Origin of the sequence: Thiomonas sp. X19, assembly GCF_900089495.1 — a bacterium.
GTDB lineage: Bacteria > Pseudomonadota > Gammaproteobacteria > Burkholderiales > Burkholderiaceae_C > Thiomonas_A.
Genome location: NZ_LT605203.1, coordinates 1587060 through 1644730, shown reverse-complemented (window position 1 = coordinate 1644730; position 57671 = coordinate 1587060). Strand labels below are relative to the sequence as shown.

Below are 57671 nucleotides of genomic sequence, written 5' to 3'. Positions count from 1 at the left end.
GATGGCGCCGAGCGCGTAGCGAATGGTGTGCGCGTCCACCGGGTCGAAGCGCCAGCCGCCGAGATTGATGTCGGGCGGCAGGAGCTTGAGGCCCAGATTGCGGGCGTCGTCCACCAGCACCTTGAGTTTGTCGGTGTCGTCCAGCGCGATGCTCATGTTGGCGGCCATGAATTCGGCCGGGTAATGCGCCTTCAGCCACGCCGTCTGTACCGCGAGCAAGGCGTAAGCGGCGGCGTGCGACTTGTTGAAACCGTAGCCGGCGAACTTCTCCATCAAGTCGAAGATTTCGTTGGCCTTGTCCGCGGCGATGCCGTTCTTCGCCGCGCCATCGGCGAAGATGCCGCGGTGCTTGGCCATCTCCTCGGGCTTCTTTTTACCCATGGCACGGCGCAGCAGGTCGGCGCCGCCGAGCGAGTAGCCGCCGATGACCTGCGCCACCTGCATCACCTGCTCCTGGTAGACCATGATGCCGTAGGTCTCCTGCAGCACCGAGGCCATGCGCGGGTCGGGGTAGACGATGGGCTCGCTCCCGTCCTTGCGGCGGCAGAAGCTGGGGATCAGGTCCATCGGCCCCGGGCGGTACAGCGCAACCAGGGCGATGATGTCCTCGAAGCGGTCGGGTTTGGCCTCGCGCAACATGCCCTGCATGCCGCGCGATTCCAGCTGGAACACCGCCACGGTGTCGCCGCGCGCCATCAGCCTGTAGCTGGCGGGGTCGTCCAGCGGAATGTCCTCCAGCTTGAAGTCGGCGCGCTCCGGGTGGTCGCGGCGAATGTGCTGGGCGGCAAGCTCCAGGATGGTGAGCGTGGCCAGGCCGAGGAAGTCGAACTTCACCAGGCCGATGGCCTCGACATCGTCCTTGTCGAACTGCGACACCGCATCGGTGCTGCCGGGCTGGGCGTAGAGCGGGCAGAAGTCGGTGAGCTTGCCGGGGGCGATGAGCACGCCGCCGGCGTGCATGCCCACGTTGCGCGGCAGGCCTTCGAGCTGCTGCGCCAGGGTCAGCAGGTGGCGCACTTCGTCCTCCTGTTCCATGCGCTCCTTGAGCTGCGGCTCGACCTCGATGGCCTGGGCGATGGTGATGTGCTGCCCCGGCTTGTTGGGAATGAGTTTGGCCAGCGCGTCGCAGAAGTTGTAGCCCAGCTCCTGCACCCGGCCCACGTCGCGCAGCGCGGCGCGCGCCGCCAGGGTGCCGAAGGTGGCGATTTGCGACACCGCACCTGCGCCGAATTTGTGCTTCACGTAGTCGATCACGCGGTCGCGGTTTTCCTGGCAGAAGTCGATGTCGAAGTCGGGCATCGACACCCGCTCCGGGTTGAGGAAACGCTCGAAGAGAAGGTTGTAGGCGAGCGGGTCGAGGTCGGTGATGCGCAGGCTGTAGGCCACCAGCGAGCCCGCCCCGGAACCCCGCCCCGGCCCCACCGGACAGCCGTTGTCCTTGGCCCAGTTGATGAAGTCGGCCACGATGAGGAAATAGCCCTCGAAGCCCATCTTGGCGATGGTGCCGAGCTCGAACTCCAGCCGCTCCACGTAACGCGCTCGCTGCGCCTCGCGCTTGGCGGCATCGGGGTAGAGCTGCTGCAGGCGCCGCTCCATCCCCTCGAAGGACTGCGTCCGGAAATAGGCCGCCATGGGCATGCCGTCCGGCGTGGGGAAATCGGGCAGTTGCGGCTTGCCCAGCGTGAGGGTGAGGTTGCAGCGCTTGGCAATTTCCACCGCGTTCGCCAGCGACGATGGGATGTCGGCGAACAGCGCCTGCATCTCGGCCTGGGTCTTGAAATATTGGTCGGCGGTGAAATGCCGCTGCCGCCGCGGATTGCCCAGGGTTTCGCCCTCGGCGATGCACACCCGCGCTTCATGCGCCTCGAAGTCGGTGGCCTGCAGAAATTGCACCGGATGCGTCGCCACCACCGGCAGGCCGAGGTCGGCGGCAAGCCGCACCGCGGCAGCCACATGGCGCGCGCACTCCGCATGGCCGCTGCGTTGCAGCTCCAGATAGAAACGGCCGGGAAAGACGCTGGCATGGCGCTGGGCGAGTAAGCGCGCACGCGCCCCGTCGCCCGCCAGCAGCGCCTGGCCGATGGCGCCCTGGCGTGCGCCGCACAAGGCGATGAGCCCGGCGCTCAAACCCTCGTGCTCCAGCCACGCCCACTGAACCTCCGCCTGGCCGTTGCGGTGGCCCTCGAGCCAGGCGCGGCTGAGCAGGGTGCAAAGGTTGAGATAGCCCTGCCGATTCGTGGCCAGGAGCAGCAAACCGGTGTTGGGCGCCTGGGGCGCTGGCTCGCTCGGAGCCACGCGAACATCGCAACCGATGATCGGCTTGACGCCTGCGCTGCGGGCCTCGGAATAAAAGCGCACGGCCGCGAACAGGTTGTTCAGATCGGTGATGGCCAGCGCCCCCTGGCCGTCAGCACGGGCCGCGGCAACGGCCGCATCGACCCGCAAACTGCCGTCGACGATGGAGAACTCGGTATGGGTGCGCAGGTGGACGTAGGACATGGCTGCATTCATTGTAGGAAGGCGGGGGCTCGCAGCCGCGCTTGACAAATGCCGAAAAGCTGAAATTGTGAGTGAACACTCTCATCCAGTAGCTCAGTTTTCATGAGGTTTGCAATTTTCCGGTGTTGAATGGGCGTGGCATGGCGGCTTCCTATAATCGTTTGGCTATCCGCGACGGCGCAGGCCGTCCGATGGCGCGTTGGTGGCCTCGATCCGGCGTCGATCTGACCGCGATCTGGCCTCGGTAACCCGCCATCAACGCGGTTCGCGCTCATCCCCGCGCCTTCGCCTTCGCCTGCGCCCTTGTCCGCCCCCCTCACGAGCCCCACGCCCGATGCCCGAATTCCACGTCCTGCCCCTGCTTGCGCTGCATGCCGACGGTGTGCTGTGGGTGGGCCTGGCGCTGGTGCTGGCCACGCTGATGGGGGAATCGGTCTTCCGCTTCCTGCGCTGGCCGCGACTCATCGGCTACACCGCCGCCGGGCTGGTCATCGCCGCCGGCGGCGGTGGCTTGCAGGCCCTGTCACTGCAGCCCAGCGCGCGCGCCATTGTGGACGCCGCGCTAGCGGTGCTGCTGTTCGAAATTGGCCACCGCGTCAATCTGCGCTGGCTGCGCGCCAATCCCTGGCTGGTGTTCATCAGCCTGGGGGAATGGGTGCTCAGCCTGGTGGCCATGTGGGTGGTGCTGGGGCTGCTGGGCCTGGGCGGGCTGCACGGCCTGGCCACTGCCGCCGCGCTGGCCTGCACCGCGCCCGCCGTGGCGCTGCGCCTGAGCGGGGAATTCAATGCGCGCGGCCAGGTGACCGAGCGCCTGCTGCTCATCTCCGCCCTCGGCACCATCCTGTCCATCCTGGCCGTGGGCGTGCTCACCGGCTGGCTGGGCGCGCAGGCCAGCGTGCAATGGTGGAACGCCCTGCTGCAGCAGGGCTACGCCATCGGCGGCGCGGTGCTGGCGGCAGCGATGCTGGCCTGGGCGGTGAACTGGGTGGAGCGCCATTTCGACTTCGCCGACGAAGGCGCCGCGCTGCTGCTGGTGGGACTGATCCTGCTGGTGCTATCCATCACCCGCATGCTGCATTGGTCCACCCTGCTCACGCCGCTGCTGGCCGGGTTGCTGCTGCGCGCCCGCAGCCAGCGCCCACGGGTCTGGCCGCGCCACTTCGGCACGGCCGGCGGCGTGCTGGTGGTGCTGCTGTTCCTCATTCTCGGCCTGAGCCTGAACTGGGCGGCGCTGGCCAGCGGCATGGCCATGGGGCTGGCGCTGGCCGGCGTGCGCGCGCTGGCCAAGCTGGCCGTGCCGCTGGCGCTGGGCAAACCCTCGGGCCTGAGCTGGCGGCAATCGACCGCGCTGGGGCTGGCGCTGAATCCGGCAGCCGGTGTGAGCTTCGTGCTGCTGCTCGACCTGGCGCAGGCCGTGCCGCAGTTTCCTCACTCGCTGATCGCCGCGGCCTTCGCCGCCATCGCCGTGCTGGAACTGGCCGGCACCTTGCTGGCACGCTGGGCGCTGGGGCGCTCGGGGGATATTGCAGCCGTGCGCAAGAAACCACAAGGATCGGCATGAGCCTGGGCCCGTTTTCGCAATCGGCGGCATTGAGCATCGGCATCGAGCTGGAGTTGCAGATCGTCAGCCGCCACAACTACGACCTCATGCCCTGTGCGCCCGACCTGCTGCGCCTGCTGGAAGGCCGCAAGCTGCCCGGGTTGGTGACGCCGGAGATGACCGAGAGCATGATCGAACTCTCCACCGGCATCTGCACCGGCTATGACGACGCGCTGGCCCAGCTCACCGAAATCCAGGGCGCGCTGGTAGAAGCGGCGAACAAGCTGGACGTGGGTCTGGCGGGCGGGGGCACCCATCCTTTCCAGCACTGGGCGCAGCAGCGCATCTTCGACAAGCCGCGCTTCCTGCAACTCTCCGAGCTGTACGGCTACCTCAGCAAGCAGTTCACCGTGTTCGGCCAGCATGTGCACCTGGGCTGCCCGGACGCCGACACCGCCCTCTACACCCTGCATTGCGTTTCGCGCTTCATTCCGCATTTCATCGCGCTGTCGGCCTCGTCGCCCTACGTGCAGGGCGAGGACACGGGCTTTCACTCGGCGCGGCTGAACTCGGTGTTCGCCTTCCCGCTCTCGGGCCGCGCGCCCTTCGCGCTGACCTGGGACGCATTCGAGCGCTACTTCGAGAAAATGACCGCAACCGGCGTGGTCAAGAGCATGAAGGATTTCTACTGGGACATCCGCCCCAAGCCCGAGTACGGCACCATCGAAGTGCGGGTGATGGACACGCCGCTGACCACACCGAAGGCCGCGCGCATCGCCGCCTACATCCAGACCCTGGGCCGCTACATCCAGACCGAGCGCCCCTTCACCCCGCAGGAAGACGACTACCTCGTCTACACCTTCAACCGCTTCCAGGCCTGCCGCTTCGGCTTCGACGGCACGTTCGTCGACCCCGCCACGCGCGAGCACCGCACCCTGCGCGAAGACCTGATCCGCACCATCGTCAAGCTCGAAGGCCACGCGGCGGAGCTGAAGTCCGACACCGCCCTGCGCGAACTGCTGGCCGACGTCGGCAACCGCGGCAACGACGCGCAATGGATCCGCGAAACCTTCAACCGCGAAAAGCACCTGCCCGAGGTGGTGCGGCAGCAATGCGGGCGGTGGATGGGCAGCGTCGGCTGATCCGCCGCGCCAGCACGCGAGCATCAGCCAAGGTCAATCGCGCCCGGCTGGCGTTGGCGCAGATGCTGGCGTTGGTGCCGACTGCGCAGCGAACTGCATGCGATGGAGTTGCGCATACAACCCTTCATGCGCCAACAGTTCGGCCTGCGTCCCAAGCTCCACCAAGCGCCCTTCGTCGAGCACGGCGATGCGGTCGCAATGGGCAATGGTGGCGAGGCGGTGGGCGATGACGATGGTGGTGCGGCCCTGCATCAGCCGGTCGAGCGCCTGCTGCACCAGGCGCTCGCTCTCGGCGTCGAGCGCGCTGGTGGCCTCATCCAGAATGAGCAGCGGCGAATCGCGGTACAGCGCGCGGGCGATGGACAGGCGCTGGCGCTGGCCGCCGGAGAACTGCGAGCCGTTATGCCCCACTTCGGCCCGCAGCCCGCCGGGCAGGCCACGCACGAAATCGGCCAGCGCGGCGGCCTCCAGCGCGGCCCAGGCACGGGCCGCGTCCACCGGCTCGCCGAAGCTGACGTTGATGCCCACGGAATCGTTCAGCAGCACCACGTCCTGGCCGACGTAGGCGATTTGCTGGCGCAGGCTGTGCAGGGTCCAGTCGCGCAGCGGCACGCCGTCGAGCAGCAAGCGGCCTTGGCTCGGCTCCAGCAGGCGCGGCACCAGGCGCATGAGTGTGGTCTTGCCGGCGCCGGAAGGCCCCACCAGTGCGAGGCTTTCACCCGCACGCACCCGCAGGCTGACGCCATCCAGCACCGGGCGGTCGAGCGCGCCGATGCGCACGGTCACGTCGTCGAACTCCAACTCGCCCTGCACCCGCTCCACCGCATGGCTGCCCGTGTCCAGTTCCTGCGGCGTATCGACGATGCCGCGCAGCCGCTCCAGCGAACTGAGCGCGCGCATCATCGGCTGCACGATGTCGGACACCCGCCGCAGCGGCGACAGCGTCATCAGCATGGCGGTGATGAAGGAGACGAAACTGCCGACGCTGTGCTGGCCCGAAACATCGCTTTGCCACATGGCGTAGACCATCACCACCGACACCGCCAGCGCCGACAGCCACTGCGACACCGGCGTGGTGGACGAGCCCGACACCAGCGTCTTCACCGTGGTGCGGCGCAGGTTCTGGTTGATGGCCTCGAAGCGCGAGGCGAACCCCTCCTGCGCGTTGTGCACGCGCACCACCGGGGCGGCCAACATGCCCTCCTCCAGCGCATACGACACCTCTTCGGCCGCGCCCTGCATCTGCGCATTCAGCCGTTTGGCACGGCGGCTGATGCCGCGCATGACGAACAACAGCGGCAGCAGCACCGCCAGGGTGAGCAGCGTGAGGCTCCAGTTCACCCACATCAAGTAGCCGAACAACGCCACCAGCGTCAAGCTGTCGCGCACCAGGGTGAGCAGCCCGGGGAAGATCATGCCCAGCGCCAGCTGCGCCTCGTACACCGCCGCGCCAATCAGGCTGCTGGCGCTTTCGCGCTGCAGCCCGGCAAGCTGCGCATGCACAATCTGCCCATACACCAGCGTGCGAACCCGCGCCAACACATTCTGCGTCAGCCACTGCGTGAGAAACTGCGAGGCCAACCACGCCAAGCCACGCACTGTGAACAGCCCGAGCAACACCGCCGGCACGGCCCACAGCGGAAAATCGCGCTTCGGCGTGAAGCCGACATCGAGCACATGCTTCATCAACGCCGGCAACACCGGCTCGGTCGCCGCGACGATGGCGGCGAACAACACGATGAGCAGTGCGGCCGAGCGGTTGCGAGGGTTGGCCGCAAAGAGGCGGCGAAGCAGATCCAAGGCGACTCGGTGATCCCACGGCGCCCTTTTGGCCAGGGGCGGATTGTTTGATTGCATAGAGTCTCGCGGTGATGGAAATACGCCCTTGCCCGGCCTTCGGGGCCATCTTTCTACCATACAGCCCATTGGCATCTTGATCCAGGCCCATGACCACCATCCAAGCCTTTCGTCCAGCGCAGCGCAGGTCTGGCACGGCACACCTTGACCCAGCCCTGATCGAGTGCTGCTGCACAGGCGAGTCCATCAGCATCCGACACTGAAAACGGCCCCTGGCAAGTTCCCATCCAACCCAAATCCTCCATGTTCAGCATCCTGATTCCGACTTGGAATAATCTTCCCTACCTGCAACTGTGCCTCGACAGCATTCGGCGGCACAGTTGCATGGAGCACGACATTCTGGTTCACGTCAATGACGGCTCCGACGGCACATTGGAGTGGGTTCGGGATCAGGGCATTGCGCACACGCATTCGACCGCCAACGTGGGCATCTGCCTCGCGGTCAATCAACTCGCCAGCATGGCGACTCGCCAGTGGTTGGTCTATCTCAACGACGACATGGTGTGTTGCCCCGGATGGGACGCGGCGCTGATCAACGCCATCGATCGCCAGCCGCACGATCTCGTCTATCTCTCGCCCACCATCATCGAGCCGCGCTCGAGCGTCAATCCACTCACCATCGTGCAGGACTTCGGTTCGACCGCGGAAACCTTCAATGAAGCCGCCATGGTGGAGCAGTTCGCATCCGATCCGCGTGGCGACAGACTCGGACAAGCTTCGCCGGTCAGCGTTGTGAGCAAGCGCTGGTGGCATATGGTCGGCGGCTACAGCATCGAATTCAGCCCAGGCATGGGTAGCGAAGACGACTTGATGATGAAATTCTGGGTTGCCGGTTGCCGCCACTATGCCGTGATTGGCGACAGCCGCATCTATCACTTTGCCTGCCGCAGCACGGGACGGGTGCGTCGCAACCACGGAGCGCGGACCTTTGTCACCAAGTGGGGCGTGACGCAGGGAGACTTCAAGCGCCGCTCGCTTTTACCCAGTGCGATCCCGCAAGTGCCTGCACAGCCCATGCCCCAGCCGACGCCGATGGGACGCCTCAAACGCGCCGTCTACGGCCTCGCTGGCAATTTCCCGCTGGGCGACCTTTCCGCCTGGGATGCGATGCCGGGCCAGCATCTTCAAGCTGAGCCCGCCCTCAGGACAACACCGATGGATGCCAGCTGATGCAGCCCTCAGACGTCAGCATCTCCGCCATCATCATCACGCGCAACGAGTCCAAAAATCTCGCTGACTGTCTGAGAGGACTCGGTTGGTGCGAGGAGATCATCGTGCTGGACAGCGGCAGCACGGACGACACACAGGAGCGTGCGCGAAGCCTGGGAGCACGCGTTGTCATGCGTGCGGACTGGCCCGGCTTCGGTCCGCAGAAAAACCGAGCGCTGGATCTTGCCCAATACGCGTGGGTCCTCTCGATTGATGCCGACGAGCGCGTGACGCCTGAACTGGCAGCTGAAATCCGCGCCATCATCGCCCGCCCTGACGCCGCGAATGCTTATTCACTACCCCGCCTGTCCAGCTATTGCGATCAGTTCATGCGCCATGGCGGCTGGTACCCGGATCGGGTGGTGCGTCTTTTCAGGCGCGGCACAGCGCGCTTTTCAGACGACATCGTCCATGAGTCCTTGCAAACCACAGGCAGGGTTGGCGAGTTGCGGCATGACCTCATCCACATCAGTTACCGATCGCTTGACGACGTCCTGGAAAAAATGAACCGCTACTCGACTGCGGGCGCTCACAAGGCTGCCGCAAAGGGCCGAACCGCAAGCTTGCTTTCGGCCTGGCTGCACAGTCGATGGGCCTTTTTACGCGCCTACGTTTTGCGCTTGGGTTTTCTCGATGGACGCCTGGGTTTTGTCCTGGCTTGCTCCATCGCCCATGAAACCTGGTACCGCCACCTCAAGCTCTGGCAGCTGACCAAGGAGAAGCCCCGCACTGTTGCTCCGAACACGCAATCTGAAACGCAAGATTGACCGCCTTGGGCCCTGCCTGTCGCCGACTCGCAGGGACAATCGTGGACGTATGCCTCCACACGACGCTCGGACCATCCCTTGGTGAAGCTCCGACTGGGGACTGTGCACAAGACCGCATGCGCTTTTCCCGGATTTCCAGTTGCATCCGATTACGCATCGCAGCCACAGGCCTACGTAAAATGCAATCGTCACCCTACGCCCGTGTTGCGACATTTGCGGCCTGCGCCTTTCACGACTGTCCAATGGCCCAGGCGCCAACACCCGATCACCCCGTCCGACACATGAAGCGATGAAGCGACGCCAATTCCTACTCAATAGCTTTTCCAGCCCCTGGTTGCGCTCCGTTGGTGCCACGGCTGCCACGCTGGGCCTGCCCGCGCTCGCCCAGGCCCAGTTCAAGATCGATGTTTCCGGCATCGGCGCCACGCAAATTCCCGTCGGGATTGCGCCGTTCAAAGGGCAGGACTCCTGCCCGCAGCCGATTGCCGACATCGTCCGCGCCGACCTCACGCGCAGTGGCCAGTTCCGCACCACCAACCTCGGCGGCGCCGTGCTCACCGAGCAGGGGCCGCCGAACTATGCGGCTTGGCGCACGCAGGCGCTGGAAGCCGTGGCCGGCGGCAGCATCACCCCCGAGGGGCCTAACCGCTGGATGATCCGCTTCCGCTTGTGGGACGCGGTGAAACAGGCCGACATGGGCGGCGAGATCTACCAGGTGGTCACGGGCGATCTGCGCCTGGCCGCGCATCGCATCGCCGACTTCATCTACCAGAAGCTCACGGGCCAGCGCGGCGTGTTCGCCACGCGCATTGCCTACATCAGCAAGGCCGGACAGCACAATTTCGCGCTGATCGTGGCCGATAGCGACGGCGAAAACGCCCGCACCGCGCTGCGCAGCCGCGAGCCGCTGCTCTCCCCTGCCTGGGCACCGGGCGGCGGCAGCCTGGCCTATGTGTCGTTCGAAACCGGCAAACCGGTCGTTTTCGTTCAAGACATTCGCAATGGCGCGCGCCGCATGCTGGCCAATTTCAAAGGCACGAACAGCGCTCCGGCGTTCTCGCCGGACGGCCGCACCATGGCCGTGGTGCTGACGCTCACCGGGCGTTCGCAAATCTACTTGATGCCGAGCTCGGGCGGCCAGCCGCGCCAGCTCATGCGCAGCGGATCCATCGACACCGAGCCGGTCTTCGCGCCCGATGGCAAGAGCATCTACTTCGTGAGCGACCGCGACGGCTCGCCGCAGATCTATGTGGTGGGTCTGGACGGCAGCGGCGTGCGTCGCCTCACGTTCAGCGGCGGCTACAACGTCAGCCCCGCCATCAGTGCTGACGGCAAGAATCTTGCTTACGTTTCGCAGCAGGGCAACAATTTCCAACTTTGGCTGCAAGACCTGGCTTCCGGCAACACCCGCCCCTTGGGCAACGGCACCGACGACGGGCACCCGAGTTTTGCCCCGAACGGGCAAATCCTGCTGTACTCTGCCCATGAAGGCGGGTCCGAGGTGCTGAAAACCGTGTCGCTGGACGGCAGCGTTCGCACCACGTTGGCCGCGGCAGGTCTGCAGGTTCGGGAGCCGTCCTGGGGTCCGTGGACGCCTGGCAATTGAAACCTCAAGCTCTGCGCGATCCGGTGCTGATCGATGTCTTGATGAGCGCACCCCCGCTTCGCCGCCCACCGTTGAATTCTTCCCGAATCCTCTGCAAAATTCATTGTTGCACCGCAGTTGTTGAACCACGTCTGACTCAAAACACCCTTTTCCATCACGCACAACCCTGACCTTTTGGAGAATCACGATGAACCAACGCTCTGCCCTTCTGCTCACGGCCCTCGCCGCAGCGCTCACCCTGGGCGGCTGCGCCTCGGGGGTGAAAATGCAACCGGCTCCTGTCGAATCCAAGACCGCTGCCCCAGTGAGCGGCACCGCGGGCGCCAACGCCCAGGGCGCCGGGCAAAGCCAAGTCGCTGCAGTGCAGGCACCGGCCGAAAACAACGCAGGCCCCGGCCCTGACGTGCCCAAGAGCGTGTTCTTCGCCTTCAACAGCTATGTGGTCGAGGGCAGATACCGCCCGGTGCTGGAAAACAATGCGCAGTACCTGACCGGCCACCCGGCCGCGCATGTGCAACTGCAAGGCAATACCGATGCCCGCGGCAGCCGTGAATACAACCTGGCGCTTGGCCAGAAACGTGCCGATGCGGTGATGAAGGGCATGGAACTGCTGGGCGTGAAACCCAGCCAGATGGAAGCCATCAGCTACGGCAAGGAAAAGCCCAAGGCGCTGGGCAACACCGAGGCTGATTACGCCGAAAACCGCCGTGTGGACATCGTCTACCAGAAATGATGCAGCACAACGCGATGGAAGCGCCCCGCCCTGCGGGGTTCGCCCGACTGCGCCGCGGGGCTCCGGCCCTGCTGCTCAGCCTTGGGCTCGGGCTGGCATGGCTGCCCCAGGCGCATGCCGACATGTTTCCCGACAACGAGGCGCGCCGCGCCATTCTGGATCTGCGCGGGCAGATTGCGCAAAACCAGCAGGCCAACCAGGCGCAATTGGCACAGCAAGCGCAGCAGATCCAGCAGATTCGCAGTTCGCTGCTCGATCTGGCGAATCAGATCGAGCAGCTCAAAACTGAAATCGCCCAGCTGCGTGGCCAGCAAGACACCACCACGCGCCAGCTCAACAACACCATCGCCAAGGTGGCCGCAAGCCAGAAAGACCTGAGCCAGCGCATGGCGCCGCTGGAACCGGTGGCGGTGCAGATCGGTGGCAAGAGCTACACCGTGCAGCCGGCTGAAAAGGCGGCTTACGAACAGGCGTTGGCGGCCTTCCGCAGTTCCGACTTTGCCGGGGCCGGTAGCCAATTCAAGTCGTTCCTGGCCCAGTATCCATCGAGCCCCTATGCCTCGGAGGCGCAGTATTGGCTGGCCAATTCCCTGTACGCGCAAAAGCAGTACAAGGATGCCGTCACGGCCTTCAACGGCCTCATCAACGGCTACCCGGGCAGCAGCCGCATACCCGAGTCCATGCTCGGATTGGCCAATTGCCAGGTGGAGTTGCGCGAAGTGCGTGCAGCCAGGCTCACGCTGCAAAAACTGGTGAACAACTACCCGCAGTCCGAAGCCGCGCAAGCCGCCAAGGACCGCTTGGCCAAGTTGCGCTGAAGGCGCATGGCTGAAGCAACAGCACCGGTGGCGGCCGGCACGCCCGCCGTGGTGTTGCTGTCGGGCGGCCTGGATTCAGCCACCGTGCTGGCCCAGGCGCGCGCCCAGGGCTTCAGCTGCTACGCCCTCTCCTTGCACTACGGCCAACGCCACAGCGCCGAGCTGGATGCGGCGCGGCGGGTGGCCCAGGCGCTGGGTGCGGCACGGCATGAAGTCATCCAACTCGATCTGGCGCGTTTCGGCGGCTCGGCCCTCACCGATACCGCGCTGCTGGTCCCCACTGAAGGCGCGCAGGGCGGCATTCCCATCACTTACGTGCCCGCGCGCAACACCGTGATGCTGGCGCTGGCCTTGTCGTGGGCCGAGGCGCTGGGGGCGCGCGATTTGTTCTACGGCGCCAACGCGGTCGATTATTCCGGCTACCCGGACTGCCGCCCCGAGTTCGTGGCCGCGTTCGAGCGTCTGGCCAACCTCGCGACCAAGGCCGGCGTGGAGGGCGGCCACATCCGCGTGCGTGCGCCCATCATCCGGTTGAGCAAGGCGCAAATCATCCGCGAAGGCCTGCGCCTGGGCGTTGACTACAGCCAGACCGTGAGCTGCTATCAGGCCGACGACCAGGGCCGCGCCTGCGGGCGGTGCGATTCCTGTCGCATCCGCGCCGCCGGCTTCGTCGAAGCCGGCGTGGCCGACCCCACACGCTACCAGTCTGCCGATCAACCCGCTCCACCTCGGTCCTGATCCTCACCAGCCTGCTGCTGCCTGAGGCGACGCTGAACAAGTTCCCGTGATGCAGCGCGCCTTGCATCGGGATGGGATGCAAGGCGCAAACCACAGCCATAGCCCAAGCTATGGCGCGGATGCGATGCGCACGAGGGACTTGTTCAGTGTCGCCCTAAGCCGATGCAGTCTTGAGTCGGGCTGAAACGGCAAAAGCATCCAGCCGGCATACCCTTGCAGACCCGAGTCGTTTCACCCGCATTGCAGCCGCGTGTGACAATTCCCGACTGCCATGCGGCAACGCAAGCAAACGGCCCCATCGCCACCCCGGATCATTCCGCACCCTTCATCAACATTGCCTTGCAAGACCTCTCCATCACCGCCCTCACCGCCACCGTACTGTGGTGGACGTTTTTCCTGAGCGTGGCCTTCGGTGCCGTCATGCACCGCACCCAGTTCTGCGCCATGGGCTCGGTTGCCGACATCGTCAATTTCGGCGACTGGACGCGCATGCGCATGTGGGCGCTGGCCATTGCCACGGCGCTGCTGGGCACCAATGTCCTGGCGGCTCTGGGTCTGATCAACACCGACCAGACCATCTACACCGCCAACCGCGTGCTGTGGCTCTCGGCCCTGCTGGGCGGGGTGATGTTCGGCTTCGGCATGGTGCTGGCTTCGGGCTGCGGCAGCAAGACCCTGGTGCGCCTGGGCGCGGGCAGCCTCAAGGCGCTGGTGGTCTTCGTCATGCTGGCCGTGGGAGCCTACGCCACGCTGCGCGGCATCACCGCCGAGTTGCGGGTCTATGGGCTTGATCGCGTCGCCGTGGCGCTGAATGGCGCGCAAGACCTGCCCTCGGTCCTGGCCCGGCATACCGCCATCGCCCGCCCCACCTGGCTGCTCGTCCTGGGCGTCGGCACGGCGTTGGCGCTCGGGGTATGGGCGCTGTGGCCGCGCGAGGCGCGCAGCCCGCGGCATCTGCTCGGGGGCATCGGCATCGGCGCGCTGGTCGTGGCTCTGTGGTGGGTGTCCGGCCACCTCGGCTTTGTGGCGGAAGATCCGCAAACGCTGCAGCACGCTTACGTTGGCAGCACCGGGAACCACATGGAGTCGTTCACCTTCGTCGCACCGCTGGCCTATACGCTGTACTGGTTCCTCATGTACAGCGACGCCAGCAATGTGCTGAGCATTGGCATCGTCTCGGTGTTCGGGGTCATCGCCGGCTCCGCGCTGCACGCGCTGGCCACCCGGCGTTTTCGCTGGGAAGGGCTGGCCGGAGTGGAGGACACGGCCAACCATATCGTCGGCGGCTTGCTCATGGGCATCGGCGGCGTCACCGCCATGGGCTGCACCATCGGCCAGGGCATCACCGGCGTGTCCACCCTGTCGATCACGAGCTGGATTGCCCTGGCCTCCATCATCGGCGGCGGGGTGCTGGGCGTGAAGTTCCAGGCCTGGCGGCTGGATCGGGCGTGTTGAACCACCCGCCTCGCTCGAAGCTGCGGCCCGTTATTCGCTGCGTTCATCCCTCCCATGTCAGCCCTGCCCTGCAGCGCCAATCTGCCCGACCCTGACCGCCGCTTCGGCGGCGTGGCGCGGCTTTACGGCGCGCAGGCCGCGGCCCGGATCCGCACGGCCCATATCGTCATCGTCGGCGTTGGCGGCGTTGGCTCCTGGGCTGCGGAGGCGCTGGCTCGCAGCGGCATCGGCGCGCTGACGTTGATCGATCTCGACCATGTTGCCGAGTCCAACATCAACCGCCAGATTCAAGCGCTCGACTCCACCCTCGGCATGGCCAAGGTCCGGGCGCTGGCATCCCGCATCGCCGACATCAACCCTGCGTGCAGGGTGCACGAAGTGGAAGACTTCGCCAGCCCCGACAACCTCGCCAGCCTCATCCCTGCGAACGCGCAAGCCCTGCTCGACTGCTGCGATCAGGCCCGCACCAAAGCCTCCCTGGCTGCACATGCGCTGCAGCACAAACTGGCCATCATCATGGCCGGCGCCGCAGGCGGCAAACGCCAACCACAGCAGGCGCAGGTTCTTGACCTGGCCGAGGTGCGCAACGACCCCCTGCTAGCCAAGGTGCGCTACCGCCTGCGCCGCGCCCATGGCGCACCGCGCAGTGGCCCCATGGGCGTGCCCTGCGTCTGCTCGGCCGAGCCCGCATTCATGGCAACGGCCGGCGATGGCAGTCAGGCCGGCCAGGCCCCGCAGGGCCTCAACTGCGCCGGCTACGGCTCCAGCGTCATGGTCACGGCCACTTTCGGCATGGTCGCTGCCAGCCTTGCGCTCGAAGCAGTCATGCAGCCGATGCGCCCTTTGAGTGAGCGCGCGTGAATTCCTCCATGCCAGACTTCCAAGAAACCGTCGCCTGGCCTTTGCTATGATTGATGGCTTTGGGTCGTTAGCTCAGTCGGTAGAGCAGCGGACTTTTAATCCGTTGGTCGCGTGTTCGAGTCACGCACGACCCACCAGTGAACATAGGCCTCTGGCATCATGCGTCAGGGGCTTTTTCATGCCCTTGTGCCGTAGATGTGCCGTCAAGAAGACCGGACAGTGCTTCGGCGTGGGGCGCTAGGTGCATTGGTGCAAGGTGCGCGTAACGACGAACCATGCTCGGAGTCTGCCAACCACCCATTTCCTGGAGGGCATAAAGCGGTGTTCCGCGTTGAGCGTGCCAACTGGCCCACGTGTGGCGCAAGTCGTGCCAGCGGAAATTCTCGATACCTGCACGCTTATAGATAAGGCCCCATAAAATATGAACTTTCTGCAAGCTTCTTGATCCATTGACCATGGAAAAAGAAAACGCAAGAAAGCAAACACTGGAGCAACTTCATGAGCGGCGCAAGCAAGTCGTGAGGTTGTACAAGCGGGGCATCAAGATCATGCAGATCGTGGACATGACGGGGCTGAGTTACCCGCCCGTTCGAGCGGCCATCGACTTGTACGAGGCCGGCGGCTGGAGCGCCATCCGACCGACTCGGCGGGGACGCGCCAGAGGCGACGGTCGGGTGCTCAGTCAAGCGCAAGAAGAGACGATCCAGCGCATGATCATTGACACGCGTCCTGAGCAACTCAAGATGGACTTTCACCTGTGGAGCCGCGCTGCGGTGATGCAACTCATTGAACAAGAGTTCGACATCAAACTGCAGGTGCGCAGCGTTGGAAAGTACCTCACCCGCTGGGGCTTTACGCCACAAAAGCCGATCAAGCGAGCCTACGAGCAAAGCCCCGCGGCGGTGCAGGCTTGGCTGGAGGGCGAATACCCCGCCATCGAGCAGCGCGCCAGGGCTGAGGGCGGGGAAATCCACTGGGGAGACGAAACCGCGCTGGTCAACACGGACGTGCGCGGCAGAAGCTTTGCCCCTGCGGGCAAAACACCGGTGGCGATGGCGGTGGGCGGGACGCGCCAGAAGCTCTCGATGATCGCCACGGTCACCAACCAGGGCAAGACCCGCTGGATGATCATCGACGAGGCGTTTGATGCCGACAAGCTGATCGAGTTCTTGCAGGCGTTGATCAAGGATGCAGGCAGGAAGGTGTTCCTGATTCTGGACAACCTGAGGGTGCATCACAGCAAGTTGGTGAAGGCTTGGGTGGCCTTGCATCACGCGCAGATCGAGCTGTTTTACCTGCCCAGTTACAGCCCCCAACTCAACCCTGAGGAGAGGCTCAACGCCGATCTCAAACAGGAAATGGGCAAACACGTGCCGGTGCGAACCAAGGCCAAATTACGCGAAGCTGCGAACGACCATATGGCGATGCTGGAACAAAACCCGCAGCGTGTGATGCGCTACTTCCAGGACCGGCGCGTTCGCTACGCTGCTTAATACTTCATAGGGCCGGAGCAATAACTGCTTCGCGCCATGCTCGGGTGTTGGCGTAGGCAATAGGTTCGCCGCGAAACGTGAACACTCTTTCAGGATGCTCGCCCTTGCAACGTTCCAGGATGCCCATTGCGTCGCCGTTCAGTGGCACGCCTATGCCCATCCCTGCCTTCGCCTCGTCGGGGTGAATCCAGGCCGTCTTGCGAGCCATATCGATCTGGTCCCACCGCAAGTCGCGCACGTTGGCCTGGCGCAACCCTGTCGCCAACGCAAACACGACCATATTGCGCTGATGCTCGGGCAGTTCAGCAAGCAGTCGCAGCGCCTGCTCCAGCGTGAGCCAGCGCACACGACGCTTAGGCTCAGGGTAAAGCGAAACCTTCGGGGCACGGTCGAGCCATTCCCACTCCAACCAGGCCTTGCGCAGAATCGCACGGATCAAAGCGAGGTAGCGATTAGCCGTCGAGTTGGATGACACGCCGGCCTTCTTGCCCGCAATCTCGGCGATTACTTCGCGGGTCAACGAGTCCAAACGTCGCATCGACAAGTGTGGCTGCAACCATCGCAGCTTGGCCTTGTCCTCAGCATAGGTGGCCTTGTGCGACGACTCTTCAAGCCATTTCAATGCGGCCTCATCCCAGGTGCGCACAGGCTTCTCGCCGAGCTTTGCAACGCGCCAGGCTTCCGCCTTCAGCTTGTCGTGCAGTTCTTGCGCCTGGGCTCTGTCTCCGCTGCAAGCAGACGTTCTAACGCGTTCGCCGCTTGGAGTGGTGAAATCGATCCACCAGATTTTTTTGCGTTTGTAGAGTGCCATGATTCGGGGCGGCGATAGCGCAGGGACGCCGAAACAGCCTGGGTTCGAGTTGGGTAAAGGGATCGCAGGTAGTCCGCCAGATCGGTTTCGATGAAGACCCATCGCCGCCCAACTTTGGCACCTGGAAGAATGCCAAGACGTGCGCGCTTGCTAACCTCCTGTGGGTGCAGTTTCAGGAAGCTGGATGCTTCGTCGAGCGACAAGGTCAGCATGCCGCACCGTGGAGCGCATCAAGGCGCGAATATGGGCCTGCGATGTCTAGGATGCCGCCTACGTAGCGGAATAATTCCGTTGCAACAAGACGGCCTCCGCTAAAGGACACCCGCCAGGGCGATTGCACGCAAACCCCCGTACTTCGTTCAACCAGTCCGACACGTTGGATTCGCACATACTGGTCGCCAATACCGGCGAAAGGCTTGAGCCATGCGGGCAGGTTGAACCACCGACGAACCTGGCGCCCGAATTGGTCAAGGCCGCCGCCGCCGTGAAGTCTGGCACCCTTCGGCAGCTGTGCATCAGAGTCGAACTTGCTGACGTACTTGACGAGGTAACCAACTGCGTTGCGCGCCCATTCGATCCGTGTGTGTCCATGAGGCCACCATCCTTGCTTGTCAGGTTTAGGGAGCGTGAGGCCACGTGGCAACCAAAGCAGCACGTGGTAATGAAGGGCGCCGCGCTGCTGGAGCTCAGCGACCCAGACATAGGGAAACGCATAGCCACGTCGTGCTAGCCAATGGCGGATGCGTTGAAGAAGGTCTGAGATATGACGCCGTTGCCAGCCATCCACGTCCCGATAGGTCAAAGTGAGCATGGCCGGTTTGAATCCGCGAGGACCAAGTTGGAACTGGATCATGCGTGCTGTAGTTAAAACAGACCGACGCATATGCTTCATGCGGCCCGCTTTCTCATCAATCTCAACAGACCGGAAAGCAGGCGTACCACTTGTTCCATAGTTGACAAGCCCAGGGGGCGGCGCCACGGCATGGTGCGAGAAGGCAACAGAAGAAGACCCGAAAAGAGCAGGAGAGAAGGCTCCGGCAGATGCCGAATGAACATCAAGAGGAAACGACCCCGCGCGAACGGGGGCGGTCGAGCCGCCCAGCGACCGCGCGGGGGTGGTCGGTGTGAACTCCGTCTGCTGGCTGCTGGAAGCCATCATGAGCACCCCTGCGAGTGTCCAAGCATGAGCCCCTGCAAGAGGGTGCGCTGCTGTGCTCCTAGCTCAATCTGTGGCACGAACCAGACGGAGCCGAGCTTGACGAAGGGCACGAACTGGAGACCGCCGAGCTCAACCATGGGCACAAGATCGTGACCGATGACATCGTGTAGCGGCACGAACTCCAACGCCATGAAATCGGCAAGAGAAAGCTGGTCAAGCTCGCCTGAGCCTGATGAGGCCACAGGCAGAAGCCGGTGTGCCCCTATGTCGAGTAGGAGAGAGAGCTGATGACCTCCAAGCTCAACTAGGTTCGCAAGCTCGATAGGGGCGCACTCAACCAGAGAAACAAGCACCTGTGATGAGATGTCGAACAGAGACACCAGGTGCAGATGAGCGTATGGTGCTGCGGATTCTGGAAATAGAGGGTTTTTCATGATCCCTCCACTTTAGAGGGATCATGAAACTACGTCAAGGGATTTCAATAACCCCTATTTGAGGGTGCGGCGCTGTTCTCTGGCTATATCCAGCTTTTGCGCTCCAGAAACAACCTTCCAGAAGTTGCTGAACGCCTGTGCAGCCAGGAAGGCCAAGGAACGATTTGACTCTGGACCAGCCTCGTCGAATGCCTCTCGAACCTTGATACCTAGGATCGCCTCATACTTGGCAACGGTCTTTTTTGTGTGTACCAGATACAGCACCTTCCAGCCAACGTGTCGCCCGAGAACGTACATGCCGATGGCCGATTCCAGTTCATCAAGCTGGCCGCTGAAACGGTGCACTGCACCGTCGAAGAGCTCAAGCATGCGCATGGCTTCATCCGCATCAAGAGAGGGGGCACGGGGGCGGGGTTTGGTCATGCACAAAGCATACCAAATAAGGGTCGATAAAAACCCCTCAGATTAGCGTGCGTATGCAGTTCTTGGCTGATGCGCTCAAGTAGGCCGACACCAATCGCTGTGCAGCTTGCGGGCCGCGCGGCCCGTAACAAAAGTACGGGATGCTGCCAAAGGCCGGCTAGCAAAAGGAAGATCTGCGGTAAGCGATGGTGTGCCGCCAATGTGACGCGCTGCACGGTCAAAGCCGATCACTCGCGGCGTCTCGCCACAGATGAAAAAAGCACCTCGGGTCATGAAACCCGTCTTTTAATCCGTTGGTCGCGTGTTCGAGTCACGCACGACCCACCAGATAACAACAAAACAAAAGCGGCTGCCGCAAGAGCTGAAGTGCGAAACCTCAGAGCAGCCGACCCCTGGTTTTCAACTGCCATGGTCAACAACACGCCATCGGCCTCGGCTGCTCGCTCGGCGCCCATCTTTTGCCGGGCTGATCTGGCAAAAGATGGGGAGAAACGCGCTATGATGTCTAGCTTTTCGGGGGTATAGCTCAGTTGGTAGAGCAGCTGACTCTTAATCAGTAGGTCCTGGGTTCGAATCCCTGTGCCCCCACCAAACTCTTATCGGCGAAGGCCGCATACGCTTGAGCAATCAACCGCATGCGGCCTTTTGTTTTGCGGACTGTGGTTTTGTTGACTTACATTTCACCGCATTCAGCGTTTTGAAAGACTTGTCCATGTCTGCAACCATCCTCGTCACCGGCGGTGCCGGCTACATCGGCTCGCACACCTGTGTCGCGCTCATCGAAGCTGGCTACACGCCGCTGGTGGTTGACAACCTGTGCAACAGCAGTGCGGAGTCGCTGGCGCGGGTGGAGCGCATCACCGGTGTCCGGCCTGTCTTCATCCAGGCTGATATTCGTGATGCCGCGGCGCTGGACGGCGCCTTCGCCGCACATGCCATTCAGGCCGTGATCCATTTCGCCGGGCTGAAGGCGGTGGGTGAATCGGTGGACAAGCCGCTGAGCTATTACGACAACAACGTGGGCGGGACGGTGGCGTTGCTGCAGGCCATGCAACGTGCGGGGGTGAGGAACATCATCTTCTCGTCCTCGGCCACGGTGTATGGCGATCCGGCCTCGGTGCCCATCCGCGAAGACTTTCCGCTCAGCGCGACCAATGCCTATGGCCGCAGCAAGCTGATGATCGAGGAGATTCTGGGCGATCTGCATCGCGCCGAGCCGCAGTGGCGCATCGCCCGGCTGCGCTATTTCAACCCGGTGGGGGCCCATGAAAGTGGGCTCATCGGCGAAGACCCTCGCGGCATTCCCAACAACCTCATGCCCTACGTCACGCAGGTGGCGGTGGGCCGCTTGCCGCGGCTGCGCATTTTCGGTGGCGACTGGCCGACGGTGGACGGCACCGGAGTACGCGACTACATCCATGTGATGGACTTGGCCGAGGGCCATGTGGCGGCATTGCGACATTTGCTCGCGCATGACGGCATGTTCACCGTGAACCTGGGCACGGGCCAGGGCTACTCGGTGTTGCAGATGGTGCAGGCTTTCGGCCGCAGCATCGGCCGCGAACTGCCGTATGAAATCGTCGCGCGACGGCCCGGCGACATCGCCGAATGCTGGGCCGACCCTGCCGCCGCTGAACAGTTGCTGGGCTGGAAGACCAGGCGCGGGCTGGACGCCATCTGCGCCGATGCCTGGCGCTGGCAACAGGGCAATCCGCAGGGCTACGGCGACTGAATGCCAAACGGGTGAGCGGCCGTCGTCGCCAACCCAACCGTCAAGCAGGCTGCGTTTGGGCAACACTGAACGAGGGTCGCGCACTCGCGAGAACCTGTTCAGCGTTGCCTCAGTTCATGCCCCGGCGGAATACACCGGATGGGCATCTGCCAGAGCCTTGACCGCGGCCTGCACCCGCGCCATCACGGCGGCGTCTTGCGGCGCGTCCAGCATGTCGGCAATGAGATGGGCGGTCTGCACCACCTGCGCCTCGCCAAACCCGCGCGTGGTCATGGCCGGAGTGCCGACGCGAATGCCGGAGGTGACCATGGGTTTTTGCGGGTCGTTCGGGATGGCGTTCTTGTTCACCGTGATGTGGGCCTGGCCGAGCAAGGCCTCGGCTTCCTTGCCGGTGATGCCCTTGGCGCGCAGGTCCACCAGCATGAGGTGGCTTTCAGTACGCCCGCTGACGATGCGCAAGCCGCGCTGCTGCAGCGCCTGCGCCATGGCTTGCGCGTTGGCGAGAACCTGCTGCTGATAGGTCTTGAACGCGGGGGTCAGCGCCTCTTTGAACGCCACCGCCTTGGCGGCGATCACATGCATCAGCGGCCCGCCCTGCAGGCCGGGGAAGATGGCGGAGTTGATGGCCTTCTCATGCTCGGCCTTCATGAGGATGATGCCGCCGCGCGGTCCGCGCAAGGTCTTGTGCGTGGTGGAGGTCACCACGTCGGCATGCGGCACGGGGTTGGGGTAGATGCCTGCGGCGATGAGGCCGGCGTAATGCGCCATGTCCACCATGAAGATGGCGCCCACGTCCTTGGCCACCTTGGCGAAACGGGCGAAGTCGATGCGCAGGCTGTAGGCCGAGGCGCCGGCGATGATGAGCTTGGGCTTGTGCTCGTGCGCCAGTGCTTCCATGCGGTCGTAGTCGATCTCTTCCTGCGCGTTCAGCCCGTAGGGCACGATCTTGAACCACTTGCCGCTCATGTTCAGCGCCATGCCGTGGGTGAGGTGACCGCCTTCGGCCAGGCTCATGCCCATGATGGTGTCGCCGGGCTTGAGGAAGGCGAGAAACACGGCTTCGTTGGCCGAGGCACCGCAATGCGGCTGCACATTGGCGGCCTCGGCGCCGAACAGTTGCCTGACGCGCTCGATGGCGAGCGTCTCGGCGACGTCGACGAATTCGCAACCGCCGTAGTAGCGGCGGCCGGGATAGCCCTCGGCGTATTTGTTGGTGAGCTGCGTGCCCTGCGCCTGCATCACCGCGGGCGAGGCGTAGTTCTCGGAGGCGATGAGTTCCAGATGCTCGTGCTGGCGCTGGTTCTCGCTTTGGATGGCCGTCCAGACTTCAGGATCGGTTTGGGCGATGGTGATGTTGCGGTCAAACATGGGAGACGTCCTTGCAGGCTGCTGGGGGATGCGCAGGCAGGCCCGTGAGCGGGCTGGCTTGCGTTGTGGAGCGCCCAGGCGAACGGCAGGAACCGCTGCGCTTCCCGGTGGTTCATCCACCTCGACGGGCCGTGGCAGCGTCAGAGCCGCCGTGCCGTCTTATCGCCAGTCGCGCAACGGAGAAATGGTAGCGCAGGCAAGCTGCGCCGCTGGGGCGTCGGCCCGATTCCCCGGCAGCGCAAAGAATGGCCAGGGACTGACGGCAAAGCACCACTGGGCCGTCGAAAACCTGACCGCCCGCTGCGGGCTTGGCCCGGGCGATGCAAACACCTCAAACGCTGCGCTTGGCGGGATGGGCCACCACGACGGCCTGGGCTGTTTGCTCGACCCTGGGCGCTGGTGGCTGGGGCTTGGCTGCGGGCGCGGCGGCCGTCATGGGTGCGTTGGGGGCGGGCTTGCTGCTGGCGACGATTTGCGCCAGGCGCGCCTGCTCGGCCATCACCTTGGCGGCGTAGCCACCTTCGGTCGCATCGCTGGTGGCGCCCACATACATGCGCAAGCCGGCCTGCAGGGAGCCGCCACGGGCGATGGCATCTTTCAACACCAGCGCGCCGACGCGCACATTGGCCATGGGGTCGATGCTGGCGCGCGGGCCGCCGTAGGGGGCGAACTTGTCGCGGTGCACATTGGCCATCACCTGCATCAAGCCGGTGGCGCCAACCGCGCTTTGCGCATAGGGGTTGAACGAGGACTCGACCGCCATCACCGCCAGAATGAGGGTGGGGTCCAGGTGCTCCTGCTTGCCCACCTGCCAGGCGCTGCTCACCAGCTCCTGCATGGCCAATGGGGCAATGCTGTAGCGGCGCGACAACCAGTTGGCCACGGCCATTTGCGTGTGGTTGAGTTGCGGGCCGACGGGCACGGCGACTTCAGCCACCGGCTCGGCCGCCGAGGCCTGCTGGCCCAGGGCCTGCAACTCCTCGACTGCGGCTTTGCGGGCAACCACCCATTGGGTGACGCCCTTTTCCAGCGACAGCACGGTTTGCGGGTGCATATAGAGATACGCACCGGCGGCAACCACGAAAAAACCCACCATCATCAGCGTGTGATGGGTCCACTCCAGGACTTCGGCGCCAAGGGTGCGCCAGCTCGGGGGCTGGGCTTGGGCCTGTGAGGCATTCGACATCTTGCTCTCCTGTGTCAAGTCGCATCGGTGTGGCAGGCCATGCTGGGAAGCACGACAGGTTGAACACCAATGCTGGGCACAGATCCGGAACGGGCCCTGGGGGGAGCCTCACGCCTAAGATGCGTTGACATCGCTGCCGGCTTGTCTCTTGCCGGTGGCTTTTCCGGGACGTTTTGTTGGCACGCCGCGCTATGTTGGCGGTCTGTTGTGCGCAACCAAGCTGAATTTTAGGGTTTGCTTATTTCTTGTCAATCTATAAGAACCATAATAACAAAACTAATCTGTCTATGAAATACCGCGATCTCCGGGATTTCCTGGGTGCCTTGCAAACGCAAGGCGAGCTGATGGAGGTGGACGAGCCAGTTTCACCGCACCTCGACATGACGGCCGTGTGCGACGCCATGCTGCAACGTGCAGGCCCCGCCCTGCTGTTCCGCCAGCCCACAGGCTATGCCATGCCGGTGCTCGGCAACCTGTTCGGCACGCCCAGGCGCGTGGCGCTGGGCATGGGGGTGGACGATGTGAGCGAGCTGCGCCGCATCGGCCAGGTGCTGGCGCGGCTCAAGCAGCCCGAGCCGCCACGCGGCCTGAAAGATGCGGGCGAGTTGCTCCACCTGGTGCGCGCGGTGTGGGACATGCGCCCGACCGAAGTGCGCAAGCCACCCTGCCAGCAAATCGTCATCGAGGGCAGCGAGGTGGACTTGAACGCCATGCCCTTGCAGACCTGCTGGCCGGGCGATGCCGCGCCCTTGCTCACCTGGGGCCTGGTGATCACACGCGGGCCGCACAAGACGCGGCAGAACCTGGGCATCTATCGCCAGCAGCGCATCGGCCGCTGGCGACTCATCATGCGCTGGCTGGCGCATCGCGGCGGCGCGCTCGATTTCCGCGACCATGCGGCCGCCCACCCCGGCGAGCCCTTCCCGATTGCCGTGGCGCTGGGGGCGGACCCGGCCACCATCCTCGGCGCGGTGACGCCGGTGCCGGATTCGCTGTCCGAATACCAGTTCGCCGGTCTCTTGCGCGGCGGGCGCACCGAGCTTGCGCGGTGCATCGGGCTCGACCTGCAAGTACCGGCGCATGCCGAAATCGTGCTCGAAGGCCAGATTCCGCCTGCCGCGCCCGGCTTTGTGGGCACGAGCGAAACCGGCGTGCGCCTGAAGGAAATCGGCGGCTACCTGCATGCGCTGGAAGGCCCGTTCGGCGACCACACCGGCTACTACAACGAGCAAGACTGGTTCCCGGTGTTCGAGGTGCGGCGCATCACCATGCGCGAGAACCCCATCTACCACTCCACCTACACCGGCAAGCCACCGGACGAGCCGGCCGTGCTCGGCGTGGCGCTGAACGAGGTGTTCGTGCCGCTGCTGCAGCAGCAGTTCCCGGAAATCACCGACTTCTACCTGCCGCCCGAAGGCTGCTCCTACCGCCTGGCGGTGGTGTCCATCCGCAAACAGTATGCCGGCCACGCCAAGCGGGTGATGTTCGGGGTGTGGAGTTTTCTGCGACAGTTCATGTACACCAAGTTCATCATCGTGACGGACGATGACATCGACATTCGCAACTGGCGCGACGTGATCTGGGCCGTGACCACCCGCATGGACCCGGTGCGCGACACCACGCTCATCGACCAGACCCCCATCGACTACCTGGATTTCGCCTCGCCCGAAAGCGGCCTGGGCGGCAAGATGGGCCTGGACGCGACCCACAAATGGCCCGGCGAGACACGGCGCGAATGGGGCCGCGCCATCGTGCCCGACGCTGCTGCCGCCACCCGGGCCGAAGCGCTGGTGGCGCGCTTGTGGCCGGGGGAAAACACGCCGGCTTGAGATCTCCTCCTGGCTGCTTCGCAACGGCCGCATCCCACCGGGAATGAGAGAACTTCGCCGGGCCGCGCGTTTCCTTGAGAAGTCAAGCTCATGGCCGCGAAGGTGCGCCGGCCCCTGCATGGCAGACGCGGCCATAATTCGGCCATGTCTGCCGCACGCTCCACAACATTGCGCCGCCTGCTCTGGCTCTTGCTCGGTCTGGTTCTGCTGCTGGTGCTGGCCTTTGTCACCACGCCGCTCACGGTCCCGGCGCTGCTGCGCGACAAGGCGGCGCAGTGGATCGAGCAGAGCACCGGGCGGCAGGCCAGCATCGGCGATATTGGCTTCAACCCCTGGAGCCTGCGCCTGCGCGTGGACGATCTGCAGTTGCGCAACGCCGCCAACACCGCCGACAGCCTGCGCCTGGGTAGCGCGCAAGTGCGCCTGGCGTGGAGCACGGTGTGGACCGGCAAGCCGCAGATCACCGCGCTCACGCTGGATGCGCCGCAACTGCGCATCGTGCGCGCGCCCTCGGGGCGGATGGACTTCGACGACATCCTCGCGCGCCTGGCCAAGAAGCCGAGCAGGCCGTCCAGCGGCACGCCCGCCTTCGCGCTGCACGACGCGCGCATCAGCAACGGCAGCGTGACCTTCGACGACCAGCTGGCGAAAGTCACGACCCACCTCACCGGGCTGAACGCCAGCCTGCCCGCGCTGTCCACCCTGGCGGGCAGCAAGGGGCGGATGCAGCTGAGTGCCAGTGCCAAGCTCAACGGTGCGCCGCTGCAACTCAGCGCCAGCGGCATGCCTTTCGCCACCAGCACGCCGCTGGCCATGACGGCGCAATTGCAACATCTGGCCCTGGCCGCCTTCGCGCCCTACCAGCCAGCCACGCTGCCCGCGCGCCTGCAAAGCGGCGACCTCAACACGCGCCTGCAACTCAGTCTCGTGCCGGCACACCTGGACAGCCTGACGCTGAGCGGCACGGCGCAAGTGCTGAACGGCGCCGTGAAAACCCCGACCGCGCCGCTGGCCGGCTGGAAGACACTGAAGCTCACCCTCGCTCAGGCGCGCCCGCTGGCACGGGTGGTGGAGGTGAGCGCGGTGCAGATCTCCGGCCTCTCGGCCGAGTTCAGCCGCAGCGCGCAAGGCCTGGTCGGCTTCGGCCAAGCGACAGGCCGGAAATCCGCCACGGCCGTCAGCGCACCGCCCGCCGCGCAGGGAGCGCATGCCGCGAGCCCCGCAAAGCGCGGCACCAACAACTGGAACGTCCACGTCGGCAGCGTGACGCTGACCGACAGCCATGTGCGCTGGCGCGACGCCACCGTGAAGCCTGCGGTGGACTGGAGCTTCGACGCGCCCAAGCTGGCGGTCAGCCACATCGCCTGGCCGCTGACGGCCCCGGCGTCCTTCATGGCCGACATCACCGGCCCGCAGGGCATGCAGTTGCAACTGCAAGGCCGGGGCGATTTGCAGCAGGCGCAAGCGTCGCTCACGGCCGCGCACATCGACCCGCAAATCGCCGCCGCCTACGCGGCACCGGCCCTGCATGGCATGGCACTGCCGCGCGGCCTGCTCACCACGCAGGCTGACTTGCAATGGCAGTCCAAGGACAACAGCGCCGTGATCAAGATGCATCGGGCGCACTGGACCGGTTTCGCCTTCGGCCCGGCCGGCGGCTTGCTGGCGCGCGACATTGCCGTGCGCGATGCCAGCCTGCACTGGGCCGCCGCGCCGCAAACCCTGACGCTGGACATCGGCCAGGCGCAGATCGACGGCTTCGCCGCAGGCCACAACGCCGCGCTGCGTGCCGCGCAACTGAGCGTGCGCCAGGCCAAGGTCGATTTGAACGCGCACTCGGCGCAGTTCGGCCTGGTGCAAGTGCTGAACCCGCAAGCCAGCGTCGCGCGCGACTCCACCGGGCAATGGTCATTCAAGCAATGGCTGCCGCCAGGACTGCTGCCGCCGCCCGGCAAAACCACGGTGCCCGCCCGGCGAGGCCAAACGGTCCAAGCTTCCGCCCCCTGGCGCCTGCAGGTGCGGCAGGCCGAGGTGAAGGGGGGACGTTTCTACCTTGCCGACGCCAGCCCGAAAAAGCCGGTGGTGGTGGCCATCACCGGCTTCAATCTCGGCCTGCGCAACGTCGCCTGGCCGCAGACCCAACCGACCGACGTGACCCTGACCGCGCAGATCAGCGACGAGTTGCCAGCCGATCTGGCCCAGGGGACAGCCACTGTGGCAGCCAACACCGCACGCAGACCACACAGCGCGACCGACACCGCCGTGGCCGCCATGCCGCCGCAGGCAAGCGCGGCACCGGGCAAAGTGGTCGCAGCATCCAGCAAGCCCGGTGAAACCACAGGCATGACGGCGACGAATGCGGGCTCGGAACTGATCCCCGTGGCAGGCTCGCTGCAGTTCACCGGCCAGGTGCAGGCCAGCCCCTTCAGCCTGCGCGGCAAGCTCGACGCGCGCAACCTGCCGGCGCAGATTGCCGACAACTACCTGCCGCCACGCGTGAACGCCGAAGTGCTGCGCGCCCCGGCCAGCGCATCGGGCAAGGCCACCCTGAGCCTGGGACCAGCCGGGCCCGCCTTCAGCTTCGACGGCAGCGCAGGCTTGAGCCATTTCGTCGCCGACACCCTGGAACCGCGCGAGCGCCTGCTGGGCTGGAACAGCCTGCAACTCAATGGCCTGCATATTGCGCACACTCCGCGCGCCGGCCTGAGCCCGATCACCAAAGTCGTGGTGGGCCAGGTGGCGCTGCGCGACTTCTATGCCCGCGTCATCCTGAGCAAAAATGCCAAGCTCAATCTCACCCAGGTGTTCAAGCCACTGCCGGCACCGGCCGCTGCGGCTGCGGCCAAACACATCGCCACGACCACGAGCTCTGGCGCATCCGCCACCAAGGGCGCCAACAATCTTGCGGCGGAAGGCACGGCCGGACGCAACGGCGCCGAGTGGCCGTTCGGTGGCAGCAGCAGCACGACGAAATCGGCCACGCCATCGGCCGCGCAGAATCTGGTGATCGACGTTGGCGGCATCACCCTCGCCGGTGGCCGGGTGGACTACACCGACCATTTCGTTCAGCCCAATTACTCCACCAGCCTTTCGGGCGTTGAAGGCAGCATCGGCGCCTTCGGCACGACCACGTCAAAACCTGCTTCAGTGGAACTGCGCGGCACGGCGGAGGGCACGGCAGCGGTGGTGCTGAGCGGCAATGCCAACCCGCTGTTGTCGCCGCCGCAGCTCGACCTGCACGGCAAGATGACCGACCTGCAGCTCGCGCCGCTCTCGCCCTATTCCGGGCGCTACGCCGGCTACGACATCAAGCGCGGCCTGCTGTCCATGGACGTGCACTACGACATCGACGCAAGCGGCCGGCTGACTGCGGACAACCAGCTCGTGCTCAACCAGCTCACCTTCGGCAAGCGGGTGGACAGCCCAACCGCCACCAAGCTGCCGGTGCTGCTGGCGGTGGAATTGCTGAAGGACCGCAACGGCAATATCAACGTCAACATCCCCATCTCCGGCTCGCTCAACAACCCCGAGTTCAGCCTCGGCTCGGTCATCGGCCGCGCCATCGTCAGCCTGCTGGTGCGCGCCGTCACCGCGCCGTTCAGCCTGCTCGGCAACCTGATCGGCAACGACGTGTCGGCCGAACAGCTCAGCCATGTGGCCTTCGTGCCGGGAACCGCCATCCTCCAACCCCAAGACCAAGCCAAGCTGGCCGACATCGCCAAAGCCCTGAAGGCCAAGTCCGAGCTCATCCTCACCATCACCGGCGAGGTGGATCCGGCCGCTGAACGCGAGCCCTACCGCGAAGCCCGCTTGAACCAGCAGATGCTGGCCCTGTGGAAGCGCGACCTGCCACACGCCGAGGCCTATGCCAACGCCAAGACCCAGGTCGTGCCGCAGACCGATTACGCCAAGGTGCTGGCCGCCGTCTACCGCCAAACCCCCTTGGCCAACAAGCCGCGTGACGCCATCGGGCTGCCCAAGACGTTGCCCGAGGCCGAGATGCAAAAGCTGCTGCTGCAGAACATTCCAGCGTCAGACGACCGCATGCAGGCATTGGCCATGGAGCGCGCGGTGAGCCTGCGCACCGCGCTCGACGCCCTGGGCGTGCCAGGGGCGCGCCAGTTCATTGCCGCGCCCGTGCTGCTGGACAAACCCGCTGCCGGCTGGACGCCGCAGGCCAGCCTGTCGCTGACCTTGCCCTGATGCGAGCGCCACGACCGCCACGCTTTGGCAGCCGATCCGTACGGCTCCATCAATCTGGATTCCAACGAGATGATGCAAAGCGCGCTGAATCAAGCGCTTGCGCGGCATGCAGCAGGCGCATCCCGCAATAACCCACCTGCCAGCATCAGTTTGGTTGACGCTGCGAGCGCCGCAGGCCTACATTGGGCCTGCCGAGGCGGTGCAGCCGCAACGGTGGCCGGACTGGGTGAAGCCCGGGCCGAAGTCCCCCCAAAATCCCTGCATCCCTGCGGGGTTGGCGCCAGGCAACAAACCCTCGTGCCGTGCTGAACCGGGCCGCGTCACCGCAAGGTACGCGGCCTTCTTCATGGATGTCGGCGAAGCACGGGCCGGCATCAAGCGCCAACCGCCGCGTCATACGCCTGCTTGGCCCGGTCCATCTTCTGGTCCCCCGTCGCGGGCGCAGAAATAGCGTGAACAGGCCCTTGTTGGGCACGCCCGGCGGCGCGCGCCGAAACTGCGCACAATGCTGCTTGTCCGCCCGCCCCCTCCGGAGCCCCATCATGCAAGCCGCCAACCTCAACCCCATCACGCCGCCAGGCGCTGCCATGCAGTTGTCCACCATCACCCTCGCCGGCGGCTGTTTCTGGTGCGTCGAGGCCGCGTTCGACGCGGTGGACGGCGTGCTCGAAGCCACCAGCGGCTATGCCCAGGGCCAGGTTCAGCAGCCAAGCTACGAGCAGGTTTGCGGCGGGCGCACCGGGCATGCCGAAGCGGTCCGCATCCGCTTCGATCCCGCCAAGCTCGGCCTGGATGTTGTCCTGGATCTGTTCTTCACCATCCACGACCCGACCACGCCCAACCGCCAGGGGGCGGACGTCGGCCCGCAATACCGCTCCGGCATCTACTTCGAGCAGCCCGAGCACGAAGCCGGGGTGCGTGCCTATATCGCCCAACTTGCCGCCAGCGGGCACTACGGCGCTGCGCCCATCGTCACTGAAATCGAGCCGCTGCGGGTGTTCTGGCCCGCCGAGCCCTACCATCAGCGCTATTTCGAACGCCACCCCGAGCAGGGCTATTGCCAGGCGGTGATCGCGCCCAAAATGCACAAGCTGCAGCATCGCTTCGCCGACAAGATGCGTGCTTGAGGCGGCGTTCCAATGCCTGGCTGCCCAGGAGGCTTCCAGGCCGATGGGGTCTGGTTCTGCCTGGCTGAAGGATTCTGGCGCCTTCAGCGCACCGAGCGCAGCACGCTGCTCAATTCGGCAGCCGACGGTACGCCGGTGAGCGATGCGGCGCGGCCGTCGACCTTGGTCCAAACCATCACCGGCACGCCGAACAACTTGTTGCCGTTGTAGACGGCCAGATTGCTCGCCAGTTCCTGCCGCACCTTCGGCGTGATGGTGGTGGCCGGCTCGATGCCGCCGCCGGGCTGGCCGTTGGCGGCAAAGTCGTAGTCATTCTCGTTTTTGTGAAAAGCCTGCAGCGGGTCCTTGGCCTGCAAAATGGCCGCCGCCTTGGACAGGCTGCTCGGGGTGAGCATGCCCAGCGGAATCCAGCGAAACTGCAAATCATCCTTGCCGACGTCGGCACGCAGCATGCCGTAAAGCTTGTGGCAGTAGGGACAGTTGGGGTCGAAAAAAATGTACAGCGCCCTCTTGCCCTGGCCTTCGGCAATCCACGTGGTCTTGTCGATTTGCGCCAGCACGCCCTCCGCCTGGCGCGCGCTTTGCGCCACAGCCGGCCCCGGCAGCGCCGCCAGCGCCAGCAGCGCCAAGGCGCGCAGGGTCAAACGTCGATTGGACCTGATGCTCGGGTGATTCTGCATGCTTGTCTCCCGTGTGATGCGGGTGGTTCAAGACGCGTGTGCACGCCCCCTGCGGATGTCGCACAAAGCGCCGTTCGGAATTTTCGCGCGCCGGGCGAAAGAGGTCGTCCGTCGCCACCCAATCCTGACACCATGACCTGGACCCGATCCACCCCGCTGCATGCCTGGGGCCGCCCCGATTTCGCCCAGGTGCCGCAAGATGAACCGCTGCGCTGCAATGCCCTGGCCGGGCCGACGTTCGCCTGCCGGACGTTTGACGACCGCGATGCGGCGCGCAGCGCGCCGGGGCCGGTTCAAGGCGCCAGTCGCTGTCGCTGCCACGTCCCGTGTTGCTGCAGGCGATAAGCCAACCTGTCGTGCAGGCGCGAGCGGCGGCCCTGCCAGAACTCCCAGGCGTCCGGCACCAGGCGATAGCCGCCCCAGTGCGGCGGGCGTGGCGGATTCAGGCCGAACTTCAGACCATATTCGACGGCGCGCTTGACCAGCACGTCACGGCTGTCGATGACTTCGCTTTGCGGCGAAGCCCAGGCGCCAATGCGTGAGACCAAAGGCCGGCTGGCGAAGTAGGCGTCGGACTCATCCGCGCTCCCCCGCTCCACCCGGCCCTCGATGCGCACCACCCGCTCCAGTTCAACCCAATGAAACTGCAGCGCGGCAAAGGGATGCGCCGCCAGCTCGCGCCCCTTGCGGCTGGCGTAGTTGGTGTACCAGACGAGGCCGCGGGCATCGAAACCCTTGATCAGCACCACCCGGGTCGACGGCCTGCCATCCTCCCCGACCGTCGCCAGGGTCATGGCGTTGGGCTCGGGGACTTGCGCCTGCACCGCCTCGGACAGCCAGCGCTCGAACAGCTTGAACGGGTCGGCGTCGGCTTGCCGCTCGTCCAGTTCGGCACGGGCGTAATCCTTGCGTAAATCAGCGAGTGTCTGCATGGGTTCGAGTATAGGGAGGACCTGGATGCTGCTGCGTCGGCGGCCCTGGCGACAAGCCAACAACTCGGCGCCGTGTAGCGCCGCCCGCGTGCATTGAAATCTTCGGCTGCGCAGCCGACGCCAAGAAGGCGCCGTGCCAAGCGTCTACTTCACGCTGGCGAGAATGTCCTTCAACTGCTGGGCGTCCGGCGGGCCGACGACCAGCATGGCATGACCCGCCTTGTCGCGGTAGAGCAAGGTGGGCACGCCGGGAGATTTCGTGGCTTCGAACAGTGCGTTGTTGGCGTTGAGGATGGCGCTGGTCGCGGGCAGCACCTTGGTCGCCGGAGCGATGCCACCCCCCTGTCCGGTCGGGCCCTTGCCGTAGGTGTTCTCGTTGTCGTGGAAGGCCTTGAGCCGGTCGGGTGCTTGCAATATCGCCGCACCCTTGGTCACGCTCGTCGGGGTGAGAATGGCCACCGGCACCCAGCGCAACCGCAAGCCGCCCTTGCCCACCTCGGGGCGCAAGGCGGTGTAAAGCTCGTGGCAGTAAGGGCAGTTGGCGTCGAAGAAGATATCCAGCACGCGCGGCCCTTTGCCTTCGGTGATGGCCGTGGCCTTGCCCATCTCCCCCAGCACCTTGACGGCGTCTGGGTTCTGCGTCTGCTGCGCGGCGGCCAGCGGTGCCAGGCCGATGAGGCTGGCGCCGATTGCAGCGGCCAAGGCGGTGCGCAGCACGGCGCGTCGGTTCGAATGCATGCGGCAATCTCCTGTGTTGGTCGTGATGTCGAATGGGGCAACGCGCATCGGGCTGAGAAGTCCAGACGACGCCCAGCTTACGGCCCGACGGTCCGCAGCAACTCGGCCAGGGCCTTTTCGCCGCGCGGTGCGCCGAGCAGGAGTTGCGGCTGGCCTTCGCGGTTGCGGAACACGGCCAGCGGCACGCTGTAGTAGACCCCGGCGTGCTTGAGCACGGCGTCGTTGGTTTTCAAGGCCTGCCGCGTTTTGGCGCTGATCTGGCCGGCTGAGAGTTGGGCTGGTGCTGGCCGATTGGGGTCGAGCCCGTGGTCTTCCATCTCGCGAAAAGCCTGCAAGGGATCGGCGGACTGCAGGATGGCTGCGGCCTTGCCCGGGCTGGACGGAGCGAGGATGGCCACGGGCACCCAGCGCAACCGCAAATCGTCCTTGCCGACGAAGGGGCGCAGATCGCCGTAGAGCTGGCGGCAATAGGGGCAGTTGGGGTCGAAGAAGATGGTGAGCACGCGCGCGCCCTGGCCTTCGGTGATGGCTCTGGCCGCGCCCAGATGCTGCAGCACCTGGGCCGCCGCCAGCATGTCGGGCGACGGTTTGGCCACGGCCGCTGTTGCGCCTGGCTGTTGTGCCCCGGCGGGCTGGTCGGGTGGCAGCCCGGTCGCCAGCGCGGCGCAAAGCAGGAGGGCGGGTGCTGTGGGTTTCATGGCGTAGTCATGGCTTGCGCTGCTGGATTCATGGCAGCCAGCTTACGCGCGATGCCGGGTTTTCAGCCCATGATCGACCGCCCACATTCCCCGCACCCACGGCGGCGCCACGGTATTGACGACGCACAGTCCTATGGAAGAATGCGCTGAACCAGATGCCTCAGGTCTGCGTCACGGACCTCGCCCTGGCCGACTTCGCCTCCCCCATGCCCGCTGAGACCGCCGATACGCTTGCTGAACTGCACCGCCGCGTCGAGGCCCTGCGCCCGACGCTGCTGCGCCTGGCCGTGCGCATCCATTTCCTGGTGTGCAAGGCCTGTCCCATCTTCGCGCAGGAAGTGCAAACCATGCGACATGCGCTGGGCGGCTGGCGCCATTACAGTGAGCACGACGAAGACCAGCCCTTGAGCTGAGTGCTGCGGGCTGAGAGGTGCTCGGCCCTGCGCACCCCGCCATTTCGAGTTGCCGAAGGCCGTCCTGCATGCACCTGTGCTCGGCCCCAGGCAGTCCAACCGGAGCGACATCACCATGCCCCACGCAACACAAACCCAACCCCCGTTCCATTTGGCCTTCCCGGTGCATGACATCGCCGCGGCCAGGCGCTTCTACGGTGGCCTGCTCGGCTGCCCCGAGGGCCGCAGTGCGCCGGAATGGGTGGACTTCAACTTCTACGGCCATCAGATCGTGGCCCACCTGGCTCCCGGCGAATGCGGCCCCCGGGCAGCGCCTTCGGCAACCAGCACCGTGGACGACCACCAGGTGCCCGTGCGCCATTTCGGCGCCGTCCTTGACATGCCGCAGTGGCAGGAACTGGCCAAGACCCTGCAGGCCGCTGGCGTGCCATTCATCATCGAACCGCACATCCGCTTCCAGGGCGAAGTTGGCGAGCAAGCCACCATGTTCCTGCTCGACCCTTCCGGCAACGCGCTGGAGTTCAAGGCCTTCGCCGACATGAGCTCCTTGTTCGCGAAGTAGGCGATCTACCGTTACGGCGCCTCGTCGGGCCTGGAGATTTCCGCGGATGCCTGTGGATTCGCGGTGCGTCGTTTCAGGGCGGATACCCCCATCCATCCAGGCTTTGGGCTCGACAGGGTGATGCCCAGAAGCACGATCACACCGCCGACAAGCATGCTCGGCGTAATCGGCTCGCCCAGGAAAACGGCCCCCCAGAGCACGCCGAAAATCGGGACGAGCAAGGTGACGGACGCGGCATAAGCGGGACCAGCGCGCGCGATCAGCCTGAAGTAGAGAACATAGGCAAACCCCGTGCACACGATGCCCAGCGCGGCGGTACAGGCCCAGACCAGCGGCGTGACCGCATGGGTCGGCCACAACACCAAGGCCGCTGGCAGCAGAACGAGCGCTGCGAACGCCTGGCTACCGAAAGCAATGACCAAAGGCTGGACGCCCACGAGATGCCGTTTGCTGTAGTTCACTGCGAAGCCGTAGAACAAGGTGGCGAGCAGCGCGGCAGCCATGGCGTTGGGCACCCCCGCACCACCGGTGTCGAGCGTTTCCCACACCAGCACGAGAACACCCACAAAGCCGAGCAGCAGACCCATGACTTGCTGGCGGCCGAGAGCGACCTTGTAGCCTACGGCCATGATCAGCGCGGCCCATAGCGGCGTCATCGCATTCAGGATGGAGTCGAGGCCGGCGTGCAGGTACAGCGTGGAATAGGCGAACAGGCTGAACGGAATGGCGGAGTTGGTGACTCCGACCACGAACAGTGGCCATGCCTTGGCCCGGCATTGCTGTCGGGCCGCCGCAGAACGCAACACGGGCGCCAGGATGGCAGCCGCAATGGTGACGCGCAGCGCGATCAGCACAATCGGGCCGAGTTCAGGAACCGCCACCCGCATGAACAGAAAAGACGCGCCCCAAATGGCGGCCAGCAACAAGAGTTCGGCCAGGTTCATGGCTGTGGGCCGGCGCGGGTTTGGCGCGTTTGCGCGGGGCGCATGGCAGCCGCGCCGGCTTCCAGCGCGAGCAAGGCCTGTTTGCGGGCTACACCTCCCGCGTATCCGGTCAGTTGGCCGCTGGCACCGACAACGCGGTGGCACGGAACGATGACGCAGACCGGATTCCTGCCGATCGCCGCACCAACGGCGCGGGCATACCCCGCCGCCAAACCCAGCCGCTTGGCGATCGCACCGTAGGACGTGACGGTGCCATACGGAATGGCGGCAAGCTGCTGCCACACCGCGCGCTCGAACGCCGTTCCCTGCAACTGCAGCGGCAGGTCGAAGACCTGCCTGCGCCCGGCAAAATAAGCCTCGATCTGGGCTCGCGCCAACCGTGCCAGCAGTGGTGCATCGCTCCGCAGCGGATCGATGGGCATGGCGGGAAAGTATTTCTGCCCGACGAAAAACAAGCCGGTCAGGTGGTCATGCTCGATGCGCAGGGCGATGTCGCCCAGCGGACTGTTCAGCAGGTAGCCTTGCATGATGCGCGTGCCTCCTCGTGTAGGCGCCACAGGTGGAGCGTGGCGTATGCGCGCCACGGCTCCCACTGGCTGGCGCGTTGCCTGAGCGCGGCGGCGCTCGTGCAGCCCAGTTGTCGTTTCAGCACGGCGTCGCCTTCGGGAAAGGCGTTCGGCCAGGCCAGTGCGCGCATGGCAATGTATTGCGCCGTCCATGCGCCAATGCCGGGAATGCGCCGCAATGCGGCGAGCGTCTCGTCCAGCGGCGCCAGGGGCTCGGGCATGATGCGGCCGGCCGACACCTCCCGCGCAACCGCGATGATCGCTTGCGCGCGCATGCGGGTGATGCCGCAGGCCTGCAAGGCGGCGGGCGTCAAGCCGGCGAACACCGCTGCGCGGGGAAAGGTCGTGCGCAATGCTTCAGGGGCCGCACCGACCTGGATGCCGAAGCGCTGGGCCATGCGCGCCAAAATGCCCCGTGCGTTGACGACCGAGATTTGCTGCCCGACGATGGCGCGCACGATGATCTCGAAGCCGTCGAAGGCGCCGGGCACCCGCATGCCGGGTTGCCCGGCGGCCAGGATGCCGAGTTGCGCGTCGACAAGGTCCGGGTTGGCGCTCAAGTCGAGCAGGCGCCGCACGCGCGCGAGGATGGGGCCGACCACCGGGGCCAGGGAGGCTGACAGCGTGACGTCGACGGCGTAGCGCGCTGGCGCGTGGGTCACGCGCAGCCACCCGGCAACGTCGCGCCCGTTGTGCGTCAGTTCAAGGGTGCGCGCGTAGCTGGCGTGATCGATGGTCTCGACGCCATCGATACGGCGCTGCGCCAGAAAGTCGAGCAGAGCGGACCAGGCCAAGGGCGGGCGATAGCCAAGGGCGAAGGTCATGGTCTCGGCAGGTCTGGCGCCAGTTCGCACGCGCAGGCGGCGCGGGTTCAAGCCATAGCGCTGCAGAAACACGGCGTTGAAGCGCCGCACGCTGCCGAAGCCTGCCGTGAGCGCCGCCACCGTGATCGACAACTGCGTCTCGGTCAGCAAGCGCTTGGCCAGCAGCAGGCGCTGGGTCTGGGCAAAGTCGATCGGGGAGACGCCGAACTCCGTCAGAAAAATGCGCCGCAGATGCCGCTCGCTCACGCCGATGCGCGCCGCCAGTTGTGCAATGGTCGCGTGATTCAAAAACCCCTCCTCGATGCGCAGGGCCGCAGCCTGCGCCAGGCGGCTCGACACATCGAGCACCCCATGGCCGGGCGCCAGTTCCGGCCGGCAGCGCAGGCAGGGCCGAAAACCGGCTTTTTCCGCCGCCGCGGCGTTCCCAAAGAAATGGCAGTTCCGGCGCTTCGGGCTGCGCACGGCACAGACCGAGCGGCAGTAAATGCCGGTCGAGGAGACGCCGACAAAAAACCAGCCATCGAAGCGGCGGTCGCGCGCCAGCAGGGCTTCGTAGCAGATGTCCGGATCCGGGTTCATGCCCACACTCTAGAGCCGTCACGAGAAAATGACTGGCCGGATTCGGACATCAGTTTTTTTGCCTTGGGCAGGCGCCGAACGAGCGGCTTCATGGACCATGGGCGCAGCGCCCCAGCGGAGCGGCCATCAAAACCTCGAAGCATGTCCTGATTGGATCGATTCTGGTCCCACAACGGCGCGCAGAGATCGCCGCCGCGGTGAACAATTCAGCTTCCACCCTCCAAGGAATCTCGCGATGAACACATGTCTGCTGGTGATCGATGCGCAGGAGTCGTTCCGGCATCGTCCCTATTTCGCGGCCGAGCGCGCCGCGCCCTACCTTGCTGCGCAGAACGCGCTCATTCAAGGATGCGCGGCCGAAGGCATTCCCATCGTGCGCGTGTTGCACAGCGATGGCCCGGAGCAGGCCGACAATCCCTTCGCGCGAAGCTCCGGCTTCGTGCGGCCGCTGGAGGGGTTGGTCGCATTCGAGCCGGCGGCCGAATTTGTCAAGACGCGGCATAGCGCCCTGGTCGGTACGGGGCTCGATGTCTGGCTGACGCGGCATGGAGTGCGCAGGCTGATCGTCAGCGGCATTCGCACCGAACAATGCTGCGAAACCACCACGCGCCATGCCTCCGACCTGGGTTGGGAAGTGGACTTCGTCGCCGCCGCCACGCTCACCTTCGACATGCAGCAAGCCGATGGAACCATCTTGCCCGCCGACGCCATCGTGCAACGCACGGCAACCGTGCTGCAGGGGCGGTTCGCCACCGTATGCAGCGTCGATCAGGCACTTGCGCGCGCTGCCCGGCAAAGACCATGACCGCTCCCATCCGCGTGCTGTTCGTCATGCTGCCGAACAGCCTGGCGCTGGACTGGGCGGGGCCGGCTGAAGCCTTGCGCACGGCCAATCAAGTTCTCCTGGGGCTGAAGCAGCCGCCGAGCTTTCAGTTGGAGTTCATCGGGCCGGTTTCTGACCCCATCAGCTCGGTCGGGCTCGGGCTGCGCGACATCAAGCCCCTGCCCGATCTCAGCGTGGTGGACGGGGCGCCCCCCGCCTGGGTGGTGCTGCTCGGGCAGCCGGGGACGACCATCGACATTCGCAGCGCACACAGCCGAGCCACCTTGCACTGGCTGCGTCGATTGCGATTGCAGCCGAGCCGATTGGAGCTGGTCTGCATCTGCGCCGGCAGCGTGCTGGCGGCACATGCCGGCCTGCTCGCCGGAGCCGAGGCGACGACACACCACCACCATCTGGCCGAGTTGCAGGCCGCCGCGCCCGACTGCCATGTGCTGAGCAACCGCGTGTTCATCAGCAGCGGCGCCATCTGCAGCAGCGCCGGCGTCACCACCGGCATCGACCTGATGCTGCATCGCATTGCGGGGGTTTGCGGACCCGTGGTGGCCGCCAAAGTGGCCGAGTCCATGGTCGTGGCGCTGCGCCGCGGCCCCTCAGACCCGGAGTTGTCGCCCTTCCTGTCGCATCGCGGTCATTTGCATCCTGCGCTGCACCGTGTGCAGGACGCGATCTGCCAACAGCCGCAAGCCGCCTGGAGCGTGGCGGACATGGCCCGCGTGGCCTGCACCTCGCCACGTCACCTCAGCCGCATCTTCGCAGAGCAGGCCGGGATTGCACCGCTGCAGTACCTGCGGCGCATCCGGATCACCACGGCAGAGGCCGCGCTCAAAGCCGGGGCGAGCGTGGGGCGTGCCGCGGAATTGGCGGGATTCAGCTCGGATACGCAATTGCGGCGAGCGTGGCGTCAACTGGGCCCACAGGGCCTGAGTCCTTCGGCCTCGCGCGGCTGACGCCCAGCATTCATCACGCTGCTCAATCGGTCGGTGGTTACTTTCGGATGAAGCAAACAGCACATGCTTCGCCGTTTTGATGCGAGGTCATCGCACCAAGCCAGAGCGCAAGCTCAGCCGCGCACCTTGCGGTAGGCCGCCAGCAGCTTGGTGTGGCTGGCGCTGGCTTCGAAGTCGGCGCCCAGGGCGTTCAGGTCCCAGAAGCGTTGCTGCTGATTGAGCAGCGCCAGCGCGAGGTCGAGGGTGCCTGCGCCATAGAGCAGGCGCAGCGCGGGCTCATAGGGTGTTGCATCTTGCAGCTTGAGCAGGTCGGCGATGCAGCGGAAGACTTTCAGCCGCGCCGGGCTGCGCTGCCCGTACTGGGCGATCCAGGCACAGCCTTCGAGAATGGCATCGTCGTCGCCACTGGCCAGCGCCAGCAGCAGCTTGAGTTCGCCGATCTTGAGCCCGACCCAGGCGGAGTCGGGGTCGGGGGCGAGGCCGATGAGCACGCTGACCGGCCGCTCGTCGGCCAGTTCCAGTGCGACGATGCGGTCATAGAGATCGACGCATGCCTCGCCCGACAATTCCGGCAGGCGGGCGATGTCGCCGCGCACCAGGTTGCCGATGCTGTTGTTCTCGTATTCCAGCTCGTCCACCGGATAAATTTCCGACACGCCGGGCACCAGAATGCGGCAGGCGTAGACGCCGAGATGGGTGAAATCGGCGATGTAGATCTGGTGGCCTTCGGCATGCAGGGCAGTCACCGACCAGTGGTAGTCCGCCTCGGTCGTGGTGCTGAAATTCCAGTCGGCAAAGTCGAAGTCGGGCGTGCCGCGCAAGAACTCCCACGACAGCACGCCGCTGGAATCGACGAAGTGAATTTCCAGGTTCTGCGGATCGGCAATCTCGGCGGTGTCGAAACCGGGGGCCGGGAAGCCGGCCAGCGCATCGAGCGCGCGGCCTTGCAGCAGCTCGGTCAAAGCGCGTTCCAGCGCAATCTCGAAGCGCGGATGTGCGCCAAAACTGGCGAAGCAACCCTGGTCGCCGGGGTGCAGCAGGGTCACGTTCATCACCGGGTAGCGCCCGCCGAGCGAGGCATCTTTCACCACGATGCCGAAGCCCGCGCCGCGCAGGCCGCGGATGCCGGCGGCGATGTGCGGGTAGCGCGCGATGACGGCCTCGGGCACGTCTGGCAGGCACAGCGCTTCCTTGATGATGCGGAACTTCACATGGCGCTCGAAAATTTCCGACAGCGCCTGGGTGCGCGCCTCCATCAAGGTATTGCCCGCCGACATGCCGTTGCTCACATACAGATTGCCGATGAGGTTGACCGGAAAGTAGGCGATCGTGCCGTCGGCCAGGCGCTGGTAGGGCAGCGCGCAAATGCCGCGCGCCACGTTGCCGGAGTTGAGGTCGACGAGCTGTTCGGCGCGCACCGCGTCGTCGGGGTTGTAGAAGGCCTGCAGTTCGGGGTTGAGCAAGCCCTCGGGCCAGGCATCGCCGTGCAGCACGAACCAGCGCTCGTCCGGGGCATGCACATAGGCGCGGTGGGCGATGGCATCGCCCAGATAAAAATGCGTCCAGAAATAGTTGGTCGACAAGCGCTCGAAAAACTCCCCCAGCGCACTCGCCCGCGCCGCCAGCTCCGACGCGCCCTTGCCGTTGGAGAACAGCAGCGCGCAGTCATGGTCGCGCACATGCACCGACCACACCCCCTCGACCGGATTGAGCCAGGACCGCTCTTCGATGTGAAACCCCAGCCCCGCCAGCCTGCCGCGCAGCGTCGTGATGGAGTGTTCGAGCGAAGCGTCCTTGCCGGGGATGAAATGTTCGGTGGTGGTCATGGGCGGGGCCGGTGGGAAAGCCAGTCAGCATAGGCCAAGGCAAGGCGTGTGGCGAACACGGATCAATGGGCCGTACGCGCGCCCAAAGCCCCGTCAAACCAGCTTGCAACGCCCTGCCAGATCCATGATGCGTTCGATTTCGGCGTCGCGAATGCCGATCTTGCGCAGGGCGTGCGCGGTGCGCGCAATGTAGTCGAGGGTGGTGCCGTAGCGCCCACGGCAGTCGCGCAGGATGGCGAGAAGCTGGTCGTCGTCGAGTTCGCCGGTGTAGCTGGGGCTGGTGCGGTCCAGGGTGAAGGCCAGCGCCTGCACCGGGCCGTGTGGCGTATGGCAGCGCAGCCAGCGCGGGTCGTACACGGCGCGGGGCATTTCGCGCTTCCACAGCAGGCGCAGTTCGCGTTCGGCGCGGGCCTGCGGCACGCGCAGGGCGATGCCGCTGCAGGAACCTCCGGCCATGAGTGCGAACACCAGGCCGGGCTCCTGCTCGGTGCCGCGGTTGATGCGTGACCACATGCGCAAGGTGCGACGCCAGCCCCACACCCGCGCGGGGCGAATTTCCGCGTGCGCGATTTCTGGGTTCCAGATCAGCGAGCCGTAGCCGAACACCCACAGATCGCCCGCCGGCCGGGTGGCCAGCGTGGCCTCCAGCATGTCCTGCGGGTCGCGCCCGGGAAACTGGGGCGGGCCGTGGATGTCGGTTATGTCTGACCTCATGCCACCTTTGTCGCTCGCTTCGTGCTTCGGCTCAGCGCGGCAACTCCGTGCTGCCCATGAGGACGCGGTCGACCTCGCGGGCGGCCTGGCGGCCTTCGCGCCACGCGGACCGGCTGGGGCCGCGTTCCACCATGCGCCCGCATGGGCGATCCGCGAAGGCCGTGCGAACGCTCATCGCGGCAACTCGGTCGAGCCCATGAGGACGCGGTCGACCTCGCGGGCGGCCTGACGGCCTTCGCGGATCGCCCACACCACCAGGCTCTGCCCGCGCCGCATATCGCCCGCGGCAAACACCTTGGGCACGTTGGTGGCGTAGCCGCCATCGTCTTCGGTACTCGCCTTGGCGTTGCCGCGCGCGTCCTTGTCGATGCCGAAGGCCTCGAGCACGCTGCCCAGCGGATGGACGAAACCCATCGCCAGCAGCACCAGATCGGCCTGCATGGTGAACTCGCTGCCGGGCACTTCCTGCATGCGTCCGTCTTTCCATTCCACGCGGCAGGCGGTGATGGACTTGACCTTGTTCTTGTCTTTGCCGGTGCCGGCGACGAAGGCCTTGGTCGCCACCGACCAGTCGCGCGAGCAACCTTCTTCGTGGCTGCTGGAGGTGCGCAGCTTGATGGGCCAATAGGGCCAGACCAGCGGCTTGTTCTCTTGCTCGGGCGGCTGCGGCATGACTTCGAACTGCGTCACGCTGGCGGCGCCGTGGCGGTTGCTGGTGCCGACACAGTCGGAGCCGGTGTCGCCACCGCCGATGACCACCACATGCTTGCCCGTGGCCATGAGCTGGCCCTTGAGCTTGTCGCCCGCGTTCACCTTGTTTTGCAGCGGCAGGAATTCCATGGCGAAGTGAATGCCATCGAGTTCGCGCCCGGGCACCGGCAGGTCGCGCGGGTGCTCGGCACCACCGGCCAGCAGCACGGCGTCGAACTCCGCCTGCAGTTGCGCCGGGCTGATGCTGTCTTTGGCCCAGTTGGCCACGGTCGCGCCGGGACCGTCCTTCGGCATGTCAGCCACCAGCACGCTGGTGCGGAAACTCACGCCTTCGGCCTGCATTTGCGCGACGCGGCGATCGATGTGGTGCTTCTCCATCTTGAAGTCGGGAATGCCATAGCGCAGCAGGCCGCCGATGCGGTCGTTCTTTTCGAACACCGCGACCTCGTGCCCGGCGCGCGCCAACTGCTGCGCCGCTGCCAGTCCGGCAGGGCCGGAGCCAACCACGGCGACGCGCTTGCCGGTCTTGTGCGCGGGCGGCTGCGGCTGCACCCAGCCCATCTCCCAGCCTTTGTCGATGATGGCGTGCTCCACCGACTTGATGCCCACCGGGGCCTCGTTGATGCCCAGGGTGCAGGCGGTCTCGCACGGCGCGGGGCAGATGCGGCCGGTGAACTCGGGGAAGTTGTTGGTGGAATGCAGCACGTCGAGCGCGTTGCGCCAGTCGCCCTGCCACACCAGATCGTTGAAGTCGGGGATGATGTTGTTCACCGGGCAGCCGTTGTTGCAGAACGGAATGCCGCAGTCCATGCAGCGCCCGGCCTGGGTCTTGGCCTTGTCGTCGGGCAGTCCGCGCACGAACTCCTTCCAGTGCTTGAGGCGGGCGACAGGCGGCTCGCAGCGCTCTTCCTGGCGCTCGAACTCCATGAATCCGGTGACTTTTCCCATGATCTGTCCTTGGTCTGCGATGCCCGGAATGCGCGGGCTTATCGGTGAATGCCTGATTGGTCGTCGGTCCGCGGCCGCCCCCTCCCGGCCTCCCCCACTGCGTGGGGGAGGAGTTGATCCCCTCCCCACATGTGGGGAGGGTTGGGGTGGGGAGAAGCCTGCTCGATCACTTGGCTGGCACGCTCGCGTTGCCTGCGGGCGCCTTGGCCCTGGCCGTGGCGGCCTGCGCCTCGCGCTTCGCAGCCATTTCGCCCAGTGCACGCTTGTACTCGTGTGGGAACACCTTGACGAAGCGGCCGCGCGACTCTTCCCATTTGTCGAGCAGTTCGCGTGCGCGCAAGGATCCGGTCCAGCGGTGGTGGTCTTGCAGCATCTTGCGCAGTTGCGCTTCGTCGCTCTGGCCACGGTGCCATAGGGCTTCGGCAAGTTGCGCCTTCTGCTCGGCGGCGGGCAGCACTTTGTCCAGCGCCACCATGGACGCATTGCAGCGGCGGCCAAATTGACCGTCGATGTCGTACACGTAGGCCACGCCGCCGCTCATGCCGGCGGCGAAGTTGCGCCCGGTCTCGCCCAGCACCGCCACGGTGCCTCCGGTCATGTACTCGCAACCGTGGTCGCCGATGCCTTCCACCACGGCGGTGGCGCCGGAGTTGCGCACGGCGAAGCGTTCGCCCGCCACGCCGCGGAAGAAAGCCTCGCCTTCGATCGCGCCGTAGAGCACGGTGTTGCCGACGATGATGTTGTTCTGCGCCTCGCCACGGAACTCGATGGTCGGCCGCACGACGATGCGCCCGCCCGACAAGCCTTTGCCGGTGTAGTCGTTGGCGTCGCCAATGAGGTACATGGTGATGCCGCGCGCCAGGAAGGCGCCGAAGCTCTGGCCGCCGGTGCCTTCCATCTGGATGTGGATGGTGTCGTCGGGCAGGCCGTCGTGGCCGTAGCGCCTTGCCACCTCGCCGGAGAGCATGGCCCCGACGGTACGGTTGACGTTGCGCACGTTCTGGATGAACTGCACTTTTTCACCGCGCTCCAGCGCCGGCCGGGCACGTTCGATCAGCACATGGTCGAGAGCCTTGGCCAGACCGTGGTCCTGCTCCTCGACCTGGCGGCGGGCGACGTCGGCAGGCACGGCCGGCATGTGGAACACGCGGGAGAAATCCAGCCCGCGCGCCTTCCAGTGGCTGATGCCGGGACGGGCGTCGAGCAGGTCGGCGCGGCCCACGAGATCTTCGAACTTGCGCACGCCCAGTTGCGCCATGATGGAGCGCACTTCCTCGGCGACGAAGAAGAAGTAGTTCACCACATGCTCGGGTTTGCCGGAAAACTTCTTGCGCAGCGCCGGATCTTGCGTAGCCACGCCCACCGGACAGGTGTTGAGGTGGCATTTGCGCATCATGATGCAGCCCTCGACCACCAGCGGCGCGGTGGCGAAGCCGAATTCGTCGGCGCCCAGCAGCGCGCCGATCACCACGTCGCGCCCGGTCTTGAGCTGGCCGTCCACCTGCACCCGGATGCGCCCGCGCAGGCGGTTGAGCACCAGGGTCTGCTGGGTTTCGGCCAGGCCGATCTCCCAGGGCGTGCCGGCGTGCTTGATGCTCGAGAGCGGCGAAGCGCCGGTGCCGCCGTCGTGCCCGGCGATGACCACATGGTCGGCCTTGGCCTTGGCCACGCCGGCGGCCACCGTGCCCACCCCGGACTCGGACACCAGCTTGACGCTGATGGAGGCGCGCGCGTTGGCATTCTTCAGGTCGTGGATGAGCTGCGCCAGGTCTTCAATGGAGTAAATGTCATGGTGCGGCGGCGGCGAAATGAGGCCCACCCCCGGCACCGAGTAACGCAGCATGCCGATGTACTCGGACACCTTGCCGCCGGGCAGTTGGCCGCCCTCGCCGGGCTTGGCGCCCTGTGCCATCTTGATCTGGATCTGATCCGCCGAAGTCAGGTACTCGGCGGTGACGCCGAAGCGGCCCGACGCCACCTGCTTGATCTTGGAACGCAGCGAATCGCCAGCCTTGAGCGGGATGTCGCTCACCACGCGCTCGACGCCGAGCACGCTGCCCAGGGTGTCGCCGTCCTGGATGCCGGCTGAACCCGTGCGCATTTCCGGGCGGTAGCGCAGCGGATCTTCGCCGCCCTCGCCGGTGTTGCTCTTGCCGCCGATGCGGTTCATCGCCACCGCCAGCGTGGCATGGGCTTCGGTGGAAATGGAGCCCAGCGACATGGCGCCGGTGGCGAAGCGTTTGACGATCTCGGACGCCGGCTCCACTTCCTCGATGGCGATGGCCTTCGCCGGGTCGAGCTTGAACTCGAACAGCCCGCGCAGCGTGAGCATGCGGCGCGACTGGTCGTTGATCAACTGGGCATATTCCTTGTAGGTGTTGAAGTTGTTCGAGCGCGTGGAATGCTGCAGCTTGGCGATGGCGTCGGGCGTCCACAGATGCTCCTCGCCGCGCGTGCGCCAGGCATAGTCGCCGCCCGTGTCGAGCATCGTGGCCAGCACCGGGTTGTCGCCGAAGGCGTCGCGGTGCATGCGCAGCGCTTCCTGCGCCACCTCGAACACGCCGATGCCGTCCACCTGGCTGGTGGTGCCGGTGAAGTACTTGTCCACCAAGGCGCGCGACAGGCCGATGGCCTCGAAAATCTGCGCCCCGCAATAGCTCATGTAGGTGGAAATGCCCATCTTGGACATGACCTTCTGCAAGCCCTTGCCGATGGCCTTGATGTAGTTGTCAATGGCCTTGTCGGCGCTGAGATCGCCCGGCAGACCGCGCGCCATTTCGGCAATGGTGTCGAGCGCCAGATACGGATGCACGGCCTCGGCGCCGTAGCCCGCGAGCACGGCGAAATGATGGGTTTCGCGGGCGCTGCCGGTTTCCACCACCAAGCCGGTCTGGGTGCGCAAGCCATGGGCGATGAGGTGCTGGTGCACCGCGCTCATGGCCAGCAGCGCCGGAATGGCGACGCGTTCGGCGCTCACATTGCGGTCGGTGACGATGAGGATGTTGTGGCCGCTCTTGAGCGCATCCACCGCCTCGGCGCAGATGGAGGCGAGGCGCGCTTCGATGCCTTCCTGCCCCCAGGCCACCGGATAGCAGATGTCGATTTCGTAGCTGCGAAACTTGCCGCCGGTGTGCTGGGCGATGGAGCGCAGCCGCGCCATGTCGTCGTAGCCGAGCACGGGCTGGCTGACTTCCAGGCGCATGGGCGGGTTGACCTGGTTGATGTCCAGCAGGTTGGGGCGCGGGCCGATGAAGGACACCAGCGACATCACCATGTTCTCGCGGATCGAGTCGATGGGCGGGTTGGTCACTTGCGCGAACAACTGCTTGAAGTAGTTGTACAGCGGCTTGGCGCGGTTGGACAGCACCGCCAGCGCGGCGTCGTTGCCCATCGAGCCCACGGCTTCGTCGCCCTTCTCGGCCATGGGGGCCATGAGGAACTTGAGGTCTTCCTGGGTGTAGCCGAAAGCCTGCTGACGGTCGAGCAGCGGCAGCACCGATGCCTGCGGATGCCCGAGGTGGTCGAGGTCGTCGATGCGGATGCGCAGGTTCTCGATCCACTGGCCATACGGCCGGCCGCCGGAGAGTTGATCCTTGATTTCCTTGTCGTCGATGATGCGTCCGGCCTCCATGTCGATGAGGAACATCTTGCCCGGCTGCAGGCGCCATTTCTTGACGATGTGGCTCTCGGGGATGGGCAGCACGCCGGACTCGGACGCCATGATGACGAGGTCGTCGTCGGTGACGATGTAGCGCGCCGGGCGCAGGCCGTTGCGGTCCAGCGTGGCGCCGATCTGGCGGCCGTCGGTGAAGGCAATGGCCGCCGGGCCGTCCCACGGCTCCATCATCGCGGCGTGGTACTCGTAGAAGGCGCGGCGGCGCGGGTCCATCAGCGCGTGCTGCTCCCACGCCTCGGGAATCATCATCATCATGGCGTGCGACAGCGGATAGCCCGCCATCAGCAGCAGCTCAAGACAGTTGTCGAAGCTGGCGGTGTCGCTCTGGCCGGGGTAGATCAGGGGCCAGAGCTTTTGCAGATCATTGCCCAGCACGGGAGAGGACACCGCGCCTTCGCGGGCGCGCATCCAGTTGTAGTTGCCCTTCACCGTGTTGATCTCGCCGTTGTGCGCCACCAGGCGGTAGGGGTGCGCCAGCGGCCATTCGGGGAAGGTGTTGGTGGAAAAGCGCTGGTGCACCAGCGCCAGGGCCGAGACCACGCGCGGGTCTTTCAAGTCCTTGTAATACTCGCCCACCTGGTCGGCCAGCAGCAGGCCCTTGTAGACCACGGTGCGCGCCGACATCGACGGCACGAAATACTCCTTGCCGTGGCGCAGCGCGAGTTGCTGAATGGCGTGGCTGGCGGTTTTGCGGATGACGAACAGCTTGCGCTCCAGCGCGTCGGTCACCATCACGTCGGGGCCGCGGCCGACGAACACCTGCCGGATGACCGGCTCTTTCGCACGCACCATGGGCGACATGGGCATGTCGGCGTCCACCGGCACATCGCGCCAGCCCAGCAGCACCTGCCCTTCGGCACGCACCGCACGCTCGATTTCCTGCTCGCAGGCCAGGCGCGAAGCCTGCTCGCGCGGCAGGAAGATCATGCCCACGCCGTATTCGCCGTAAGGCGGCAGCTCCACACCCTGCGCCGCCATCTCGGCGCGGTAGAAGGCGTCGGGAATCTGGATCAGGATGCCGGCGCCGTCGCCCATCAGCTTGTCGGCGCCAACCGCGCCGCGGTGGTCGAGGTTCTTGAGGATGAGCAGGCCGTTCTGCACGATGTCGTGCGACTTCATGCCCTTGATATGCGCCACGAAACCCACGCCGCAAGCATCGTGCTCGTTGCTCGGGCTGTACAGCCCGTTGCGGGCGAGGTCGGAAATTTCAGACTGGGGCGTGGACATGGCAGGCTCCGCGGCGAGGGAGAGGAGAAGCCACGAATCTACTGCAGCGCAGCAGGGGGCGCAAGCAAAATCTTATTTTCTGTCCCTATTTATTAGGAAACTTTAGTCGGAAAATTTTATTTAGGGACATAATAAATAATCATGATCTCGGCCTTCACCCGGCGCTGCCCGGTGTCTCTCCTTGCTTGCGTGGCCGCCCGCGCAGCGCGGGCCGAAGCCGACGGCCGCTGCGCTGCGTCAGTTGCTCCAGGAAGTTCGCCTCGCCAAGTGCCGAACCGCTGCGCAAGGCCTGCTCAAGCTCCCGCACGCGCTGCGCATGCAGCCCGGCGAGCAGGAGCTGGGTGTAGGCCGCCTCGCGCTCGAACGGGGTGTTGCCCAAGGCCCAATAGGCCGACGGCAACTGCAATGCCGGTGCCTTGCTGCCGCCTGCTCCCAGACCGCAATGCGCTGACTGGCTGCTCCAGGGCCACACCTGCCCCGTTGCCACCAGCTCCGCCCGGCGCGCCGCGTCATCCACCCAAACCATCGCCGGCAAGGCCCAGGCTGCGGGCTCAAGCACAGCGCTGCGGAATCGCCCGGCCCACATCGGCCGGCGCTCCGGCACTGGCATGTCCGGCAGAGTTTGCTTGGCTTGCTCCTCCCCCAGCACCCGACTGGCCCGACGCGCCAAGGTCTGCACAAAGCCGGAGAGTCCTTTGGGCGCATGCGGCGTCAGCAGCATCCACACCCCATCGTGCAGCAGGCTGTAGGCGTGCAGCTGCGTGGGAAAGGCTTCCAGGGACCCCGCCATCCAGCCGAGGAAACGCGCGCGCTGCTCCTCCAGCGCCAAGGGGCGCATCCCGGGCGCAGCCACGAGCTGCACCAGATGCGGCAGACCGGGAACACAGAGTCGGGGTTGGCGGGCCATGCGGGGAATTGTGCGTGAAGATGACTCCGATGCCGTCGTGCGTGCCCGCGGCGCGGGTTTCCAACAGCACCTGCAAGCTGGGCGCAGCTCGTTCCACACAGCGCCAAACGATCCACGCTCAATCAGCTTTGGCCCCGCACCGCCTTGGCCGCACCGGTCAAATTGCGCAATGCCGCTTCGGTTTCGGGCCAGCCGCGGGTTTTCAGGCCGCAATCGGGGTTGACCCACAGGCGAGCGGCGGGGATGACGGCCAGCGCCTTGCGCAGCAGGCGTTCCATTTCGGCCTGGCCGGGCACGCGGGGGGAGTGGATGTCCCACACGCCGGGGCCGATTGCGTTCGGATACTGGAATTCGCCGAAAGCGTGCAGCAGTTCCATGTCGGAGCGGCTGGTCTCAATCGAGATGACGTCGGCATCGAGCGCGGCGATGGCCGGCATGATGTCGTTGAACTCCGAGTAGCACATATGGGTGTGGATCTGCGTGTCGTCGCGCACACCGCTGGCCGACAGGCGGAAGGCGCGGCCGGCCCAGTCCAGGTAGGCCTGCCAGTTGCGCTGGCGCAGCGGCAGGCCTTCGCGGAACGCGGGCTCGTCGATCTGGATCATGCCGATGCCGGCGGCTTCCAGGTCCTGCACCTCGTCGCGCACCGCCAGGGCCAGTTGCAGGGCCACTTCGCTGCGCGGCAGGTCGTCGCGCACGAAGGCCCATTGCAGCAGGGTGACGGGGCCGGTGAGCATGCCTTTCATCGGCTTGGTCGTCAGGCTCTGGGCGTAAGCGCTCCAGGCCACGGTCATGGGTTTGGGACGCAGCACGTCGCCGAAAATCACCGGCGGCTTGACGCAGCGCGAGCCGTAGCTCTGCACCCAGCCGTATTGGGTGAACAGCACGCCTTCGAACTGCTCGCCGAAGTACTCCACCATGTCGTTGCGCTCGGCCTCGCCGTGCACCAGCACGTCCAGACCCAGTTCCTCCTGCTTGCGCACCGCCAGGGAGATGGCCTCGCGCATGCGGCGCTCGTACTCGGCCTGGTCGATCTCGCCGCGCTTGCGGGCGGCGCGGGAGGCACGGATGTCGGCGGTTTGCGGGAAGCTGCCGATGGTGGTGGTGGGCAGCGCCGGCAGCTTGAAGCGTGCGTCTTGCGCCACGGCGCGCTGCGGGTAGGCGTGGGCGCGCTGGCCCGACGGCAGCGCCGCCATGCGGGCGCGCAGTTCGGCACGGGTCACGCTGGGATGGGCCAGACGCGCAGCGCGGGCGGCGCGGGCGGCTTGCAGCGCGGCGCTGATGGCGGCGCCGGGAGATTCGCCCTCGCGCAGCGCCTGCGCCAGCAGGCTGATTTCACCCAGCTTCTGGCGCGCAAAGGCCATGCCGCCTTTGAAGGGCTGCGGAATGGTCCGCCCCCAGACGCCGGCCTTGCCGGCGTCGCCCCCCGAGGGGGTCAAGGAAGTTTGGGACGGCCCGGCGCTTCCTTGCTGGTTGCGCCCCCAGACGCCGGCCTTGCCGGCGTCGCCCCCCGAGGGGGTCAAGGAAGCTTGGGACGGCCCGGCGCTTCCTTGCTGGTCTTCGATCTCCAAATCCACCGGCACGTGCAGCAGCGAGCATGATGGCGAGATCCAAATCTCGCCATCGCGCTTGAGGCTGCGCAACAGCGCCAGCGCGTCGTCCAGGTCGGCGCGCCAGATGTTGCGGCCGTCGATCACCCCGGCCGACAGCACCTTGCCCGCGCCCAGGCGCTCGGCCACCCAGGCGGCCTCGGCGCGGCCGCGCACCAGGTCCACATGCAGGCCATCCACCGGCAGGCTGCAGGCCAGGTCGAGGTTGTCTTCCAGCGGGCCGAAGTACACGGCAAGCAGCAGCTTGGGCGCTGCTTCTTCCAGTGCTGCGGCGAGTTGGGCATAACCAACGCGGAAAGCGGCCTTCCAGGCGTGCGGCAGGTCGAGCGCGAGGATGGGCTCGTCGAGCTGCACCCAGGCGGCGCCAGCGCCATGCACGTCACGCAGGATGTGGGCGTAGGCGTCGATCAGGCCCGGCAGCAGGGTCAGCGGGTCGAAGTGGGGGTCGCGGCTCTTGCCCAGTTTCAGCCAGGTCAGAGGCCCGGGCAGCACCACCTTGGCGGCGTGGCCATGCTCACGGGCCAGCGCCAGTTCATGCGCCAGATCAGCGGCATCGGCGGTGAAGCGGGTGTCGGCGCCGATTTCCGGCACGAGGTAGTGGTAATTGGTGTCGAACCACTTGGTCAGTTCCAGCGCCGGCTGGCTGGCGGTGCCGCGACCCAGGGCGAAATGCCGCGCCCAGGACGAATGCGCCGTGCCGAAGCCGAAGCGCGCCGGTGCCGCGCCCAGGCGCAGGGTCATGGCGGCGATGTGGTCGTAAGGGGCGAAGTCGCCCGCGGCCACCATGTCCAGTCCGGCGTCGCGTTGATCGGCCCATTGCTGCAGGCGCAAGGCTTGCCAGGTGGCGGCGAGTTCGGCCTCGCTGCTTTTTGTGACCTCAAGGAAACGCTGGGCGGCTCCCGAGTGTCCTTGACCTCCTCGGCGGGAGTCCGCTTGCGGACTGTCGGGGGCACTCCAGAACGCTTCGAGGGCGAATTTCCATTCCCGCTGGGGGCCGATGCGGGGATAGCCAAGGGTATGCGTGCGAATCATGATTTTCCTGGATTGATGCGAAAAATTGCATCATCACCCGACCCAAACTATGATTCAAGCGAATTGTTTTCATGCAAACCATGCGTTTTGATCATGAGTCCACTCGATCTGCGGCATCTCTCCACCCTGCAAGCCCTGGCTGAAACCGGCAGTCTCACCCGCGCTGCGCTGCGCGTGCATCTGACGCAATCGGCCCTGTCGCGGCAGATTGCGGTGCTGGAGGACCATTACGGCCAGCGCCTGTTCGAGCGCACCCAGCCCGCGGTGCGCTTCACCCCCGCCGGGCAGCGTCTGCTGGACCTTGCCGCCGAAGTGCTGCCGCGCGTGCGCGACGCCGAGCGGGCGCTGGCGCAACTGCGCGAGGGGCAGAGCGGCAGCCTGCGCATCGCGGTGGAATGCCATAGCTGTTTCGACTGGCTGATGCCGGCGATGGACGCGCTGCGCCCGCGCTGGCCGGAAGTGGAAATGGACCTGCTCTCCGGCTTTCTCGCCGACCCGCTGCAGCCGGTGCTGGACGGCCGTGCCGACCTGGCCGTGCTGCACGAAGCCCCGCCACCTTCGGCCGCGTTTGTCGTGCTGGCGCTGTTCAGCTTCGACTTCGTCGCGCTGCTGGCGCGCGACCATCCACTCGCCGCACAGCCCGCGCTGCAAGCCGCCGACTTTGCCGCCGAGACCCTCATCACCTACCCGGTGCCCGACGACAAGCTCGACGTGATGCGCCAGTTGCTCCTCCCCGCCGGCGTGCGCCCCGCCGCGCGCCGCAGCGCCGAACTCACCGCCGCCATCGTGCAACTCGTGGCCAGCAAACGCGGCATCGCGGTGCTGCCGCGCTGGGCCGCCCTGCCCTATCTGGAACGCGGCTATGTGGTCGGCCGCCCGCTGGGGGCACCCGCCTTGCGCGGCGAACTGTTCGCCGCCATGCCGGCCGAACTGGCCCATCGCGCCTATCTGCGCGAATTCGTCGAACTGGTGCGCGGCAGCGAGCAGGCGCGCGAAGCGCAGGGTTGACATTCGGTATAGGCCGGGCATCGGGTTGCGGCGGCCGCAGGGCCGCATCAAGCCCCAACGTAAAAGCGCAAAGGCGCTGCCCAGGGCTGCAAGCCTGCGTCCCACCAATTGCCCGTGCCAGCAAACCAGTGCAGTGCGAGAAGTCGATGTCTCGATCTTGCGGGTCTCGCGGCTCTCGCGGTGACTTTGTGCAGCGCATGTGACTGAATGTATTTTCATTATTGGGCACAGGGGCTGGCCTGCAGCGTTCGGGCATCTGGCGGACGACCTGAGCCCTCCACCAGGGCGTGTCGGCGATCGACAGGCCCTGGCTCGTAGCCGCCCCCATACCGCAAAGGGACACAACCATGGTCCACGCTCGCTCGCCAGCCAAATTCGTTCACATCGTCTATCGCACCCGCCGCTTCGAGCAGATGCTGGCGTGGTACCACGCGGTGTTCGACGCCCGCATCCAGCACCCGGCGATGGCCTTCCTCACCGACGACGAACACCACCGCTTCGCCTTCATCAACCTGGACGTGCTGATGCCGGCTGCGGACGGCGCACCACCAACCAGCAAGCGAGGCCAACGCCTTCCTATACAACCCGAGCTTCGCAGACAACCCCATCGGCGTGGAATTCGATCCCGAAGACTGGCTGGCCGTGGTGCGCGCTGGCGCGAGGCTGGCGGACTTCCCGCCGCGCGCACCAGCCGGTGTCGCCCATTCGGGGTCGGCGACCCATCCAAGCATGACCGCTTGACGTGCGCCCGGGAACGTTTGGCATCTTGTCCGCAGTCCATCGGGGAGCAGCGGCGCAAATTGTCGCCCCCGAAAAGGAGGACTGTATGAAATGGCCAACCATCCATGAATTAGGGCCTGTTCACGCTATTTCTCCACCTGCGACGAGGGACTGGGCAGATGCAGTGCAAGGCGCAAGCCGCGCCGCAATGCGCTGCCCAGTCCCCCGTCCTGCAGGGTTGCCCCCAGACGAGGCGTCTGCGGCGTTGTCGGTCTTGGCAAGGGTTCACCCTTGCCGGCGCCCTCCGCCTTGCAGCCATCCCCGTCTGGGGGCAACGCAGATGGAGAAATGGCGTGAACAGGCCCTAGCCAGTTGGGCACCACAATGCCTGAAGGCTACCGGTGCAAGCGACCAGAGCCCTCTTCGAGCTGTTGTTCCCGCAGGATGGCAGCGACGCGCCCGGTTGAGCCTCGTGCGGCACATTGAGCGTCCGCCCCGAGTTCTCTGCCTCCTTCGGCCCTGACAGCGGCGCCCATAGCCGCAGCGCCGTGGGCATGACCGAGTTGCCATTTGGCATTTCGGTCTAAATTGAAGATGCAGTCGAACTCGCCGCTTCAATCACACGACCACAAGGAGCACCACCATGGCCGCTTACATCTACGCCGACATCGACATCACCGATCCCGCCGCCTACGAAACCTACCGTCAGCAAGTGCCGGCGCTGATTGCAGCCCATGGCGGGCGCTATCTGGTGCGCGGCGGCGCCGTCGAAGTGCTGGAGGGCGACCACGTGCCGCGGCGCCAGGTCATCCTCGAATTTCCGGACATGGCGCATCTGCAGGCGTTCTACACCTCGCCGCAGTACAAGACGCTGATCGCGATCCGCCAGGGCGCCTCGCTTGGCAGCCTGCTGGCCATTGAAGGCGTGTGAACATCTCGCACACCTTCAATGCGTGGTGAACAAGCCCAAGCCGGCGAACTCGGCACCGCATCAGGGTCGATCGTCCGAACCGGCTCTCGATCAATTCCACCGCCATGCCGGCCGTGCGATTGCAGACGTCGAAAGCCGGGTTGAGTTCCACAACGTCGAGTGAGGAAAGCCTGCCCGTGTCCACGATCATTTCCATGCAAAGTTGAGCCTCGCGATAGGCCGGTCCGCCACGCATGGTGGCACCCACACCCGGCGATATCCGGATCGAGAAAATCAACGTCAAAGCTCCTATGCAGATGTGCGTCGTCGTCCAGTCCAGACAACGCCAAGGACAAGGGCCTGTGCCCACAGAGGCAGGCCACGGGCATGCCGTGCAGATTGCCTCTCGGGGTGATGCGCAGTCTGCGGGGCCACCGCAGCGTGACGGCGCTGCACTCGGCCAACGGGCGCTGGGACATCGTGGCCAAATTGCAGGCCGATTCGCTGGAAGCGTTCGACCGGGTGCTCAGTGCCATCCGCTTGATTGAAGGCAGCGCCAGCACGGAGACCAGCCTGCTGTTGTCCACGCACAAGGTCTAGCCATCGGGCAAGCTAGGGTCGGGAGGCGACCTTGTGCAATTCAGCCGCATGCGATACGTCGTGGCCGAGCGTCGACAGGTCAAGAGGCCGAAGCGCCCTTGCGATATTCATCGGGCGTGGCCCCCATCAGGCGGCGGAACATGCTGATGAACGCCGAAGATGTGCTGTACCCAAGGTCGTGCGCGATGTTCTCGACGGTCTCACCAGACTGCAGCCGCGGCATGGAGCTGACAACCCGCAAGCGCTTGCGCCATTGCGCGAGCGACATGCCCAACTCCCGCTGGCAACGGCGCATCAGGGTGCGCTCGGTGGTGTGCACCAAGCTGGCCAATTCCGCCACTGAGCGCGTGTCGCCAGGGTTGGCCTCCAGTCCCAGCAACAACGGGTTCAGCAGCGGGTCCTCCGACATGGGCAAATAGCTGCCCGCACAAGCTGCTGTGGTCAACTGATCCACCAAAACTTGCAGCAGCCGATTCACTGCATCCGGTCTCGGCAATACCGGAGCATGCTGCCGCAGATGATCCAGCAACGCCCGCATCAGGGGGCTGACCACCAGCGCACAGCAGGTCTTGGGGAGTGCCCCACACAATTCCTCGGCGATATAGAGCGAGCCGTGGCAAGCCGCCTGCCGGTTCAGCCCCCGATGCTCGAGATTCGGCGCAAGCCAGACGCCGTATTGCGGCGGCGCCAGGAGATGCCTGTCTCCCAGCTTGATTTCCATCACCCCGCTGAAAGCGTAGACAAACTCGCCCCAGGCATGGCTGTGCTGTGGATAGGTGGCATGCGCAGGCATGTTGGCGGTGCGAAAGGCAATCGGACCCGGCAACTCTTTGCTGAAGGGGGGAATGTGGAGGTGTTGCGCGGTTTCGTGCATGGTTCTCGGCTCGCCGATTGGCGCGATGCGGTGTCGTTATTTCACTATATGCCGCTGATGCGTCAAACGGACAATAGGGTTGGCGGGCTCAAATCTGAAGTGCAACACCTTGCCATCCGGTAAGGTGCCGTGAATGACAAGAACGACGTACCGACAGCTTCAACCCGCCGAACGCATGCGCATTGAGATCTGGAAAGCCGAGAAGGTCAGTCTGCGGGCCATGGCCCGCAGACTGGGCCGTGCGCCCTCGACCTTGACGCGGGAGCTTGCCCGCAATGCCCAAGACAGCGCGGGGAGCTACGACGCCATGGTGGGGCAGACCCTGCGCGCCAGGCGCCGCGCCGCCAGCCGTCCAGCGGCGAAGCTGGCCCCCAGCAGCGTGCTCTGGGGTGCGGTGCGCGAGATGCTGGCGTGGAAGTGGTCGCCCCAGGAGATCGCCGCTACGCTCAAGCGCACCTATCCTGACGATTCCAGCCGCCACGTGTCCCACGAGACGATTTACAACGCCATCTACGCCCACCCCAAGGGCGAGCTGCGGCGCGAACTCATCGCCTGCCTGCGCCAGGGCCATGGGAAGCGCCTGCCGCGTTCGCGCGGCACCGACCGCCGCGGCCAGATCCCCGAGATGGTCAGCATTCATGTGCGCCCGCCCGAGATCGAGGATCGTCTGATGCCCGGCCACTGGGAGGGCGACCTCATCAAGGGGGCGGGCAACAAGTCGGCTGTGGCCGTGCTGGTCGAACGCATGAGCCGCGCCGTCTTGCTGGCCAAGATGCCCGACTCCACGGCGGCATCGGCGCTGCAAGCCTTCACCACCAAGCTGCAATCCCTGGTGGCGCCGCTGCGCCAGAGCATGACCTACGACCAGGGCAGGGAGATGAGTCGGCATGCCGATTTGACGGCCGCCACCGGCGTGCGGGTGTACTTCTGCGACCCGCACAGCCCCTGGCAGCGCGGCACCTGCGAGAACACCAACGGCCTGCTGCGCCAGTACATGCCCAAGGGCACGGATCTGTCGGTCTACTCGCAGCAAAAACTCGACGCGATCGCCGACAGCCTCAACACCCGGCCGCGCCAAACCCTGGGCTGGAGGTCGCCACTGCAGGTGCTCGCGGAAATCCTCGTCAACCCCCAAGAACCCTCTCCCGTCCATTAACCCCAAGGGCGTTGCGCTTCGCACTTGAAACCGCC

At 65.6% G+C, this 57671-nt stretch carries 45 protein-coding genes, 2 tRNA genes, 4 pseudogenes and 1 riboswitch (1 of these 52 only partly in view); of the genes and pseudogenes, 25 read left to right on the top strand and 26 right to left on the bottom strand.

Translation table 11 applies throughout. The features are described from left to right. Positions 1-2499: the 5' portion of a DNA polymerase III subunit alpha gene (gene dnaE / locus THIX_RS07690; RefSeq protein WP_112488246.1), read on the bottom strand. The gene continues 972 nt to the left of window position 1, outside the view; the window shows 2499 of its 3471 coding nt (coding positions 1-2499); its start codon is at positions 2497-2499; its stop codon lies beyond the left edge, outside the window. A 334-nt stretch (positions 2500-2833) separates the two neighbouring features. Here dnaE and THIX_RS07685 point away from each other — a divergent pair, with 334 nt between their 5' ends. After that, positions 2834-4060, top strand: coding sequence for a cation:proton antiporter (locus tag THIX_RS07685; protein WP_112485760.1), 1227 nt, complete (start codon positions 2834-2836; stop codon positions 4058-4060). Continuing rightward, positions 4057-5181: a YbdK family carboxylate-amine ligase gene (locus THIX_RS07680; protein WP_112485759.1), complete on the top strand. Its 1125-nt coding sequence runs from the start codon at positions 4057-4059 to the stop codon at positions 5179-5181. The genes THIX_RS07685 and THIX_RS07680 overlap by 4 nt, the downstream gene beginning before the upstream one ends. Before the next feature lie 33 nt (positions 5182-5214). On the opposite strand, the gene THIX_RS07675 is transcribed toward THIX_RS07680, so the two are convergent. Next, a complete protein-coding gene (locus THIX_RS07675; protein ID WP_112485758.1) occupies positions 5215-7038 on the bottom strand; it encodes an ATP-binding cassette domain-containing protein in 1824 nt (607 codons plus the stop codon). A 243-nt stretch (positions 7039-7281) separates the two neighbouring features. On the opposite strand from THIX_RS07675, the gene THIX_RS07670 reads away from it, so the two are divergent. From THIX_RS07670 to THIX_RS07630, 9 genes are all read left to right on the top strand, one after another. Then, positions 7282-8208, top strand: a complete 927-nt coding sequence (locus tag THIX_RS07670) for a glycosyltransferase family 2 protein (RefSeq protein ID WP_112485757.1) — start codon at positions 7282-7284, stop codon at positions 8206-8208. Beyond that, a complete protein-coding gene (locus tag THIX_RS07665) occupies positions 8208-9014 on the top strand; it encodes a glycosyltransferase family 2 protein (RefSeq protein ID WP_112485756.1) in 807 nt (268 codons plus the stop codon). Before THIX_RS07670 ends, THIX_RS07665 begins: the two co-directional genes overlap by 1 nt. A 289-nt stretch (positions 9015-9303) precedes the next feature. Then, positions 9304-10620 (top strand): Tol-Pal system beta propeller repeat protein TolB, encoded by a 1317-nt coding sequence (gene tolB / locus THIX_RS07660; RefSeq protein WP_112485755.1) that lies wholly within the window; start codon positions 9304-9306, stop codon positions 10618-10620. A gap of 187 nt (positions 10621-10807) precedes the next feature. Beyond that, entirely contained in the window at positions 10808-11353 is a 546-nt protein-coding gene (gene pal, locus THIX_RS07655; protein WP_199195249.1) for a peptidoglycan-associated lipoprotein Pal, read from the top strand. Continuing rightward, on the top strand, positions 11350-12171 hold the full coding sequence (gene ybgF / locus THIX_RS07650; RefSeq protein WP_233224448.1) for a tol-pal system protein YbgF: 822 nt from the start codon (positions 11350-11352) through the stop codon (positions 12169-12171). Before pal ends, ybgF begins: the two co-directional genes overlap by 4 nt. 6 nt (positions 12172-12177) lie before the next feature. Then, the gene (gene queC, locus THIX_RS07645) at positions 12178-12909 is read left to right on the top strand and encodes a 7-cyano-7-deazaguanine synthase QueC (RefSeq protein ID WP_112485754.1); all 732 of its coding nucleotides are present in this window, start codon (positions 12178-12180) and stop codon (positions 12907-12909) included. Positions 12910-13248: 339 nt separating this feature from the next. Then, complete coding sequence (locus THIX_RS07640) at positions 13249-14364, top strand: YeeE/YedE family protein (RefSeq protein ID WP_112488243.1); 1116 nt, start codon at positions 13249-13251, stop codon at positions 14362-14364. A 54-nt stretch (positions 14365-14418) separates the two neighbouring features. Further along, positions 14419-15225 (top strand): ThiF family adenylyltransferase, encoded by an 807-nt coding sequence (locus THIX_RS07635; RefSeq protein WP_112485753.1) that lies wholly within the window; start codon positions 14419-14421, stop codon positions 15223-15225. Positions 15226-15286: 61 nt separating this feature from the next. Then, a tRNA-Lys gene (locus THIX_RS07630) sits at positions 15287-15362 on the top strand. Between the two features lie 20 nt (positions 15363-15382). Here the strand turns inward: THIX_RS07630 and THIX_RS07625 are convergent. Then, positions 15383-15625: pseudogene (locus tag THIX_RS07625) on the bottom strand (tyrosine-type recombinase/integrase); the annotation flags it as partial. A gap of 55 nt (positions 15626-15680) precedes the next feature. Between THIX_RS07625 and THIX_RS07620 the strand changes: the two are divergent. Continuing rightward, positions 15681-16718 carry an IS630 family transposase gene (locus THIX_RS07620; RefSeq protein ID WP_112485751.1) on the top strand — a complete coding sequence of 346 codons (1038 nt, stop codon included), beginning with the start codon at positions 15681-15683 and terminating at the stop codon, positions 16716-16718. A gap of 4 nt (positions 16719-16722) precedes the next feature. Here the strand turns inward: THIX_RS07620 and THIX_RS07615 are convergent, their stop codons facing one another. From THIX_RS07615 to THIX_RS07595, 5 genes and pseudogenes are all read right to left on the bottom strand, one after another. Beyond that, complete coding sequence (locus THIX_RS07615) at positions 16723-17529, bottom strand: tyrosine-type recombinase/integrase (protein ID WP_146748473.1); 807 nt, start codon at positions 17527-17529, stop codon at positions 16723-16725. A 71-nt stretch (positions 17530-17600) separates the two neighbouring features. Beyond that, positions 17601-17741, bottom strand: a pseudogene (locus tag THIX_RS24790) (helix-turn-helix domain-containing protein); the annotation flags it as partial. Further along, entirely contained in the window at positions 17735-18688 is a 954-nt protein-coding gene (locus THIX_RS22935; RefSeq protein ID WP_146748472.1) for a replication initiation protein, read from the bottom strand. The gene THIX_RS22935 and the pseudogene THIX_RS24790, both read right to left, overlap by 7 nt. Next, positions 18685-19122 carry a hypothetical protein gene (locus THIX_RS07600; RefSeq protein WP_146748471.1) on the bottom strand — a complete coding sequence of 146 codons (438 nt, stop codon included), beginning with the start codon at positions 19120-19122 and terminating at the stop codon, positions 18685-18687. Before THIX_RS07600 ends, THIX_RS22935 begins: the two co-directional genes overlap by 4 nt. Positions 19123-19176: 54 nt before the next feature. Next, a complete protein-coding gene (locus THIX_RS07595; protein ID WP_112485746.1) occupies positions 19177-19497 on the bottom strand; it encodes a hypothetical protein in 321 nt (106 codons plus the stop codon). Between the two features lie 563 nt (positions 19498-20060). Here THIX_RS07595 and THIX_RS07590 point away from each other — a divergent pair. Then, positions 20061-20136: transfer RNA gene (locus THIX_RS07590), tRNA-Lys, on the top strand. A gap of 121 nt (positions 20137-20257) precedes the next feature. Then, positions 20258-21277 carry a UDP-glucose 4-epimerase GalE gene (gene galE, locus THIX_RS07585; RefSeq protein ID WP_112485745.1) on the top strand — a complete coding sequence of 340 codons (1020 nt, stop codon included), beginning with the start codon at positions 20258-20260 and terminating at the stop codon, positions 21275-21277. 114 nt (positions 21278-21391) lie between these two features. Here galE and glyA read toward each other — a convergent pair whose 3' ends face one another. Together glyA and THIX_RS07575 are read right to left on the bottom strand one after the other, a co-directional pair. Then, on the bottom strand, positions 21392-22645 hold the full coding sequence (gene glyA, locus THIX_RS07580; RefSeq protein ID WP_112485744.1) for a serine hydroxymethyltransferase: 1254 nt from the start codon (positions 22643-22645) through the stop codon (positions 21392-21394). A gap of 65 nt (positions 22646-22710) precedes the next feature. Next, positions 22711-22828: riboswitch (ZMP/ZTP riboswitch) on the bottom strand. A 148-nt stretch (positions 22829-22976) separates the two neighbouring features. Then, entirely contained in the window at positions 22977-23831 is an 855-nt protein-coding gene (locus THIX_RS07575; protein WP_112485743.1) for a transglycosylase SLT domain-containing protein, read from the bottom strand. Positions 23832-24118: 287 nt separating this feature from the next. Between THIX_RS07575 and ubiD the strand changes: the two genes are divergently transcribed. The 3 genes from ubiD (at position 24119) to msrA (ending at position 30990) form a co-directional block, all read left to right on the top strand. After that, entirely contained in the window at positions 24119-25660 is a 1542-nt protein-coding gene (gene ubiD / locus THIX_RS07570) for a 4-hydroxy-3-polyprenylbenzoate decarboxylase (RefSeq protein WP_112485742.1), read from the top strand. Between the two features lie 144 nt (positions 25661-25804). Continuing rightward, positions 25805-29863 carry a DUF748 domain-containing protein gene (locus THIX_RS07565; RefSeq protein ID WP_158540825.1) on the top strand — a complete coding sequence of 1353 codons (4059 nt, stop codon included), beginning with the start codon at positions 25805-25807 and terminating at the stop codon, positions 29861-29863. A gap of 542 nt (positions 29864-30405) precedes the next feature. Continuing rightward, the gene (gene msrA, locus THIX_RS07560) at positions 30406-30990 is read left to right on the top strand and encodes a peptide-methionine (S)-S-oxide reductase MsrA (RefSeq protein ID WP_233224447.1); all 585 of its coding nucleotides are present in this window, start codon (positions 30406-30408) and stop codon (positions 30988-30990) included. Positions 30991-31073: 83 nt separating this feature from the next. On the opposite strand, the gene THIX_RS07555 is transcribed toward msrA, so the two are convergent. The 4 genes from THIX_RS07555 to THIX_RS07540 all read right to left on the bottom strand — a co-directional run bounded on the left by THIX_RS07555 (position 31074) and on the right by THIX_RS07540 (position 34038). After that, positions 31074-31670 carry a thioredoxin fold domain-containing protein gene (locus THIX_RS07555; RefSeq protein ID WP_112485740.1) on the bottom strand — a complete coding sequence of 199 codons (597 nt, stop codon included), beginning with the start codon at positions 31668-31670 and terminating at the stop codon, positions 31074-31076. 293 nt (positions 31671-31963) lie between these two features. After that, the gene (gene pdxH, locus THIX_RS07550) at positions 31964-32602 is read right to left on the bottom strand and encodes a pyridoxamine 5'-phosphate oxidase (protein ID WP_112485739.1); all 639 of its coding nucleotides are present in this window, start codon (positions 32600-32602) and stop codon (positions 31964-31966) included. A gap of 144 nt (positions 32603-32746) precedes the next feature. Beyond that, positions 32747-33340, bottom strand: coding sequence for a thioredoxin fold domain-containing protein (locus THIX_RS07545; protein ID WP_112485738.1), 594 nt, complete (start codon positions 33338-33340; stop codon positions 32747-32749). Positions 33341-33417: 77 nt separating this feature from the next. Continuing rightward, entirely contained in the window at positions 33418-34038 is a 621-nt protein-coding gene (locus THIX_RS07540; protein WP_112485737.1) for a thioredoxin fold domain-containing protein, read from the bottom strand. Between the two features lie 206 nt (positions 34039-34244). Between THIX_RS07540 and THIX_RS07535 the strand changes: the two genes are divergently transcribed. Then, complete coding sequence (locus THIX_RS07535) at positions 34245-34451, top strand: hypothetical protein (protein WP_146748469.1); 207 nt, start codon at positions 34245-34247, stop codon at positions 34449-34451. A 115-nt stretch (positions 34452-34566) separates the two neighbouring features. After that, complete coding sequence (locus THIX_RS07530) at positions 34567-35013, top strand: VOC family protein (RefSeq protein WP_112488241.1); 447 nt, start codon at positions 34567-34569, stop codon at positions 35011-35013. Between the two features lie 11 nt (positions 35014-35024). On the opposite strand, the gene THIX_RS07525 is transcribed toward THIX_RS07530, so the two are convergent. Genes THIX_RS07525 through THIX_RS07515 form a run of 3 tightly spaced genes read right to left on the bottom strand, consistent with a single transcriptional unit; the run spans position 35025 to position 37926 of the window. Further along, positions 35025-35957 carry a DMT family transporter gene (locus tag THIX_RS07525; RefSeq protein ID WP_112485735.1) on the bottom strand — a complete coding sequence of 311 codons (933 nt, stop codon included), beginning with the start codon at positions 35955-35957 and terminating at the stop codon, positions 35025-35027. Then, positions 35954-36484: a methylated-DNA--[protein]-cysteine S-methyltransferase gene (locus THIX_RS07520; protein ID WP_112485734.1), complete on the bottom strand. Its 531-nt coding sequence runs from the start codon at positions 36482-36484 to the stop codon at positions 35954-35956. The genes THIX_RS07525 and THIX_RS07520 overlap by 4 nt, the downstream gene beginning before the upstream one ends. Next, positions 36466-37926 (bottom strand): AlkA N-terminal domain-containing protein, encoded by a 1461-nt coding sequence (locus tag THIX_RS07515; RefSeq protein ID WP_112485733.1) that lies wholly within the window; start codon positions 37924-37926, stop codon positions 36466-36468. The genes THIX_RS07520 and THIX_RS07515 overlap by 19 nt, the downstream gene beginning before the upstream one ends. A 235-nt stretch (positions 37927-38161) precedes the next feature. Between THIX_RS07515 and THIX_RS07510 the strand changes: the two genes are divergently transcribed. Further along, positions 38162-38731, top strand: coding sequence for an isochorismatase family protein (locus tag THIX_RS07510; RefSeq protein WP_112485732.1), 570 nt, complete (start codon positions 38162-38164; stop codon positions 38729-38731). Further along, entirely contained in the window at positions 38728-39717 is a 990-nt protein-coding gene (locus THIX_RS07505) for a GlxA family transcriptional regulator (RefSeq protein WP_112485731.1), read from the top strand. Before THIX_RS07510 ends, THIX_RS07505 begins: the two co-directional genes overlap by 4 nt. A 113-nt stretch (positions 39718-39830) precedes the next feature. Here the strand turns inward: THIX_RS07505 and ycaO are convergent, their stop codons facing one another. From ycaO to metE, 7 genes are all read right to left on the bottom strand, one after another. Further along, positions 39831-41543 (bottom strand): 30S ribosomal protein S12 methylthiotransferase accessory factor YcaO, encoded by a 1713-nt coding sequence (ycaO, locus tag THIX_RS07500; protein WP_112485730.1) that lies wholly within the window; start codon positions 41541-41543, stop codon positions 39831-39833. A 93-nt stretch (positions 41544-41636) separates the two neighbouring features. Further along, entirely contained in the window at positions 41637-42257 is a 621-nt protein-coding gene (locus THIX_RS07495; protein ID WP_112485729.1) for a gamma-glutamylcyclotransferase, read from the bottom strand. Between the two features lie 31 nt (positions 42258-42288). Continuing rightward, positions 42289-42432: a hypothetical protein gene (locus THIX_RS23335; RefSeq protein ID WP_158540824.1), complete on the bottom strand. Its 144-nt coding sequence runs from the start codon at positions 42430-42432 to the stop codon at positions 42289-42291. Then, positions 42429-43916: a glutamate synthase subunit beta gene (locus THIX_RS07490; RefSeq protein ID WP_112485728.1), complete on the bottom strand. Its 1488-nt coding sequence runs from the start codon at positions 43914-43916 to the stop codon at positions 42429-42431. Before THIX_RS07490 ends, THIX_RS23335 begins: the two co-directional genes overlap by 4 nt. 166 nt (positions 43917-44082) lie before the next feature. Next, positions 44083-48819, bottom strand: a complete 4737-nt coding sequence (locus THIX_RS07485) for a glutamate synthase-related protein (protein WP_112485727.1) — start codon at positions 48817-48819, stop codon at positions 44083-44085. 154 nt (positions 48820-48973) lie between these two features. After that, positions 48974-49726, bottom strand: coding sequence for a hypothetical protein (locus THIX_RS07480; protein WP_112485726.1), 753 nt, complete (start codon positions 49724-49726; stop codon positions 48974-48976). A 122-nt stretch (positions 49727-49848) separates the two neighbouring features. Next, entirely contained in the window at positions 49849-52368 is a 2520-nt protein-coding gene (metE, locus tag THIX_RS07475; RefSeq protein WP_112485725.1) for a 5-methyltetrahydropteroyltriglutamate--homocysteine S-methyltransferase, read from the bottom strand. Between the two features lie 87 nt (positions 52369-52455). Here metE and THIX_RS07470 point away from each other — a divergent pair, with 87 nt between their 5' ends. Beyond that, positions 52456-53376, top strand: coding sequence for a LysR family transcriptional regulator (locus THIX_RS07470; RefSeq protein ID WP_199195248.1), 921 nt, complete (start codon positions 52456-52458; stop codon positions 53374-53376). 1363 nt (positions 53377-54739) lie between these two features. Further along, a complete protein-coding gene (locus THIX_RS07455) occupies positions 54740-55027 on the top strand; it encodes a DUF1330 domain-containing protein (RefSeq protein ID WP_112485723.1) in 288 nt (95 codons plus the stop codon). 55 nt (positions 55028-55082) lie between these two features. On the opposite strand, the pseudogene THIX_RS07450 reads toward THIX_RS07455, so the two are convergent. Continuing rightward, positions 55083-55425, bottom strand: a pseudogene (locus tag THIX_RS07450) (arginase family protein); the annotation flags it as partial. Here THIX_RS07450 and THIX_RS24040 point away from each other — a divergent pair. Then, a pseudogene (locus THIX_RS24040) lies at positions 55418-55606 on the top strand (Lrp/AsnC ligand binding domain-containing protein); the annotation flags it as partial. The pseudogenes THIX_RS07450 and THIX_RS24040 sit on opposite strands and share 8 nt — an antisense overlap. Positions 55607-55685: 79 nt before the next feature. Here THIX_RS24040 and THIX_RS07445 read toward each other — a convergent pair. After that, entirely contained in the window at positions 55686-56480 is a 795-nt protein-coding gene (locus THIX_RS07445; RefSeq protein ID WP_112485722.1) for a helix-turn-helix domain-containing protein, read from the bottom strand. Between the two features lie 133 nt (positions 56481-56613). Here THIX_RS07445 and THIX_RS07440 point away from each other — a divergent pair, with 133 nt between their 5' ends. Further along, positions 56614-57636 carry an IS30 family transposase gene (locus tag THIX_RS07440; RefSeq protein WP_112485721.1) on the top strand — a complete coding sequence of 341 codons (1023 nt, stop codon included), beginning with the start codon at positions 56614-56616 and terminating at the stop codon, positions 57634-57636. Positions 57637-57671 lie beyond the last annotated feature (35 nt).

What these genes read in the sequence shown, in the direction of transcription:
- THIX_RS07685 (WP_112485760.1), top strand. Translation starts at nt 2,834, where the DNA reads ATGCCCGAATTCCACGTCCTGCCCCTGCTTGCGCTGCATGCCGACGGT.
- THIX_RS07680 (WP_112485759.1), top strand. Translation starts at nt 4,057, where the DNA reads ATGAGCCTGGGCCCGTTTTCGCAATCGGCGGCATTGAGCATCGGCATC.
- THIX_RS07675 (WP_112485758.1), bottom strand. Translation starts at nt 7,038, where the DNA reads ATGCAATCAAACAATCCGCCCCTGGCCAAAAGGGCGCCGTGGGATCAC.
- THIX_RS07670 (WP_112485757.1), top strand. Translation starts at nt 7,282, where the DNA reads ATGTTCAGCATCCTGATTCCGACTTGGAATAATCTTCCCTACCTGCAA.
- THIX_RS07665 (WP_112485756.1), top strand. Translation starts at nt 8,208, where the DNA reads ATGCAGCCCTCAGACGTCAGCATCTCCGCCATCATCATCACGCGCAAC.
- tolB (WP_112485755.1), top strand. Translation starts at nt 9,304, where the DNA reads ATGAAGCGACGCCAATTCCTACTCAATAGCTTTTCCAGCCCCTGGTTG.
- pal (WP_199195249.1), top strand. Translation starts at nt 10,808, where the DNA reads ATGAACCAACGCTCTGCCCTTCTGCTCACGGCCCTCGCCGCAGCGCTC.
- ybgF (WP_233224448.1), top strand. Translation starts at nt 11,350, where the DNA reads ATGATGCAGCACAACGCGATGGAAGCGCCCCGCCCTGCGGGGTTCGCC.
- queC (WP_112485754.1), top strand. Translation starts at nt 12,178, where the DNA reads ATGGCTGAAGCAACAGCACCGGTGGCGGCCGGCACGCCCGCCGTGGTG.
- THIX_RS07635 (WP_112485753.1), top strand. Translation starts at nt 14,419, where the DNA reads ATGTCAGCCCTGCCCTGCAGCGCCAATCTGCCCGACCCTGACCGCCGC.
- THIX_RS07620 (WP_112485751.1), top strand. Translation starts at nt 15,681, where the DNA reads ATGGAAAAAGAAAACGCAAGAAAGCAAACACTGGAGCAACTTCATGAG.
- THIX_RS07615 (WP_146748473.1), bottom strand. Translation starts at nt 17,529, where the DNA reads ATGGCACTCTACAAACGCAAAAAAATCTGGTGGATCGATTTCACCACT.
- THIX_RS22935 (WP_146748472.1), bottom strand. Translation starts at nt 18,688, where the DNA reads ATGATGGCTTCCAGCAGCCAGCAGACGGAGTTCACACCGACCACCCCC.
- THIX_RS07600 (WP_146748471.1), bottom strand. Translation starts at nt 19,122, where the DNA reads ATGAAAAACCCTCTATTTCCAGAATCCGCAGCACCATACGCTCATCTG.
- THIX_RS07595 (WP_112485746.1), bottom strand. Translation starts at nt 19,497, where the DNA reads ATGCGCATGCTTGAGCTCTTCGACGGTGCAGTGCACCGTTTCAGCGGC.
- galE (WP_112485745.1), top strand. Translation starts at nt 20,258, where the DNA reads ATGTCTGCAACCATCCTCGTCACCGGCGGTGCCGGCTACATCGGCTCG.
- glyA (WP_112485744.1), bottom strand. Translation starts at nt 22,645, where the DNA reads ATGTTTGACCGCAACATCACCATCGCCCAAACCGATCCTGAAGTCTGG.
- THIX_RS07575 (WP_112485743.1), bottom strand. Translation starts at nt 23,831, where the DNA reads ATGTCGAATGCCTCACAGGCCCAAGCCCAGCCCCCGAGCTGGCGCACC.
- ubiD (WP_112485742.1), top strand. Translation starts at nt 24,119, where the DNA reads ATGAAATACCGCGATCTCCGGGATTTCCTGGGTGCCTTGCAAACGCAA.
- THIX_RS07565 (WP_158540825.1), top strand. Translation starts at nt 25,805, where the DNA reads ATGTCTGCCGCACGCTCCACAACATTGCGCCGCCTGCTCTGGCTCTTG.
- msrA (WP_233224447.1), top strand. Translation starts at nt 30,406, where the DNA reads ATGCAAGCCGCCAACCTCAACCCCATCACGCCGCCAGGCGCTGCCATG.
- THIX_RS07555 (WP_112485740.1), bottom strand. Translation starts at nt 31,670, where the DNA reads ATGCAGAATCACCCGAGCATCAGGTCCAATCGACGTTTGACCCTGCGC.
- pdxH (WP_112485739.1), bottom strand. Translation starts at nt 32,602, where the DNA reads ATGCAGACACTCGCTGATTTACGCAAGGATTACGCCCGTGCCGAACTG.
- THIX_RS07545 (WP_112485738.1), bottom strand. Translation starts at nt 33,340, where the DNA reads ATGCATTCGAACCGACGCGCCGTGCTGCGCACCGCCTTGGCCGCTGCA.
- THIX_RS07540 (WP_112485737.1), bottom strand. Translation starts at nt 34,038, where the DNA reads ATGAAACCCACAGCACCCGCCCTCCTGCTTTGCGCCGCGCTGGCGACC.
- THIX_RS07535 (WP_146748469.1), top strand. Translation starts at nt 34,245, where the DNA reads ATGCCCGCTGAGACCGCCGATACGCTTGCTGAACTGCACCGCCGCGTC.
- THIX_RS07530 (WP_112488241.1), top strand. Translation starts at nt 34,567, where the DNA reads ATGCCCCACGCAACACAAACCCAACCCCCGTTCCATTTGGCCTTCCCG.
- THIX_RS07525 (WP_112485735.1), bottom strand. Translation starts at nt 35,957, where the DNA reads ATGAACCTGGCCGAACTCTTGTTGCTGGCCGCCATTTGGGGCGCGTCT.
- THIX_RS07520 (WP_112485734.1), bottom strand. Translation starts at nt 36,484, where the DNA reads ATGCAAGGCTACCTGCTGAACAGTCCGCTGGGCGACATCGCCCTGCGC.
- THIX_RS07515 (WP_112485733.1), bottom strand. Translation starts at nt 37,926, where the DNA reads ATGAACCCGGATCCGGACATCTGCTACGAAGCCCTGCTGGCGCGCGAC.
- THIX_RS07510 (WP_112485732.1), top strand. Translation starts at nt 38,162, where the DNA reads ATGAACACATGTCTGCTGGTGATCGATGCGCAGGAGTCGTTCCGGCAT.
- THIX_RS07505 (WP_112485731.1), top strand. Translation starts at nt 38,728, where the DNA reads ATGACCGCTCCCATCCGCGTGCTGTTCGTCATGCTGCCGAACAGCCTG.
- ycaO (WP_112485730.1), bottom strand. Translation starts at nt 41,543, where the DNA reads ATGACCACCACCGAACATTTCATCCCCGGCAAGGACGCTTCGCTCGAA.
- THIX_RS07495 (WP_112485729.1), bottom strand. Translation starts at nt 42,257, where the DNA reads ATGAGGTCAGACATAACCGACATCCACGGCCCGCCCCAGTTTCCCGGG.
- THIX_RS23335 (WP_158540824.1), bottom strand. Translation starts at nt 42,432, where the DNA reads ATGAGCGTTCGCACGGCCTTCGCGGATCGCCCATGCGGGCGCATGGTG.
- THIX_RS07490 (WP_112485728.1), bottom strand. Translation starts at nt 43,916, where the DNA reads ATGGGAAAAGTCACCGGATTCATGGAGTTCGAGCGCCAGGAAGAGCGC.
- THIX_RS07485 (WP_112485727.1), bottom strand. Translation starts at nt 48,819, where the DNA reads ATGTCCACGCCCCAGTCTGAAATTTCCGACCTCGCCCGCAACGGGCTG.
- THIX_RS07480 (WP_112485726.1), bottom strand. Translation starts at nt 49,726, where the DNA reads ATGGCCCGCCAACCCCGACTCTGTGTTCCCGGTCTGCCGCATCTGGTG.
- metE (WP_112485725.1), bottom strand. Translation starts at nt 52,368, where the DNA reads ATGATTCGCACGCATACCCTTGGCTATCCCCGCATCGGCCCCCAGCGG.
- THIX_RS07455 (WP_112485723.1), top strand. Translation starts at nt 54,740, where the DNA reads ATGGCCGCTTACATCTACGCCGACATCGACATCACCGATCCCGCCGCC.
- THIX_RS07445 (WP_112485722.1), bottom strand. Translation starts at nt 56,480, where the DNA reads ATGCACGAAACCGCGCAACACCTCCACATTCCCCCCTTCAGCAAAGAG.
- THIX_RS07440 (WP_112485721.1), top strand. Translation starts at nt 56,614, where the DNA reads ATGACAAGAACGACGTACCGACAGCTTCAACCCGCCGAACGCATGCGC.